Source organism: Neobacillus drentensis, from assembly GCF_036962125.1.
In the GTDB taxonomy this organism is placed as follows: domain Bacteria; phylum Bacillota; class Bacilli; order Bacillales; family Cytobacillaceae; genus Neobacillus; species Neobacillus drentensis_B.
Map to the genome: position 1 here is coordinate 1 of NZ_JBALOA010000028.1, position 57,671 is coordinate 57,671.

General features: G+C 38.7%; 56 protein-coding genes and 1 other annotated feature (1 of these 57 running past the window's edge). Of the genes, 39 read left to right on the forward strand and 17 right to left on the reverse strand.

Annotated features, from left to right (window positions below):
- Positions 1–65: 65 nt before the first annotated feature.
- Positions 66–941, reverse strand: a complete 876-nt coding sequence (locus V7121_RS21170) for a DUF6897 domain-containing protein (protein ID WP_335547712.1) — start codon at positions 939–941, stop codon at positions 66–68.
- Positions 942–1,127: 186 nt separating this feature from the next.
- On the opposite strand from V7121_RS21170, the gene V7121_RS21175 reads away from it, so the two are divergent.
- The 6 genes from V7121_RS21175 to V7121_RS21200 all read left to right on the forward strand — a co-directional run bounded on the left by V7121_RS21175 (position 1,128) and on the right by V7121_RS21200 (position 7,072).
- Complete coding sequence (locus V7121_RS21175; protein WP_335547714.1) at positions 1,128–2,789, forward strand: sensor histidine kinase; 1,662 nt, start codon at positions 1,128–1,130, stop codon at positions 2,787–2,789.
- Positions 2,786–3,553 (forward strand): LytR/AlgR family response regulator transcription factor, encoded by a 768-nt coding sequence (locus tag V7121_RS21180; protein WP_335547715.1) that lies wholly within the window; start codon positions 2,786–2,788, stop codon positions 3,551–3,553. Before V7121_RS21175 ends, V7121_RS21180 begins: the two co-directional genes overlap by 4 nt.
- Positions 3,554–3,700: 147 nt before the next feature.
- Entirely contained in the window at positions 3,701–4,948 is a 1,248-nt protein-coding gene (locus tag V7121_RS21185; RefSeq protein WP_335547716.1) for an L-lactate MFS transporter, read from the forward strand.
- Between the two features lie 192 nt (positions 4,949–5,140).
- Positions 5,141–5,491: a GIY-YIG nuclease family protein gene (locus tag V7121_RS21190; RefSeq protein WP_335496008.1), complete on the forward strand. Its 351-nt coding sequence runs from the start codon at positions 5,141–5,143 to the stop codon at positions 5,489–5,491.
- Between the two features lie 84 nt (positions 5,492–5,575).
- A complete protein-coding gene (locus V7121_RS21195) occupies positions 5,576–6,133 on the forward strand; it encodes a Gmad2 immunoglobulin-like domain-containing protein (protein WP_335547718.1) in 558 nt (185 codons plus the stop codon).
- 117 nt (positions 6,134–6,250) lie between these two features.
- Positions 6,251–7,072, forward strand: coding sequence for a GNAT family N-acetyltransferase (locus tag V7121_RS21200; protein ID WP_335496011.1), 822 nt, complete (start codon positions 6,251–6,253; stop codon positions 7,070–7,072).
- A 93-nt stretch (positions 7,073–7,165) separates the two neighbouring features.
- On the opposite strand, the gene V7121_RS21205 is transcribed toward V7121_RS21200, so the two are convergent.
- Entirely contained in the window at positions 7,166–7,582 is a 417-nt protein-coding gene (locus V7121_RS21205; protein WP_335496013.1) for a VOC family protein, read from the reverse strand.
- A 231-nt stretch (positions 7,583–7,813) separates the two neighbouring features.
- Here V7121_RS21205 and V7121_RS21210 point away from each other — a divergent pair, with 231 nt between their 5' ends.
- Both V7121_RS21210 and V7121_RS21215 read left to right on the forward strand, forming a co-directional pair.
- Positions 7,814–8,812, forward strand: coding sequence for a LysM peptidoglycan-binding domain-containing protein (locus V7121_RS21210; RefSeq protein ID WP_335547720.1), 999 nt, complete (start codon positions 7,814–7,816; stop codon positions 8,810–8,812).
- A gap of 142 nt (positions 8,813–8,954) precedes the next feature.
- The gene (locus V7121_RS21215) at positions 8,955–9,770 is read left to right on the forward strand and encodes a DUF4405 domain-containing protein (protein ID WP_335547722.1); all 816 of its coding nucleotides are present in this window, start codon (positions 8,955–8,957) and stop codon (positions 9,768–9,770) included.
- Positions 9,771–10,148: 378 nt separating this feature from the next.
- On the opposite strand, the gene V7121_RS21220 is transcribed toward V7121_RS21215, so the two are convergent.
- Positions 10,149–11,636: a DHA2 family efflux MFS transporter permease subunit gene (locus V7121_RS21220; RefSeq protein ID WP_335496018.1), complete on the reverse strand. Its 1,488-nt coding sequence runs from the start codon at positions 11,634–11,636 to the stop codon at positions 10,149–10,151.
- A gap of 195 nt (positions 11,637–11,831) precedes the next feature.
- Here V7121_RS21220 and V7121_RS21225 point away from each other — a divergent pair, with 195 nt between their 5' ends.
- The 5 genes from V7121_RS21225 to V7121_RS21245 all read left to right on the forward strand — a co-directional run bounded on the left by V7121_RS21225 (position 11,832) and on the right by V7121_RS21245 (position 16,309).
- Positions 11,832–12,386, forward strand: a complete 555-nt coding sequence (locus tag V7121_RS21225) for a TetR/AcrR family transcriptional regulator (RefSeq protein WP_335496020.1) — start codon at positions 11,832–11,834, stop codon at positions 12,384–12,386.
- 191 nt (positions 12,387–12,577) lie between these two features.
- Positions 12,578–13,138: a TetR/AcrR family transcriptional regulator gene (locus V7121_RS21230; protein ID WP_335496021.1), complete on the forward strand. Its 561-nt coding sequence runs from the start codon at positions 12,578–12,580 to the stop codon at positions 13,136–13,138.
- Between the two features lie 30 nt (positions 13,139–13,168).
- A complete protein-coding gene (locus V7121_RS21235) occupies positions 13,169–14,593 on the forward strand; it encodes a DHA2 family efflux MFS transporter permease subunit (protein WP_335547762.1) in 1,425 nt (474 codons plus the stop codon).
- A gap of 257 nt (positions 14,594–14,850) precedes the next feature.
- Positions 14,851–16,014: a DUF4317 domain-containing protein gene (locus tag V7121_RS21240; RefSeq protein ID WP_335496022.1), complete on the forward strand. Its 1,164-nt coding sequence runs from the start codon at positions 14,851–14,853 to the stop codon at positions 16,012–16,014.
- Positions 16,015–16,087: 73 nt separating this feature from the next.
- On the forward strand, positions 16,088–16,309 hold the full coding sequence (locus V7121_RS21245) for a DUF1540 domain-containing protein (RefSeq protein WP_335547724.1): 222 nt from the start codon (positions 16,088–16,090) through the stop codon (positions 16,307–16,309).
- Positions 16,310–16,377: 68 nt separating this feature from the next.
- Here V7121_RS21245 and V7121_RS21250 read toward each other — a convergent pair whose 3' ends face one another.
- Complete coding sequence (locus V7121_RS21250) at positions 16,378–17,832, reverse strand: L,D-transpeptidase family protein (protein WP_420490574.1); 1,455 nt, start codon at positions 17,830–17,832, stop codon at positions 16,378–16,380.
- A gap of 291 nt (positions 17,833–18,123) precedes the next feature.
- On the opposite strand from V7121_RS21250, the gene V7121_RS21255 reads away from it, so the two are divergent.
- From V7121_RS21255 to V7121_RS21270, 4 genes are all read left to right on the forward strand, one after another.
- On the forward strand, positions 18,124–18,597 hold the full coding sequence (locus tag V7121_RS21255; RefSeq protein WP_335547726.1) for a hypothetical protein: 474 nt from the start codon (positions 18,124–18,126) through the stop codon (positions 18,595–18,597).
- 69 nt (positions 18,598–18,666) lie between these two features.
- Entirely contained in the window at positions 18,667–18,996 is a 330-nt protein-coding gene (locus V7121_RS21260; RefSeq protein ID WP_335496029.1) for a hypothetical protein, read from the forward strand.
- Between the two features lie 146 nt (positions 18,997–19,142).
- Complete coding sequence (locus tag V7121_RS21265) at positions 19,143–20,432, forward strand: ATP-binding protein (protein ID WP_335496031.1); 1,290 nt, start codon at positions 19,143–19,145, stop codon at positions 20,430–20,432.
- Positions 20,433–20,985: 553 nt separating this feature from the next.
- Positions 20,986–21,531: a GNAT family N-acetyltransferase gene (locus tag V7121_RS21270; RefSeq protein ID WP_335494073.1), complete on the forward strand. Its 546-nt coding sequence runs from the start codon at positions 20,986–20,988 to the stop codon at positions 21,529–21,531.
- Between the two features lie 169 nt (positions 21,532–21,700).
- On the opposite strand, the gene phaC is transcribed toward V7121_RS21270, so the two are convergent.
- From phaC to V7121_RS21285, 3 genes are all read right to left on the reverse strand, one after another.
- Positions 21,701–22,795 (reverse strand): class III poly(R)-hydroxyalkanoic acid synthase subunit PhaC, encoded by a 1,095-nt coding sequence (gene phaC, locus V7121_RS21275; RefSeq protein WP_420490738.1) that lies wholly within the window; start codon positions 22,793–22,795, stop codon positions 21,701–21,703.
- 62 nt (positions 22,796–22,857) lie between these two features.
- Positions 22,858–23,601, reverse strand: a complete 744-nt coding sequence (locus tag V7121_RS21280) for a 3-oxoacyl-ACP reductase (protein ID WP_335494070.1) — start codon at positions 23,599–23,601, stop codon at positions 22,858–22,860.
- 80 nt (positions 23,602–23,681) lie between these two features.
- Positions 23,682–24,086 (reverse strand): polyhydroxyalkanoic acid synthase subunit PhaR, encoded by a 405-nt coding sequence (locus V7121_RS21285; RefSeq protein WP_335494069.1) that lies wholly within the window; start codon positions 24,084–24,086, stop codon positions 23,682–23,684.
- A gap of 316 nt (positions 24,087–24,402) precedes the next feature.
- On the opposite strand from V7121_RS21285, the gene fabG reads away from it, so the two are divergent.
- Positions 24,403–25,137, forward strand: coding sequence for a 3-oxoacyl-ACP reductase FabG (gene fabG, locus V7121_RS21290; protein ID WP_335494068.1), 735 nt, complete (start codon positions 24,403–24,405; stop codon positions 25,135–25,137).
- A 386-nt stretch (positions 25,138–25,523) separates the two neighbouring features.
- Positions 25,524–26,714, forward strand: coding sequence for an acetyl-CoA C-acetyltransferase (locus tag V7121_RS21295; protein ID WP_335547727.1), 1,191 nt, complete (start codon positions 25,524–25,526; stop codon positions 26,712–26,714).
- A 52-nt stretch (positions 26,715–26,766) separates the two neighbouring features.
- Here V7121_RS21295 and V7121_RS21300 read toward each other — a convergent pair whose 3' ends face one another.
- Entirely contained in the window at positions 26,767–27,075 is a 309-nt protein-coding gene (locus tag V7121_RS21300) for a hypothetical protein (RefSeq protein WP_335494065.1), read from the reverse strand.
- Between the two features lie 353 nt (positions 27,076–27,428).
- Here V7121_RS21300 and V7121_RS21305 point away from each other — a divergent pair, with 353 nt between their 5' ends.
- Positions 27,429–29,009, forward strand: a complete 1,581-nt coding sequence (locus tag V7121_RS21305; protein WP_335547728.1) for a cation:proton antiporter — start codon at positions 27,429–27,431, stop codon at positions 29,007–29,009.
- A gap of 175 nt (positions 29,010–29,184) precedes the next feature.
- Here the strand turns inward: V7121_RS21305 and V7121_RS21310 are convergent, their stop codons facing one another.
- A complete protein-coding gene (locus V7121_RS21310; RefSeq protein ID WP_335547730.1) occupies positions 29,185–29,865 on the reverse strand; it encodes a DUF421 domain-containing protein in 681 nt (226 codons plus the stop codon).
- A 134-nt stretch (positions 29,866–29,999) separates the two neighbouring features.
- Positions 30,000–30,473 (reverse strand): hypothetical protein, encoded by a 474-nt coding sequence (locus tag V7121_RS21315; RefSeq protein WP_335547732.1) that lies wholly within the window; start codon positions 30,471–30,473, stop codon positions 30,000–30,002.
- Between the two features lie 203 nt (positions 30,474–30,676).
- Here V7121_RS21315 and V7121_RS21320 point away from each other — a divergent pair, with 203 nt between their 5' ends.
- Positions 30,677–31,705 (forward strand): DUF3231 family protein, encoded by a 1,029-nt coding sequence (locus tag V7121_RS21320; protein ID WP_335547735.1) that lies wholly within the window; start codon positions 30,677–30,679, stop codon positions 31,703–31,705.
- A 39-nt stretch (positions 31,706–31,744) separates the two neighbouring features.
- Here the strand turns inward: V7121_RS21320 and V7121_RS21325 are convergent, their stop codons facing one another.
- Positions 31,745–32,263 carry a DoxX family protein gene (locus tag V7121_RS21325; RefSeq protein ID WP_335494056.1) on the reverse strand — a complete coding sequence of 173 codons (519 nt, stop codon included), beginning with the start codon at positions 32,261–32,263 and terminating at the stop codon, positions 31,745–31,747.
- Positions 32,264–32,567: 304 nt separating this feature from the next.
- On the opposite strand from V7121_RS21325, the gene V7121_RS21330 reads away from it, so the two are divergent.
- The 5 genes from V7121_RS21330 (at position 32,568) to V7121_RS21350 (ending at position 37,027) form a co-directional block, all read left to right on the forward strand.
- The gene (locus V7121_RS21330) at positions 32,568–33,302 is read left to right on the forward strand and encodes a TerC family protein (protein WP_335547736.1); all 735 of its coding nucleotides are present in this window, start codon (positions 32,568–32,570) and stop codon (positions 33,300–33,302) included.
- An 89-nt stretch (positions 33,303–33,391) separates the two neighbouring features.
- On the forward strand, positions 33,392–33,760 hold the full coding sequence (locus V7121_RS21335) for a Gp49 family protein (RefSeq protein WP_335494052.1): 369 nt from the start codon (positions 33,392–33,394) through the stop codon (positions 33,758–33,760).
- A gap of 194 nt (positions 33,761–33,954) precedes the next feature.
- On the forward strand, positions 33,955–35,160 hold the full coding sequence (locus tag V7121_RS21340) for an MFS transporter (RefSeq protein ID WP_335547739.1): 1,206 nt from the start codon (positions 33,955–33,957) through the stop codon (positions 35,158–35,160).
- An 85-nt stretch (positions 35,161–35,245) separates the two neighbouring features.
- Positions 35,246–36,112: a nitroreductase family protein gene (locus V7121_RS21345; protein WP_335547741.1), complete on the forward strand. Its 867-nt coding sequence runs from the start codon at positions 35,246–35,248 to the stop codon at positions 36,110–36,112.
- A 63-nt stretch (positions 36,113–36,175) separates the two neighbouring features.
- On the forward strand, positions 36,176–37,027 hold the full coding sequence (locus tag V7121_RS21350; protein WP_335547742.1) for a pentapeptide repeat-containing protein: 852 nt from the start codon (positions 36,176–36,178) through the stop codon (positions 37,025–37,027).
- Positions 37,028–37,184: 157 nt separating this feature from the next.
- Here V7121_RS21350 and V7121_RS21355 read toward each other — a convergent pair whose 3' ends face one another.
- Both V7121_RS21355 and V7121_RS21360 read right to left on the reverse strand, forming a co-directional pair.
- Entirely contained in the window at positions 37,185–39,149 is a 1,965-nt protein-coding gene (locus tag V7121_RS21355) for a translation factor GTPase family protein (protein ID WP_335547744.1), read from the reverse strand.
- A 144-nt stretch (positions 39,150–39,293) separates the two neighbouring features.
- Entirely contained in the window at positions 39,294–39,806 is a 513-nt protein-coding gene (locus tag V7121_RS21360; protein WP_335494044.1) for a DUF3231 family protein, read from the reverse strand.
- Positions 39,807–40,103: 297 nt separating this feature from the next.
- On the opposite strand from V7121_RS21360, the gene V7121_RS21365 reads away from it, so the two are divergent.
- From V7121_RS21365 to V7121_RS21380, 4 genes are all read left to right on the forward strand, one after another.
- Positions 40,104–40,736 carry a LysE family transporter gene (locus tag V7121_RS21365; RefSeq protein WP_335494042.1) on the forward strand — a complete coding sequence of 211 codons (633 nt, stop codon included), beginning with the start codon at positions 40,104–40,106 and terminating at the stop codon, positions 40,734–40,736.
- Between the two features lie 184 nt (positions 40,737–40,920).
- A complete protein-coding gene (locus V7121_RS21370) occupies positions 40,921–41,061 on the forward strand; it encodes a hypothetical protein (RefSeq protein WP_335494040.1) in 141 nt (46 codons plus the stop codon).
- 133 nt (positions 41,062–41,194) lie between these two features.
- Positions 41,195–42,319: an NADH-dependent flavin oxidoreductase gene (locus V7121_RS21375; RefSeq protein ID WP_335547745.1), complete on the forward strand. Its 1,125-nt coding sequence runs from the start codon at positions 41,195–41,197 to the stop codon at positions 42,317–42,319.
- A 256-nt stretch (positions 42,320–42,575) separates the two neighbouring features.
- On the forward strand, positions 42,576–43,448 hold the full coding sequence (locus tag V7121_RS21380; RefSeq protein WP_335547747.1) for a proline iminopeptidase-family hydrolase: 873 nt from the start codon (positions 42,576–42,578) through the stop codon (positions 43,446–43,448).
- A gap of 79 nt (positions 43,449–43,527) precedes the next feature.
- Here the strand turns inward: V7121_RS21380 and V7121_RS21385 are convergent, their stop codons facing one another.
- The 3 genes from V7121_RS21385 to V7121_RS21395 all read right to left on the reverse strand — a co-directional run bounded on the left by V7121_RS21385 (position 43,528) and on the right by V7121_RS21395 (position 44,824).
- Positions 43,528–43,950 (reverse strand): spore coat protein, encoded by a 423-nt coding sequence (locus V7121_RS21385; RefSeq protein WP_335494034.1) that lies wholly within the window; start codon positions 43,948–43,950, stop codon positions 43,528–43,530.
- A 21-nt stretch (positions 43,951–43,971) separates the two neighbouring features.
- Complete coding sequence (locus V7121_RS21390) at positions 43,972–44,415, reverse strand: spore coat protein (protein ID WP_335494032.1); 444 nt, start codon at positions 44,413–44,415, stop codon at positions 43,972–43,974.
- A gap of 136 nt (positions 44,416–44,551) precedes the next feature.
- Positions 44,552–44,824 carry a spore coat protein gene (locus V7121_RS21395; protein ID WP_335547748.1) on the reverse strand — a complete coding sequence of 91 codons (273 nt, stop codon included), beginning with the start codon at positions 44,822–44,824 and terminating at the stop codon, positions 44,552–44,554.
- 80 nt (positions 44,825–44,904) lie between these two features.
- On the opposite strand from V7121_RS21395, the gene V7121_RS21400 reads away from it, so the two are divergent.
- Both V7121_RS21400 and V7121_RS21405 read left to right on the forward strand, forming a co-directional pair.
- The gene (locus V7121_RS21400; protein WP_335494028.1) at positions 44,905–46,161 is read left to right on the forward strand and encodes an MFS transporter; all 1,257 of its coding nucleotides are present in this window, start codon (positions 44,905–44,907) and stop codon (positions 46,159–46,161) included.
- A gap of 21 nt (positions 46,162–46,182) precedes the next feature.
- The gene (locus V7121_RS21405; protein ID WP_335494026.1) at positions 46,183–47,511 is read left to right on the forward strand and encodes an MFS transporter; all 1,329 of its coding nucleotides are present in this window, start codon (positions 46,183–46,185) and stop codon (positions 47,509–47,511) included.
- 65 nt (positions 47,512–47,576) lie between these two features.
- Here the strand turns inward: V7121_RS21405 and V7121_RS21410 are convergent, their stop codons facing one another.
- Entirely contained in the window at positions 47,577–48,089 is a 513-nt protein-coding gene (locus V7121_RS21410; RefSeq protein WP_335494025.1) for a gamma carbonic anhydrase family protein, read from the reverse strand.
- A 270-nt stretch (positions 48,090–48,359) separates the two neighbouring features.
- On the opposite strand from V7121_RS21410, the gene pruA reads away from it, so the two are divergent.
- The 7 genes from pruA to V7121_RS21445 form a co-directional block, all read left to right on the forward strand.
- Positions 48,360–49,904: an L-glutamate gamma-semialdehyde dehydrogenase gene (pruA, locus tag V7121_RS21415; protein WP_335547750.1), complete on the forward strand. Its 1,545-nt coding sequence runs from the start codon at positions 48,360–48,362 to the stop codon at positions 49,902–49,904.
- Between the two features lie 59 nt (positions 49,905–49,963).
- Entirely contained in the window at positions 49,964–51,172 is a 1,209-nt protein-coding gene (locus tag V7121_RS21420; protein ID WP_335494022.1) for an ornithine--oxo-acid transaminase, read from the forward strand.
- A 73-nt stretch (positions 51,173–51,245) separates the two neighbouring features.
- Positions 51,246–52,511 (forward strand): Glu/Leu/Phe/Val family dehydrogenase, encoded by a 1,266-nt coding sequence (locus V7121_RS21425; protein ID WP_335547764.1) that lies wholly within the window; start codon positions 51,246–51,248, stop codon positions 52,509–52,511.
- 116 nt (positions 52,512–52,627) lie between these two features.
- The gene (locus V7121_RS21430; RefSeq protein WP_335547752.1) at positions 52,628–54,226 is read left to right on the forward strand and encodes an amidohydrolase; all 1,599 of its coding nucleotides are present in this window, start codon (positions 52,628–52,630) and stop codon (positions 54,224–54,226) included.
- Positions 54,227–54,350: 124 nt separating this feature from the next.
- Positions 54,351–54,595, forward strand: a binding site (T-box leader).
- Positions 54,596–54,680: 85 nt separating this feature from the next.
- Positions 54,681–55,946 carry a threonine ammonia-lyase IlvA gene (gene ilvA, locus V7121_RS21435; RefSeq protein WP_335494018.1) on the forward strand — a complete coding sequence of 422 codons (1,266 nt, stop codon included), beginning with the start codon at positions 54,681–54,683 and terminating at the stop codon, positions 55,944–55,946.
- A 232-nt stretch (positions 55,947–56,178) separates the two neighbouring features.
- Entirely contained in the window at positions 56,179–56,898 is a 720-nt protein-coding gene (locus tag V7121_RS21440; RefSeq protein WP_335494016.1) for a YebC/PmpR family DNA-binding transcriptional regulator, read from the forward strand.
- A gap of 250 nt (positions 56,899–57,148) precedes the next feature.
- Positions 57,149–57,671: the start of an ATP-grasp domain-containing protein gene (locus V7121_RS21445; protein ID WP_335547754.1), read on the forward strand. 692 nt of this gene lie beyond the right edge of the window; the window shows 523 of its 1,215 coding nt (coding positions 1–523); it begins with the start codon at positions 57,149–57,151; its stop codon lies beyond the right edge, outside the window.

Below are 57,671 nucleotides of genomic sequence, written 5' to 3' on the forward strand. Positions count from 1 at the left end.
TTGCTGTTTCTATGTTATAGATTGATAGTTTTCATAAATTTCCAGACGTGTGGATTATAAAATATTTAATTTAAGTTAGCATTCGTATATTTTCGGATAAACTTTTCCATTACAGAAAAGAGAATGGTTAGATCACTTTCAGCCTCTTCAACAGCAATTTTTTGTGAAGATTCACTTGAGTTTAAAGGAATTTCTAGGTCGCTTTCAGCATTTTCAACAGCTGTATCTTGCGAAAATTCACTTTTGATTAAAGGAATTTCTAGGTCACTCTCAAAGTTTTCAACATCGGTATTTTGCAAAAATTCTCCTGGCATTGATAGGTCACTTTCAGCCGCTTCTACTTCTACCACTGTTTCTTCCGAAGTTACCATTGTGGATAATGGATATCCTAGAGACATTTCACCATCTTTAGCAGTTGTTTTTTGAGAAGATTTCTTTTTGCTGTTGGTATGATTCTTTTTATTTTGACTGTTATCTTTTGTTTTTTGTTGATCAGATTTTTCTTCCTCAGCCTTTTTAATTATTAATCCATAACTAATACTTCTAATGTGGGACACGGAAAGGCGAACGATTTCCTGATTATTAATTAAAAAAACAGAGTCATTATCCACCTCAGTGAGTACACCCTCTAACTTCTCAGGACCCCCACGATTAATTTTAATCCATTTAAATTTCAAAGAGGCAAGTAGTTCATGGAAATTAGTAGCTTTGATAAATTTAAAATCTTTTGGCACGTCGATGTCGAATTTCATTTCATCCTTAATGTTATCTGTAAAACTTTTAATATGTTTAATATTATAGTAAACAACCCCATCATCTTCCGTGAGAAGGACAATCAAATCGTCACTTGCATCCAGTACCATTCCAATTTTGGATTCTGGTCCTCCACGATCAACCTTGATAACTTTACCAATAAACATTTTCATGATGTCTTTTTCCATAAAAATCTTCCCCTTTAAAATTATTTATGATGTTTACTATGCATCTATATGTGTCACGGGGAGATGTTGTCCTAATAAAAGAGCCTGTTTCCTCTAGCGAAGAGAAAAATGGGCCAAGGTTATGGTAGAATTACCCCAAGGATTAATTTGAGTTTATGCTATTAGAAATAGAGAGAGGATCTTTAGATGAATACAACATTAGAAATGCTGATCCATATTTTTGAACGGGCTGCCTTGCTACTGATATCCCTTTTCTTTATGATACGGATCCCAAGATTTAAGGAGTCGCTTCAAAAAGACCGCCATTCACCTACAGAAAGAGCTATCATTACTCTTGTCTTTTGTTTATTTGCCATATTTGGTACCTATTCAGGGATTAATGTGGAAGGATCACTTGTGAATGTCAGGATTGTCGCTGTTGTTTCAGGCGGTATTTTGTTTGGACCTTGGGTAGGAATCATTACCGGTATTGTTTCAGGCGTCCATCGCTATTTAATTGATATTGGTGGAATTACATCAATCCCATGTCTGATTACAAGCATTATAGCGGGAATCGTATCTGGTTATATTAACCGAAGAGTGAAGAGATCATTGCGGTGGATTTATGGAATAGCCGCAGGAATGTTGTCCGAAATGTTGACGATGATCCTGATCCTTGCGATGGCGAATCCATTCGAACTTGGTTTGGATATTGTCTCTAAAATCGCCTTTCCTATGATTATTGGGGAGGTTAATATTGGCCTGATTGTTTTACTTGTGATGAGCGTCGAAGGTGAAAAGGAAATGATTGCAGCGAGACAAGCAAAGTTAGCCTTAGATATTGCAAATAAGACGCTGCCATATTTTCGGTCGATAAATTCTGATTCATTAAAGAAGATTTGCAGTGTGATTAAAAACGAAATAAAGGCTGATGCGGTTGCGATTACAGATACCCATAATGTCCTGGCTTATGTTGGCTTTGGTGAAGAACGATATAAAATTGGGCAGGAGATCATTAGTGATTTGACAAAAGAGGTGATTCATAGCGGGAAATTCATTATTCGAAATAAAGTGGAGGATCACCATACACCTCAAATTCACTCTCTACTCATTGTCCCTTTTGAGGAACACGGAGAGGTGACGGGAACGCTAAAGATTTATTACCGCAAAGCCTATAAAATGACCTTTTCGCTCCAGACGATGGCGATCGGACTTTCGCAAATCATTTCTACACTTATGGAGGTTTCCCGGATTGAAAAGATTAGGGAAGCTGCGAATAAGGCGGAGCTGAAGGCTCTGCAAACAAAAATTAATCCGCATTTTTTGTTTAACGCCTTAAATGCGATTGCCTCTACTACACGCAGAAATCCAGACAAGGCGCGTGAGTTGATTATCAATCTATCCGGCTATATGCGCTACAATTTAGAAGTTAGTGATGAATTGATTGATATTCATAAAGAACTGGAGCAAGTCCGTGATTATGTGCAGATTGAGATGGCCCGTTTTGGAAACCGTTTAATGGTGCAATACGATATTGACGAGGTAAATGTCAACATACCGAGCTTGCTCATCCAGCCATTAGTCGAAAATGCCATTATCCATGGAATCTTAAAGGAAAAAGGACCAGGGGTGGTGACCATTTCAGTTAAGGATTTGGGCAGCAAAGTAAGAATTAGTGTGAAAGACACTGGGGCTGGAATTAAAGAAGAGGTCATTCAGCAGCTGCAGCAGGATGATGTACCGGCCAATAAAATCGGATTATATAATGTTCACCAGCGCGTGAAACTCATCTATGGTCATGGATTGGTAATTCACCGTTTGTCACCTGGAACAGAAGTCTTTTTTGATATCGAAAAGGAGAACCCATGAGGGCGATTATTGTAGAAGATGAAATACCAGCTCGCGAAGAATTGGAATATTTAGTTGAGACCTATAGCGGGATTGAGGTAACCCATTTCTTTGACGATGGCTTAGATGTATTAAAATTTTTACAGGAGCAAGATACAGATGTGATTTTTTTGGATATTAATATTCCTTCCCTGGATGGAATGCTGTTGGCAAGCACGATCAGTAAATTTACTAAGAGACCATACATTGTCTTTACCACTGCCTACAAGGAGCACGCGGCACAAGCCTTTGAACTAGAAGCGTTTGATTATATCTTAAAGCCCTATGATGAGAAGCGGATTGCCGCGATGTTAAGTCGACTAGAAGCTGCCTATAAACGAGATTTTGCCGAATCCAAACCGACAACTGCACATCCTATACCAAAAGGGCAGCAAAATGAAATCCCTTTAAAGAATTCTAGTCGGGTCAATTTAAAGAAAAATGACAAAATTATCGTCACAGACGTGAATGATATCTATTACGCGCTAGCCAGTGAAAAAGTTACCTTAGTTTATACCCAGCAGGAGGAGTACACGATGCCGATGAGTATTACCGAATTTGATTCCCTGCTGCCAGAGAGCCAATTCTTTCGCTGTCACCGTTCCTATACCGTTAACTTGACGAAAATTCGTGAAATTGTTCCATGGTTTAATCAAACCTACATACTGCGGTTGAGAGATCTTAGCGAGGAAATTCCGGTAAGCAGAAGCAAAGTGAAGGCATTTCGACAAATTATGCATCTATAACCTCCATTCATTCCGAATAATAGGCATCTCATTCTGAAAATAGTTTCTCTCTTTTTTTCGATGCTATGATAATGATGTAAACAAGATCAACTTAAGTTGGATGTTAAAACATTATTATTTTTATAGGGAAGAAAAGAGGAGATCGCAATGAAATCAACTACAGATCGTCGATGGCTAATTGTGTTAGGAACGATAATTGTTCAGATGGGATTAGGAACGATTTATACATGGAGTCTATTTAACCAGCCGTTAGTAGATCTCTTTCATTGGAAGTTAAATTCAGTAGCTATTACATTTTCAATTACTAGTTTTGCCTTGGCATTCTCAACATTGTTCGCGGGGAAGCTGCAGGATAAATTTGGACTTCGCCGTTTAATTGGTTCAGCAGGTCTTGTCCTTGGAGCAGGATTAATCCTTAGTTCCCAGGTATCGTCATTATGGATGCTTTATATATTAGCAGGTGTGGTTGTTGGGGCAGCTGACGGAACGGCTTATATCACCTCTTTATCTAATCTTATTAAATGGTTTCCTGAGAGAAAAGGTCTTATCTCTGGTATTTCTGTAGGTGCGTACGGTACGGGTAGTTTGTTATTTAAGTTCATAAACGGTTCACTGATTCAATCAGTTGGTGTGTCCCATGCCTTCTTATACTGGGGATTAATCGTCTTATTGTTAGTTGTGGGTGGTTCATTCTTAGTCCGCGAAGCAAAAATGAGTCAGCAGGCGCAAACTGTTGGTGGAACTACCCAAAAAGATTTCACTGTGAAAGAAATGCTTAAAACCAAGCAAGCCTATCTATTATTTATTGTTTTCTTCACAGCGTGTATGAGCGGCTTATTCTTGATTGGAGTCGTAAAGGATATTGGTGTTCGATTAGTAGGGCTTGATATTGAAACTGCAAGTAATGCTGTGGCATTAGTCGCCATCTTTAATACAAGCGGGCGTATCATTCTCGGAGCATTATCAGATAAAGTGGGCCGGTTAAAAGTGGTATCAGGAGCACTACTTGTCACAGCAGCGGCAGTAACCGTATTAAGCTTTGTCCCACTTAATTATGGCTTGTTCTTTGCCTGTGTTGCAGGGATTGCCTTCTGTTTTGGCGGTAATATTACCATATTCCCTGCAATTGTAGCCGATTTCTTTGGCTTGAAAAATCAGAGCAAAAACTACGGAATTATCTATCAGGGCTTTGGGATCGGGGCCATTTCCGGATCATTTATTGCTTCAGCCTTAGGTGGTTTCCTACCTACCTTTAAGCTGATTGCCGTACTAAGCATTATTTCATTGATCATCGCCATGACCATCAAGGCACCAAATTTTGGTGAGCCCAAAGCGAAGAAAAAAAGGAATCATGGCGAGATTCGCAGCCTTTCACCGGAAACACGTGCAAGTTAATAGATTGATTTAAATAGAGGCAGCGTCCCCAATTGTGGGCGCTGCCTTTTGAATTATGAAAAACCTAGAATTTATTCTAGTGAAATTTGGTTCTAAATCTATTGATTATATATTAAATTATTTAACTTTGTTTTAAAATATAGTATGTATACACCTTAGTTGGAAGAGAATTCAAGAAAGTTGGGGAATCATATGGATCGTAAAAAAGAATTGAAGCAGTTATATAAAGAAACTCCTGTAGAAGCCGGGGTTTATCAAATTAAAAATACTAAAAATCAGAAGTGCTTCATCGCCAGTACAAAGAACATGAAAACGTTAAATGGGGTAAAATTCATGCTTGATATGGACGAGCACAAGAATAAAGAGCTGCAAAAAGAATGGTTAGAATTTGGAAAGGATGCCTTTGAAATTAATATTTTAGAAATTCTCAAGAAGAAGGAAACGGGATACTTCAATGAAAAAGAGGAGCTGCACAAACTGGAAGAGAAGTGGTTTGATCAGATCCAACCATATGGAGAGAATGGATATCATACAAAGAAATAAACCTCGATAACTGATTATTTATTAGTGGAGGTTTATATATAAAGATTTAAAAATATAATAAATAAAAAGAATAAGCGGGGTGCAATGATGAAGAAAATCGGTTATTTATTCATGATCGTCATAGCAGCAATCGGCTTAGTGGCTTGTAACAATCAGCAATCAGTTGAAGAAAAACCAAGTGTATCGAAGCCAAAACCAAGTGTAACTGAACCAAAGCCAAGTGTAACCGAGCCTGAACCTGAAATTGAACCAAACGTAACCGAACCTAAACCAAGTGTATCCGAACCAAAAGGAGAAAATCCATCCACACCAAATCAGCCCGCTCCCAATAATCCAGAGGAAAAGGTTTATCAAAATGAAATCTTTAAAGATGTGATCGTCAAGGCTACAGAAAATGAGATGATTGTGAAGGGGAAAGCTCAGGTTTTTGAAGGTGTATTCCAATATGCCCTTTATGATGGTAAGAAAGTAGTCAAAGAAAGCAATTATCAAACAGCGGGCGCACCTGCGTGGGGAGATTTTGAAATAAAGTTTGCCAAAGAGTTAATTACTTCAACTAATGCTCGGTTTGAATTATTTGTTTTCTCTGCAAAAGATGGTTCAAAGATTAATACCTTAGAAATTCCCATTCCAAAGCCTTAAAAACGTTCCATCTCCCTCAGGTAAAATCTAATAGAACTAATTTTTCTATGAAAAGCAGGAAGGAACCGGGTTTATCTAGAATAAAAGTAAGGGATTTATGAACAGGGGGAGAAATGAATGGTAACTAAGGAACAATTATTAGAGATAAAAACACTTCAGGATATCTGTGAGAAAGACGGAGGATTTCAGCTGAAGTTGAATTTTGATATGCTTGAAAATCGGCAGGGAAAAAGAAAAGAAGACTTCTTCCACTATGAAGATGGTAGACTTGTCGGATTTCTCGGTTGCTATGGTTTTGGGGACAAAGTAGAGCTGTGCGGAATGGTCCACCCCGATTACCGCAGAAAAGGGATATTTTCAGTATTGATGGAACAGGGTATGGTCGAAGTGAGAAACACCTACTCTAGGATTTTGTTAAATGCCCCAACAGATTCACAAACAGCCAAGCAGTTTTTAAAGAATATTCCGTGTGAATTTTCGATTGCTGAATATCAAATGAAATGGCATGAAACCAAATTGTTCGAGGATCCCCAGGTGACCTTAAGGCCCTCCATTTCAGATGAAGATTTCGAAGCAGAAATCCAACTAGAAGTGCTTGGATTTGGAATAAATGAAGAAGACGCACGTGAGTTTAATCAGGAGTTAAGAAATACGATTACCGATCAGCGACTCATTATCGAAGCAGACGGAATCACTGCTGGGAAAATGCGCGTGTCCGAATCGAATGGTGAAGCATGGATATATGGGTTTGCTATTTTTCCTAATCTTCAGGGAAAAGGGATTGGCAGAAAAGCATTATCTAATGTGGTCATCAGAAAGAATCAAAAAGGGCTGCCTATTTTTCTTGAGGTAGAGGCTAAAAATGCCCATGCCCTTAGACTCTATGAATCCTGTGGATTTAGAGCGTACCACTCTCAGGATTACTATATTTATAAATGATTGTAACTTTAAAGAGAGTAGGAATTTCCTAATACTAAAATAAAAATGCGAAGTGGCTTAGTTAACAAAACTGAGCCATTTCGTATTTTTATTTTAGCCTTGCTGCATCTTGCTCATATCCATATACAATGCATTCCATCGATGACCGTCTAGGTCCGCAAAACCGCAGCCATACATCCATCCGCCATTTTCTCCCGGCTTACTGAAGACAGTACCGCCTGCACGTTCAGCTTTCAATGCTAGCTCGTCGACTTCCTCCCTAGAGTTCGCCCCCAGTGAGAATAACACTTCCGTTCCTTGACTTGAATCCGCAACCGCATTACCCGCAAAACCTCTAAACACTTTTTCCGGGAATAACATCAAAACTACTCGATTATCACCCACGATTAAGCAAAATGAGCCGTCCTGACTCACATATTGCTCATTCAACCGAAAACCAAGCTGCATATAGAACTCCTTTGCCCGTTCTGGTTCGCGCACCGGCAGATTTAACCACAAATCTCGAGACATACCTAACAACCTCCCATTATAGAGTAAACACTTGTATCCCTATATAAATTCCATGCTTTGTATAATTTATCCTTCTATTGTGGAAATAACAGCAAGCCTTAAGAAAGTCTTTCATTATCTGAATGAAGTTGGTCGAGAAAGGTAGATTGAAGAATAATCTCATCGCAGACCTGCAAACTAAAAAGAATAAAATAGCTCTGCGACATGCTTCCATATGAAAGGATAATTAAAGTGAAAAGAAATCTTATCATAGTAGTTTGTATAATTTTATCGATGCTGATACCGTTCATTCCAGCCCATGCGGCTGAAAATAATCAGAGGAATATTTATGTGGTCAAGGCTGGGGATACCTTACCTCAAATTGCCCGTCGTTATGAAACCTCAGCGGATGAAATAAAGGTCAGCAATGGTTTGCAATCCAATAATTTAGTAGTTGGCCAGAAGTTATGGGTGCCTATCACCTATGAAGTTGTGGCAGGTGATACCTTGCGGGAAATTGCTGCAGACCTTCATTCATCCGTCGAAAGTATTAAAGCAAAGAATAGACTAACCTCCGAACAACTGTTTATTGGGCAAGTATTAAAAATTCCTCCTAAAAAAATGACCATGCAAGGACAGCACATCCTGATGACAAGGGAGGAATTTAGGGATTGGTTATTTAACACAAAGGTGAATAGAAAAGTAACGATTATCCAACAACACCACACTTGGTTACCGTCATACAAGCAGTTTCATGGATCTAATCATTTTCGAATGCTAATGGGGATGGAAAACTTTCATAAAAGGAAAATGGGTTGGAAGAATATTGCGCAAAACATCACGACTTTTCCAGATGGAAGAATAGCTGTTTCAAGACCATTCAATATCGCTCCTGACGGCACCATTGGGCCAAAGGCTAACTTGACAGGAATCGCGATTGAACATGTGGGCAACTTCGATATTGGTCATGATGTCATGACAGCCCAACAGAGGGAAAGCATTGTTTATGTTACGGCCCTGCTTTGTTTGAAATTTGGATTAACCCCTTCGATTGACAGTATTACTTATCATCACTGGTGGAATTTGCGAACGAAGGAAAGGGTATTGGATAAAGGTCCTGATTACAATGTAAAAACCTGCCCTGGAACTGGATTTTTTGGAGGGAATTCAACGGCAAATGCTATTCACAATTTTTATCCGTTAGTGTCGAGAAAAATGCAGGAAATTTCTTCGGGTAAGCCATTTAACTAATCTCACAAATGCTGATTTACCTTTTAGTATAAAAAGCATGAACAGCACCATTCCCTAGATTTTTAAGATATTAAGGTTTTCTTAAGGTTGGCTCAATAAAATAGGAAACAGCAAAGATCAAATGAATTTGGGGGATATGAATATGAAGAAGAATTATACAAAAATCGTGCTCGATTTGCTAATGGCAATCACGTTTGTGTTACTGATGAATCCGAGAGTTTTAGACGGTTTACCATTTCATGAAATTGCAGGTCTAATTATCGGAGTAGCCATACTCGTCCACATTGGCTTGAACTACCGCTGGGTCGTAAATACCACTAAAAGGATTCTTGACCCGAAACTACCGAAAAAAACTCGCTTTAGTTATCTGTTAAATATTCTGTTGTTAATTGCGATGGCTGCAGTCATTATAACTGGTATCTTAATATCTAAGGTTGTATTTCCAAGTTTCGCCATTCAAGGGGGGCACGCACTCCGTGAACTCCATGGGTTATCTGCTGATGCAACACTTGCATTCGTCGGACTTCATGTAGGGGTACATTGGCAATGGATCCTGACTATTTGTAAAAAAGCATTTAAATCCAAGGAAGGGAAACTTAGGAAGGGTGTTATCGCCTCCTTTGTTCTGTCCCTTGCCATTTTGGCCGGTGGAATTCAATGGTATTCTTCCACTGCAACCTTTAGCATGGGGGAATTTAAGCAGGAGCAAAGTGGTCAGACAGTTAATAATGGGAGTAATGGGAATACGTCAGAAACTAGACAAGGGCCGCCAAACGGAGATTTTCGTGGAGAGAAATTTCATGGCAAAGAGGGACATGGTGGTAAAAGCAATCCATTCCTCGTCGTCCTTAACTATTTTGCCATTTGGGCAGCCATCATCATTCCGACCTATTATATAGAAAAGCGCATCTTACGGAAGAAACGGAAATCTAGACAAATGGAGCCTAAATTATCATAAGAACGATCTGTATATAAATAGTTAAAGGGGATGCCTCTTGTTGGCATTCCCTTTAACCTCTAAATGATTGATATTTTTAAATTCGCTCATTGAAGTGTGATATTCGCCCATTGAAGCTGAGAATCCGCTCATAGAAGTCCAAAATTCGCTCATTGAATAGATTTATCATAAAATTTATCATAAATATCCAAATAAAAAAGTGTAATTTTACACAAAATTTTAAATATAGCTGCTCAATCAGCGAATTTACAAGTTCAATCAGCGAATATGGAAGTTCAATCAGCGAATCAATAAAAGTTACATATTTTTAGAAATAAATCCCAAAAATGATAGACAATCTAAGGCGATGCTTCTGCTGGCATCGCCTTTTCCATATTGTTAATGACCTTCAACTGTATTAGTATTGGTCTGCTGCTCGATTGCTGTTGTTTCTTGTTTCATTCCAGCCTTACGATTAGGCATCGTTAAAGTTACCAGAAAGGCGATGATGGCAATTATTAAGGTAAACATGTAAGCATCACTTGCGCCAATGATCGAAGACTCCTTAATCATTTGTGCTTTGGATATCGCTCCTCCAGCTTTCATTAACTCTTCAGCATGGTTCGTTGCACTTGTGGTCATAACCGTAACAACTAGTGCTGTGCCAATCGCACCTGCTACTTGGCGGACGGTGTTAGTGACGGCTGAACCATGAGCATTTAATTGTTTAGGAAGGGCATTAAGGCCAGCAGTATTGATCGGCATCGTTAGGAAACTAATTCCAATCCGCAAGACAATCGTCCGGATCATCAAATAGGAATAACTTGTCGTTTCACTTAAATCGGTCACACCCCATAGGGCAGGGATAATAAAGATAAGCCCGATAAGAGCGAGTGGTTTTGCCCCGAATTTATCGAATAAGCGCCCCGAGATCGGTGACATCAACGCATTTAATACTGCGCCTGGAAGTAATAATAAGCCCGTATCGAGGACTGTATAACCACGGCTGGATTGTAAGTATATAGGAAGCAGGATCATATCACCATACATAACAATCGTCACCAAAACATTTATTAAAGCTGTCATTGTGAAAATCTTATTTGTAAAAACTCGGATATTTAATAAAGGATCCGCTGAAGTCAACACACGTCGGCAGAAAATGACCAAAATAATCATTCCGCCAATTATACAGGTTAACACCAGACCGCTTCCCCAACCTTTATTTCCCGCACTGCTAAATCCATAAAGGAGCGCACCAAACCCTAAAGTTGAAAGAATAATCCCAATGACGTCGAGTTTTGGCTTGGATGTTTCCGACACATTGATTAGATATTTTAAGGCAAAAGCAATCACGATGACGACAAGTGGCAGCATCCCAATAAAAATCCAGCGCCACGAATAATTTTCGATAATGAATCCTGCCAGGGTCGGACCAATGGCTGGTGCGAATACCATCACCAGGCCAATCATCCCCATTGCCGTTCCACGGCCTTCCACAGGAAACACGACAAGAACGACCATCATTAAAAGCGGCATAATAATACCGGCTCCTGCCGCTTGAATCAGCCGGCCAGTTAAAAGAAAGGCGAAGCTAGGTGCCATCGCGCTTATAAGTGTACCAACTAACAACAAGGCCATTGAACTAATAAACAGCTGCCTGGTTGTAAATCGTTTCATTAAAAAGGCGGTTGCAGGAACTAGAATCCCATTCACGAGCATAAAGCCAGTCGACAACCATTGGACTGTTGTTGCAGAAATCTCAAACTCTCTCATTAAATCTGGTAGAGCAACATTCAGTATTGTCTGATTTAGGACGGATAAGAATGAGCCTAAGAGGAGAACGAAGAGAAGCAGACCTCTTTTTATTGGTGGATTCGTTTGATTCATCGTATTATTTCACATTCCTTTCGTATGACAACAAATTGACATCTAATTTATTAATTGATACAGTGTCAATAAAATAGATACTACCATGTAATCAGTAATCAAACCATTTACACATTTAGGATAAGTGTTTACTAATTGACATTTGATATAAGATTTGTCGCAAAAGTAATGGATTATAGTCAAGGGACTGATAAAATGTCTAACAATAAAAAGGTGGATCCGCGGATTATTCGGACAAAGAGGATGTTTAAAGAAGCGCTCATTTCCTTGCTCGAAGAGAACTACGATAAAAGTAAATTAACTGTTCAAAGTATCGCGGATCGTGCCGAATTAAATCGTGCTACGTTTTATTTACATTATCGCGATATTGAAGATTTAATGGAGCAAATCATTGATGAAATTTTAATGGAGATGTACAACACGATTTCACCTATGAATGAGGAGCAAACGTCGACTGGAAAGTGGAACCGAACGGGGTCTCGGCTTATTCCATTTCTTGAACATATTCAGCAGCATGCAGGTCTTTACAATGTGATGCTCGAGAATAGGGATTTTCGTAAACGAGTCTTTGCTATCATATTAGAAATTGTCTCCCTATGGGAAGAAAATCGTAAGGCGAGGGGACGTACATTTAAAGTGGCAAATGAAATTATCGTTTCTTCAACCCTCGGGATTGTGACTTGGTGGCTTGAGGAAGGAACACCCTATAGTTCAAATTACTTGGCTGACCAAATAATTAAGTTGGTCTAGAAAAGACGTGTTTGACTTGTTATTTGAATAAGTCCTTGAATTTGGCGTTATCCTATAAGGATTAACGCTCTTTTTTTATTTCGACAGAAAATTGTGTCTAAGTTATGAAAGAAATTTCCTTGACTTATTTTAAAAAAATTTGTTATAGTAACAAACAGACCGGTTGGTATGGTGGGAGGTGTACTACGGGAATGGATACAAAATCGCTGATAATCGATATCGCGACAACACTTTTCCAACAAAAAGGGTATATAGGGGTAGGACTAAACGAAATTTTAAAAGCATGCAATATTTCAAAAGGTTCACTTTATCACCACTTTCCACTAGGAAAAGAAGAATTACTAATCGCCTGTCTTGATTCTTTGAAAGAAGCGATTACAACGGATACCGAGGGAATTTTTGAACGTTATCCAACAACAATTGAGGCTACAAAAGCAATGATTGAACAATTAATCGTTCATTTTGAAAAGGAAGGAACGATTACTGGATACACTTTTAGCAGTATCGTCAGCGAAATGGCTTCGGTAAGTGATCCAGTTCGAACTGCATGTGCCGAGTTGTATCAAAAAATAGAAACGATTTATTTTCATAAGTTAACTGCAGATGGATTTACAGAAGAGACGGCTCATTCGATTGCACTGATGATGACGGCTTCGATTGAGGGGGCCATGATGCTCTGTTTGACCCAAAAGGCGTCTGAACCGTTAAGAGTTATCTCTCAAGTATTACCTAAAATGATAAGGAGTTTTTAAATATTGAATACACAAATCAAAACTAACACGATGACACATACGCAAAGTAAAACAGGTACGAAAGCGAAGGAACAATTCAAGACTGGCCCGATCATGGCTGCACTTTTAGTAGCAGGTTTTGTCGGTCTTTTTAGTGAAACGGCATTAAATATAGCTTTAGGAGCATTAAGTAGTGTTTTCAATGTTAGTGCTACGACGGTCGGATGGTTAGCAACAGGTTATTTTTTAACATTAGGTATTTTAATACCAGTTACAGGTATTTTGATGCAAAAATTCACTACACGTCAAATGTTCATAACAGCTGTTTCGCTATTACTTATCGGTACAATTCTAGCTGCAGCAGCACCAGTTTTTGGTGTGTTATTAGCGGGACGTATCATTCAAGCAGCAGGATTAGCCATTAGTTTACCATTAACTCAAAATGTGATTTTTACCATCTTTCCTCCAAATAAACGAGGCGCTGCGATGGGGCTCATGGGCTTAGTTATGTTAGCTGGCCCGACACTAGGTCCAACATTAGCAGGCCTTATTTTAGATACATTATCATGGCATTGGATTTTCTTAGTTACACTCCCGTTCTTACTGTTTTCTCTTATTTTCGGGATCAAGTATTTACCGAATGTGAATGAGATACGTAAGGTTTCTATAGATGTATTATCTGTTATTCTGTCAACGATTGGATTCGGCGGTATTGTTTACGGTTTTAGTGTTTCTGGTGATGTTGGGTGGACAAGTACAGCTGTTTTTGTATCGATTATCATAGGATTTGTAGCACTTATTATTTTTGCGATTCGTCAAACGAAAATGGAGAATCCAATGATGAATTTAAGAGCATTCCATTCCCCACTTTTCGTTCTTGGAGTCATTATGAGTTTTATCACGTTCTTCAATATGTTGTCCATGCTTGTTATTTTACCAATGTATATGCAAATGGCTTTATTAGTTGCTGCTTTTACAACAGGTCTTATCCTGCTGCCTGGTAGCTTACTTAACTGTGTATTAGCTCCAATTATTGGTGGTTTATTTGACAAATATGGTCCGAAAGCGGTGATTACACCTGGAACCATTTTAGTAGCCATTAGTTATGTATGCTATTCACAATTTGGCACAGGCACGGCAATAGGGGCGATTGTTGTAACTCATATTGTCATGATGTTAGGTATAGGGGCAGTGCTTGCGTCTGTGCAAACAAACACGTTAAATTCGCTTCCTAAACAGTACTATCCAGGTGGAATCGCGATAACTCAAACGATCCAACAAGTTGCTGGTGCGATTGGTATTGCAGTAATGGTATCAGTTTTATCAGCCAAACAAGGTAGTTACTTAGCAACTGTTGCGAATGAACCGCCACAAGCAGCAGCAACGGGATCTTCACTAGTGTTTATAATCAGTTTAGTATTAGCGGTGATCAATGTGGTGCTGTCATTATTCATGAAAAAGCCGCAGCATTCATAAGACAAAATCTTATATCAGAAGTTTAGATGGAGATTAGCGCAAATGGCCAATCATTATAAAAGTATTGTAATAGCGGTAGACGGTTCCCAAGAAGTGATCCGTACCCATGAGTAATCTATTAACTTTCAATCTAGCAAACTTACCATTCGTAAACGAATTTTTGCGAATGGTTTATTTATTTGGCTGTAATTAGGAGCTAAAGAGTATTCCTATTTGTCCGTCTGAACAGTATAATCGGGATGGGAGTTGAATAATTAATGAATAAAAATGACATCGCAAATATTCGGAAACAATTTAAATTAAACAATGATCTCATGTCGATTCGAGATATCTACAACGTCTATGTCCAGAAAGAAACTGGTGAGATTTATCATCATGTGTGTCAGCCGTTTCAACTATTAGAAATGGAGACACAGGAATTGTTTTTAATGAATTTCAAAAAAGTACTTACAGGTCAACTTGATTCCAAATTGTTTGAGCTTAAGTTCCAACGTGATATTGACGACAGCACCCAAACCATTTTGTTTGATGGGTTGCAGGCAGACACTACCGAAGTTTGGATCGAATATATGTTTGAAATCGTCGGAAAAATGTTTGCGCAAACCAAATATGAATTTGATACCGTTGTGACATTTATCCGCGGGGAATATCGAAAAGCGACGCGAAAGCGGGATCCGGAATCGGAAGAAGGCGGAGATGACGAAGTCTATTCCAACCAGTTCATCCTTTGCAGTCTCAATCGAACAGATCAGCCGAAAAAAGCGTTGCTGTTTGATTATATCGAAAAGGAATTTAAATCAAATACTGTCTTTGATCCGATTATTAATTTAGCGTCTCCATTATCTGGATTTTTGTTTCCGGCATTTACTGACAATGCTGCCGATGTAAACCATATTCTCTATTGTGCTGGGAAAGCCAATCAACCGGATTATACCTTTATCGAACAGGTACTTAATTGTGAAGATATAATCACTGCGGCGGAAGATAAGGATATTTTCGACCTAATTTTAACAAAGGTTATCGGAGATCAAGTAGTAGGTACCAAGATCATTTCCAACGTTTATGAGGAAATCGACAAATTGGTCCAAGAGAATGAAGAAAACGAAGAAAGTGAAGCCCCTATGCTTGATTATCGTGACATCGGACGGATTTTAGAGGTCAGTGGGGTTGAAAATGTGGATCCAGCCAAAGTGGAACATGCCTTTAAAGATGTGATTTCTGACGAAACACACGAATTCAAAGCAAGTAATTTAGTTCCAAAAAAGATAAAAATCGATACAAATGTTGCAAATTTATCGATTGACCCGAGAGACCTCAAAAATATTAAATACATTATGTACCAAGGAAAACGATGTTTGCTGTTAGAGATTGATGAAGATGTAGTCATCGAAGGGTTCCGACTTGAAACGGAGGAGTTCTAGAATATCCTGTGAATGAAAAAATGATTTTTACAAAAAATAAAAGGGCAACAGGTCATTAACTAGGAGGTAGTATATGCCGAATGTTGAGGTATCTTGCTCGATTTCCAACTGTTTGTTTTATGGAAAAGGAAATGTTTGTACAGCCGAAAAGATCATGGTTGAACATGATAACCATGCAAGATATGATACCGAAATGTCTTCGGAATTAGGTGAGAAAAATCATACCGATTACGCTGGGCATTCCGCTGAAACCTGTTGTAAAACCTTTAAAAAGAAACGTATAAAAGCTAGGTAAACCAATTAAAAGTAAAAGGACAGGCGTTGTACTTCAACAAGAGGAAGTACTGGCTCTGTCCTTTCTTTTTAATAAATAACAACCGGTTCGTACGTATTTAGATTTTCATACACGGTTTTCATGACACTTGGTGGTGTGTTCACGCAGCCGTGTGATCCCGCGTTTAGATAGGCATTACTTGCCCAGTTTGACCGAAAGCCGGCATCATGGAATCCTTGTCCGTCATTCGTAAAAGGGGCCCAGTAATTAACTTTTACTTCATAACTTGGTTTTCCGCCGAGCTCTCTGCCTGTAAGAATAGAAGGTGAGCGTTTATAGAGAATATACCAAACACCTTTGGATGTATCATTACCGGTGCTGTGTTTGCCGGTAACGACATTGGATGTGACGACTAATTTCCCGTTTTTGTAAATCCAAATCCGTTGCTTTGCAATCGATACTTCAGCATAGGTATCACCGAGGCCATTGTTTGCAGTCATTTCGTAACCATAGCCTTCACCACTCCAACCATGACCAATAATATTGGAAGCAGAAATGGATTGCTTTCCTTTTTCAAAAGCGGTCTTAAGCTGTTTTGTTTCTTGATCCACATCTAACGCCCATCCATAGCCTGTTCTTTTTACAGTTACATAAGAACCAGAATGGGTCTTAAATTTGAAATTTTTATCTAAAGTCGATTGTGTTTCATTAATCTCAGCTATTTTATCTTTCAACTCGTCAGTTTTAACCTTAATCTTCAAGTCTTTTGACACAGAGGCATCTTTAATGACCTCACTTGCCTTTAAGGAATAAACTTTATCCTGTACCTTATAATCAACCTTTTGTAGAAGAAGTTCTTGTAATTTCTTTTCCTCATTTTTAACAATCAAACTGTCTTCCTTAATTGGTTGTTTGTAGATGGGTTTTAGATGGATTTCACTTTTATAATCCTGCTTCACGAATTCCTTTACTAGCTTGGCAACATCATATTGATTTCCGCTCACGCTTTCAGAAATCACGATTTTTCCATCTTTCAAACTTGCTTTTGCATCTGTAGGTGCTTTTAAGCTCTCGTTCATAGCGAGGAGTTGATCCTCGACTTGCTGCTTCATCGTTTCGATTCGATACTGATCCTGCTTGGCAGGCATGAAGGAAAGGTTCTTTTCCTTAAATGATGGAAAAAAAGACCACTGTTTCTTTAATAATTGCTTGGCGGCAGGCAAATCCTCACTCGTAAAAGCCATCAAGGTGTCTTTTCCATCGAAAATTTGTTGTTCTCCCACATAGACTACGTTTTCTAAAACAGATGTTTTTAATTTTTTAAGGGCCTCATCAGCGGTCAGTCCGCCAACGTTTGTCCCGTTTATAATAATCTGCGAATTAAAGTGGTTGGCTTGATAATAGCTCATCCCCGCAAGTGAGAGACCAATTATAATGATGATTGTGGTTGTGATCCACTTCCAGTTTTTATACCATTTGTTTGAGTTTCCCTTTTTCTTCACTTTTTCCTTATCCATACGACTAACCATTTGTTCCATAAACATTCCCCTCCGTAAAACTCGTAACCAAATAGTAACAAATTTAAACTTTTTGTTAGATTAAAAATATAACTTATATTTTACTAGATTTTGCGAAGAAATGCTGAAATATATTGGTAAAATCCTAAGTTTTTTTATTATCACCTGTAAAAACAGCTAAATGGCTCCTTTTTAATAGCTATGAATGTAATTTACAAGTCATGATACTGAAGGTTTGACTCACCCAAAACAGCGGTTTTTTTTGAAAAATTTGGATAATATAAAAAGGAATTGAAAACAAAGGTGAGGTGAAAAACAGTGGCCTCAAGAAGACATTCCATATTTAATCTAACCATCATATTGGTCCCATGGTTATCGTTGTTATTTATTGGAAAGAGGAGTTTTAAACGTTACTCAGGTGCGGGGATCTTTATTGTCGTTTTTGAGATCATCAACCATTTGTATGGTCATAAGCGGAAATGGTGGAAGTTCTACGATAAACCGAGATTATTTATTAAGGATGAACTTCCTTTTAGTGTAGGTCCATACATGCCGGTTTCGATGTGGTTACTTAAAATTTCGTACGGAAACTTTAAAAAGTTTGTGTTACTGAATGCAATTGCAGATGGACTGTTTGCTTTTATTTTCATTGATGTCCTTAAAAAATTGAAAATCATCCGTCTAAATCGGTTAAGTCATTTCCAGTTTTTTATTTACTTACACTATAAAGCATATATCCTTTATGGAGTGCAGTTCTTGATTGACAAAATAAAAAGATACAGTTGGTATTAAAACCAATCAACATGGTGTACTTGACAATCCGCAATAAAATACTAGCTGTAGTAGTAAGGAAGGGTAACGATGCCGCGAAAAGCTTCTATAATAAATGAGGGTTCTGAAGAAGACGCCAATGACTTAATCCTAAATGACCCGCAGAATGTAGATGAAACCGTAAACCTTAGTCGAATGTTAGCTGCTGTCATGAATTATCTGACTGATGAAGACTTGGAAGAGTTAGATGTGGAATACCTTCTAGATGCTACAGAAGGTCTTCGTGAATGGTGGGAGCAATATCGGGAAAGCAATCGAAAACAAATGGAGGAAGAAATAAAGAAATCTCTCGGTGAACTGTCTTTAGAAGAACTTGAAAAAATCCGTGAAAAGATAAAAGAAAAGCAGGATAAAAGGTAATTATGTGCATCCCTCTTTAGCGGGGTGCTTTTTCTTTAATATGTAAGTTGGACTGGAATATTTTTTGTTAATATCTATTTAACAAACGGGAAGATAAAGATGATATTATAGTAGAAATGAGAATCATAAAAGAGAAGGAGAACTAAATGAAAAATACTGTTCTATTGGATACGAATAAACTCGAACGACATGATTTGCCGTATTATTATGACTATGGCAAAATTGTATCCCTGCTTCAAGAGAAACTTAACCATGAAGTTGGTATCGATTTTCATATGTATTCAGATGAAGATACGTCAAATGAGATTTGGGATATCCTTGAGGAAGACTTGAAAGAGGATTCTCCGGAAGTCCAGCTGATTTGTCATATCTATAAGGAAGGTGAGACCAAGACCATCTCATCCAACCATACGGATAAATCGATGGAATTCATTGTTAAACCACGGATTGCGAATGGTCTTTTTTACTATCCAAAGTATCAGGTTGCGCTCGCAAAAGTTGTTATTTTTCAAAGTGACGGAGAAATGACTCGGGACTTCATTTTTGCAAAAGATGATGCCTGCTTGGTTGCCTTTTTAAAATATGTGCTAAAGCGTAAAAGAGATTATATTAAAAACTATGTGACTGTTTTTACAGATACAGAAGATGGTGTCGAAACAGAGATTGATAGCATTACAACTTTGGTGAGAAGAGAAGATGTATTTTTAGAGGATCCCTTAAAGCGAGAAATTTATCGGTCGATTGACGAGTTCTTCTCGGAAAGCGGTCAATTTTTTAAAACGTATGACATCCCATACAAAAGAGGGATCCTCCTATACGGAAAGCCTGGAAATGGAAAGACGACACTGGTAAAATCAATCGCCAGCAGTATTAATGCACCGGTCGCCTATTGGCAAATCACAGAATTTACCTCAAGTTACACGATTAAAGAAGTGTTTTCTTCTGTTTTAAAACTAACACCACTGGTACTAGTAATTGAAGATATTGACTCTATGCCAGGAAATGTCCGTTCCGTTTTCTTGAACATTTTAGATGGTGCAACTTCGAAGGAAGGTATCTTCATCATTGGCACGACCAATTACCCTGAAAAAATTGATCCTGCGCTCATGAACCGTTCTGGCCGGTTTGACCGAGCCTATGAGATTCACGTACCGACGAAGGAACTTCGTTATCAGTATTTATTAAATAAGAAAATTGAGCGTATACTTTCAGAAGACGAAATTCAACAAGTCATTGATTCAACAAAAGATTTTTCTTATGCACAGCTCAATGAATTATATACATCAATTGCACTTGAATGGCATTACGAACAACAGGTTGATGTAACCCGTCTTTGTGCCGACTTAAAATCGCTTCAGCACAAGCAGCAAAAACAAGAATGGGACCAGGCTCTTTCCGGTGCTTCCATTGGATTTTCTGGATTTGGAGACGATTAATTTTATTATTACAAAAGTTGTCAATATTAATATTTTATGCCACAGTACTTGATACTGTGGTTTTTCATTCGTACTTGGAGATAAAATATCGGTACTTCGAGGTTAGTTACTTGGAAGATAAAGAAACTAAGTATGCTTAAACCAGGGGAGGCATCTGATGCCCGTTAAGGTTGAAAAAATGGTGGAACGGTAACTAGAGGGGGCGTATGATGCCCGTTAAGGTTGAAAAAGTGGTGGAACGGTAACCAAAGGAGGTGTATGATGCCCGTTGAAGTTGAAAAAGTGACGGAACGGTAATCATATGAAGCGTATGGTACCCGCTGAGGTTGAAAAAGTAGTGCAACGGTAATCATAGCAGGCAACTGATGCCCAACAATCTAAGCGATAACGAAGTTTAATAATTAGCATTCTTACTAAGAATTTGGGATAATTACCCTGTGAAATATTTCTAAAAGGAAATTTGAACACTGTGATAAGCTACCATTTTGGCGGCTTATTCTTTATGCAACCGATCATTAACTATATAAAGGAATAATGGAATGGGGGTTATTAAATGAAAATACTTAAACAAGAATACAATACCAATGGGTTTTATTATACGATCCGGTCTGCCATCGAAAAGGATGCAAAAATTATTTCAGACGTTAGACTGCAGATTGATGGGGAAACTGAAAATATGGACAGGGAGAAAGGGGAGGCGTTCATTGATCCTTTAGGGTTTGAACAAATAATAAAAACAGATACCTTGAGTCCTAGAAACATATTTTTAGTTGCAGAAGTGGATAATTGGATTGTCGGCTATTCTAGATGTGAAGGAAATGATTTAATAAGATACTCTCACAAAGTCGAATTTGGAGTGGGCGTTTTAAAGGAGTATTGGGGATACGGAATAGGCAAAAATCTTTTAAAAGAATCCATTTCCTGGGCTGATTCCATTGGAATCAAAAAAATGACTTTAAATGTTCTAGAAACAAACGAAAAAGCCATTAAGCTGTATAATAAGTTTGGCTTTGAAATAGAAGGGGTTTTAAAAAAAGACAAATGCCTTTCAGATGGTAAGTATTATGACACGATTATTATGGGAAGATTTAGAGGGTAGGACCAATAAAATATCAAAAGAAATTTTTACTTGTCAATTCTCTGAAAATTTCATATAATAAACCTTACCACTACCGGCAACTTGTTTTTTCGAAGAAGAGTTATATAGTAGGTAAAAAGAAACCGAGTGCCCAATCGGAACTGGACACTCTAAGCATGTGTAAAATTAATTAGTTAGATCGTTCACTCAACCAATCAGAAATGGTTGGATAAGTGATTTTTGTTGCTTGGCCGCCATAAGTAATCGATGTATGGCCAACTGGTAAAACCTTAAATTGCTTATCCTCACTTGAGATAGCGTCCATCAATGCCTCAACTTGATGGGGAGGGGCAATTAGATCATTTTTACCAGCCAAATTAAGTACATTCGCCTTGATATTTTCAAGTTTGACCTTTCGGCCGCGAATAACCATTTCGCCTTTTATCAATTTATTTTTTTGGTAGAAGTCTCTAATCCACTGACGGTAGGCCTCACCTGGAAATAAGATTCCGTCGTTCAGCCATTTGCGCAGCAGTTTAAAGCTCGTGATGAATTTTTCATTGTCAGCACGATCCACAAGGCTAACAAATGGTCCTAGGTTGGTAGCCATAGGATTGATCATTTTGTTTCCAAAGTCGATCATATCAGGTGGGATGACACCTAGGGTTCCTACTACTTTATCAATATCAAAATAGCGTTCGTCCAGCATCGCACCATAAGCGCCGCTATTTTCAAAATTAAATGGACTTGTCATAAAGATCAAGTTGCGGATAGGCAATTCAGGGTGAAGAGCTGCAAACATAGATGTAATCGTTCCGCCCATGCAATAACCAAGGATTGATATTTCATCCGCTTGAGATTTGCGCAAAACCTTCCGGACGGCACGTGGAATATAGTCCATAATGTAATCATCGAGTTTCATATGGCGATCTTCGTAACCTGGTGAACCCCAATCAAGAAGATAGACATCAAAGCCGCGCTCAACCAAAAATTCTATTAAACTTCCACCTTTGGTGAGATCCAAAATATAGGGCTTATTAATCAGAGCATACACAAAAAGAAGTGGAACCTTATGCTTTTTTGGCTGGTCAGAAATATACCTGTAGAGCTTTGTTTTATTTCTTGTCCAAATAACTTCTTTCGGAGTAGGACCTACTTCCGGTTCAGCATCAGTTGTTAACACTTGTGATGCTCTTGTTACACGATTGAACAACTGTTGATACTCCTGATTCGTGAATTCCGCCAATGTATTCCAATCTTTTGGCATTAAAACGTTAATGATCATTCACTCCTAACGTGGATTATTTTCTCTTTCAGTATATAGACAAATTCGTCTCTTCATGACAATTACATATATAGTCCGCCGTTAATGTTTAATTGTTGACCAGTAATGTAGTCACCATCTTTACATAGGAAAATAACCCCACGAGCGATTTCTTCTGGTTTCCCTAAACGTTTTTGTGGAACTTTTTCAACAATACCTGCAAGAACTTTTTCAGGAATAGCTTGAACCATTTCAGTTCCGATAAATCCTGGACAAATCGCATTTACGGTAACATTAGTTTTTGCTAGTTCAAGCGCAAGTGATTTCGTGTAACCAATTAATCCAGCTTTTGCTGCAGCATAGTTGGTTTGTCCGAACCCGCCAGCTTGCCCGATAATAGACGAAATGTTAATGATACGACCGGCATCTGATTCAAGAAGATAAGGTAAAGCCGCTGATGTATTGTTGTAGACACTGTTTAAATTCACATCAATTACTTTTCTCCAATCTTCTTCGTTTAACTTTTTGAATGTACTGTCTCTTGTAATTCCTGCATTGTTAATCAGAATATCCAATTTACCATAATGGTTAATCGTTTCATGGACAAGGTATGTTGCCTCATTGCTGATTGAAACATCTGCTTGAACTGCGTAAGCATCTCCGCCGAATTCCTGGATTTCCGCCACCACTTTATCGGCTAATTCTCTGCGAATATTATAGTTAATAACAACCTTTACACCCTGTCTTGCTAACTCCAACGCTATTGAGGCACCGATTCCTCTGCTGCCGCCTGTAACAATCGCAACTTTATCTCTTAAATTAGTCATTATTTCCACCCCACCTAGTATAGTTGTTAATGATAAACTGAGAGTTTACTAATTACCAAAAGCAATTATGTAATGCGTGTCTACTTAATTTCTTCTGATGATTTTAAGAAGCTAAGGATTTTATCCATTTTTTGATCTAAGCTCTTCATTTCCTTTTTTAAAGTGGCTAATTCCTTTTGCATCGATCCTTGATCTCCCTGGCCATCCAATTTTTCTTCCAAGATTTCTTCTAAATCATCGACTTTCGCATCTACATTAACAAGCAATGAAGAAATGTTGGCAATGTCATGTCGAGAAGGGACATTCATAAATTCCAAGTAGCGTAAGGTTGATTCGTCAAGCATTTTTTTGAATTGAAGATTCATCTCCAATACTTGGCCTAACCCTTGTGATGGAAAATCATTGCTGATTTTTTCATCGAAAAATTTACTAGATTGTGAATAAAAATCTTTCCATACATTAAAAAAATTAAAATCCTGATTCATGTCTTTTCCTCCTTCAATACTTTATTGACTTACTCATCATACTAACTTAATCAAAATTTTTAAAGATGCAAGATTAAAAATTATCCAAAAACAATTCTTCATTTTTTGACAAAATTTTTAAGTTGAAAATTTTCCCAATCCGATTTTTCTAGAGTGATAAATATTACACATCCATCATACTATTGGTAAAAATGGCTTTTTGTTGCTGTTACCCTTTTTCACTGATACTGTCTTTTGTGTGTGTTTTGGCTCCTATTCCTTGGGTTTCTGTTGTAGGTTATTGTCTATCGTGGAAAGAAAAAACGAGGTGATATTATTGGAGAATAGTAAAAAGGTCGTGATCATTACAGGTGGGGCACAGGGCATTGGAAAGGAAACGGCAAAACAATTCCTGCAAGAGGATGCAAATGTTGTTATCTGTGATTATGATGAAACGGCTGGTAGAAATACATTAGAAGAATTAAATAGTGAAAAGGTAGAGTTTTATAAGGTAGATGTTTCCGATAGTTCTCAAATTGATGAGATGGTTCAATCCGTAGTAGCAAAGCATAGCCGGATAGATGTGTTAGTTAACAATGCTGGGATTACCCTTGATGGATTTTTAACCAAAATGGAGGAATCCGCTTGGGAAAAGGTTATTTCAGTTAACTTATCCGGTGTGTTCAAATGCACGAAAGCGGTTGCGCCAATTATGTTACAGCAGGGTTCGGGCGTTATTCTTAACGCGTCATCCGTTGTTGGGTTATATGGTAACATTGGCCAGACCAATTATGCTGCAACAAAGGCAGGTGTCATTGGCCTGACGAAAAGCTGGGCGAAGGAGTTTGGTCCAAAGGGGATCCGAGTTAATGCTGTGGCACCAGGATTCATAGAAACCGGCATGACTGCAGCAGTCCCAGATAAAGTGCTTCAGTTTATGAAAGAAAAGACACCGCTAAGGAAGCTTGGAAAACCTGAAGATATTGCCGCTGCTTATCTGTTTTTAGCATCTGATAAGGCGAATTATATAAATGGGACGATTTTGAGTGTAGATGGCGGTTTAGTTATTTAACCACTTTGTTGTTTCAAGAGAGAAAAGATGATTTTCTCTCTTTTTAATTTTAGGATAATACTTTTTACTTTACTATATCGAAATATGGTTAACTAAAAACTTTTCTACAAGAAATGTCATTTTTTTATGAAGTTCACCATATTGATTTTTGTCATTTCCAAGCCTTCTCAACTGACGTGATTGAAAACGAAACCACCGCCTTGACGGATTTCTCAGCAGCTTAGGAGAAACGAAAACAAGCAGAATTCGCTTATAGGGATTTATGATGTTCATAAGTATTAGTCTGAATTTGTCGAATAGTTTGTCATAAAAATTGCCCCTAAATGTAGTAATATTTGGGGGGAATTATTATTCAGTACATAAATTGGATATTGGGGGAAAACAGAATGAACGTAAATGAGGTTGTAATCGTAAGTGCAGTAAGAACCGCAATAGGAAACTTCCTAGGAAGTTTAGAAAATGTTTCAGCTACTCAATTAGGATCCACTGTCATAAAAGGAGCACTTCAAAAAGCTGGAGTTGATCCAAAAGACGTTGATCAAGTCATTATGGGGAATGTATTACAAGCTGGATTGGGTCAAAATCCAGCCAGACAAGCTGCCCTTGCGGTAGGTATCCCACAAGAGGCAACGGCGATGACTATCAATATGCTTTGCGGCTCAGGCTTAAAAGCGGTTCATCTAGCAACTCAAGCCATTCTTGCGGGAGAAGCTGAAGTAGTGGTAGCAGGCGGAATGGAGAATATGACTCAAGCTCCATACTTGTTAAAAGGCGGCCGCAATGGATTTAAGATGGGCGACCAGAAAATTCTCGACAGCATGCTTCAAGATGGGTTAACGTGTGCAGAAAATGACTATCATATGGGAGTTACTGCTGAAAACCTTGCTGAAAAATATGAAATCTCACGTGTTGAACAGGATGAATTTGCGACATGGAGTCAGCAAAAGGCGCAAGCAGCGATTGAATCCAATCGATTTGCCGATGAGATTGTCCCTGTAGAGGTACCAGGACGCAAAGGCCAAGTGACATTATTCAGTCAAGATGAGTTCCCACGCTTTGGAACAACTGCAGACGGATTAGCGAAACTTCGTCCTGCCTTTAAAAAAGATGGAACGGTTACTGCTGCTAATGCTTCAGGTATTAACGATGGAGCCGCCGCTTTGGTTGTTATGAGCCGTAAAAAGGCAGAGGAGTTAGGGGTCACCCCATTAGTTACCATTAAAGCTAATGCAACAGCGGGTGTCGATCCAAGTATTATGGGGATTGGTCCTGTCCCAGCTGTAAAGAAAGCGCTAAAAACAGCTTCTTTATCGTTAGAGGAGATTGATTTAGTAGAAGCAAATGAAGCATTTGCTGCTCAATCGATTGCGGTCGACCGTGAGCTTCACTTTAATAAAGAAAAGTTAAATGTTAATGGTGGTGCGATTGCCATTGGTCATCCAATTGGTGCAAGTGGAGCAAGAATTTTGGTTACTCTAATCCATGAAATGAAGAAAAGGGAAAACCTCTTTGGTCTGGCTACGCTTTGTGTCGGCGGGGGACAGGGTGTTGCAACGATTGTAGAGAATATTAAGTAAGAATAATAGAAATGGCTTGGAGATTACTCCAAGCCATTTTACTATCTGTAGATTATCTTTCTACTTCGATATGTTGGAAGCCATTATGTGTAGCATATACTTCATACCATTTGTATGTCGGAGATTTGAACCACTCATACTGAGGTAAATAAACCAAATATCTTACATTACCCTCCGCATCATAAAGCGTTTTGAATATCTTTACAGGTCCCATTTCATATAAATATCCTTCCATCCCATCCCTTACCAACATTTTTTCTGCTTCTTTTTCTTGCTTATACAACCCGAACAGCCCATCAACAAATAAACTCAATAAGACCAAAGTAACCGCGATTAAAACAAAAATTAGTAAAGTAAACAAATTAACATCCTCCTAAGATTTTCTAGAAACCTATGTATGATAACTATTCTTCTAATCTTCTAGACTTTGAGATACACCCCCATTATTTTATGGATTCCATTTCGATTGTACATCCAGGAGGGAAGCTAAGGTGTGATGAAAAATACAGATATGAGGATTTTTTAAAAGAATTATCCGTGTTTTTCGACAGAAAACGGTCAAACAAAAGAGGTGCTGTGCAATTCCTTTTTTTCATGAGTCAACGAGAGCAAAAGTAAATATAGGAAATTAATTTGGTTTACTACATACAATCGAAATATTAATGAATGTTAGGGTTAATGGATATTATGTATTAATAAAGGGGGGTTAAAGAAGTGGATGAGATAGATTTACACCATATATTCGAACTTGGACTTACATTAGTCATGATTGCTGCTGGTATCACTGCCATCTCTAAAAAATTAAAACAGCCATATCCAATTGCCTTAGTCATTGTTGGAACAGTTATTGGTCTGGTAAACATTCCATTATTAGAGCCTTTAAAGGATTTTATTACAAAAGGTGAAGTTTTTAACTTTGTTATCATTACACTCTTCTTGCCTGCTTTATTAGGCGAAGCAGCTTTAAAGCTCCCTTTTTCCTATTTAAAAGAGAATAAAGAACCTATTCTTGTTCTAGCGTTTGGAGCCACTTTGCTATCGTTTCTTATTGTTGGTTTATCTGCGGTATGGCTGTTAGGTTTTTCGATTTCTACTGCGTTTGTGTTCGCTGCTTTAATGAGTGCCACTGATCCGGTCAGCGTTATCTCCATTTTTAAAAGCGTTGGAGTGAACAAAAGGCTCGCTACTGTTATTGAAGGAGAAAGTTTATTTAATGATGGGCTGGCGGTCGTCCTGTTTAATATATCTGCTTTTTATTTACTTACCTACATAGATCTTGGGGTAGTAGGGATCGGTTATGGAATATGGGAATTTATAAAAGTCATTTCACTTGGACTCATTATTGGGGGTGTACTTGGCTATGGTTTCTCTAAATTAACCAGTTACTTTGACGATTACCCATTGGAGATCATCTTCAGCGTGCTTCTTTTTTACGGTTCATTCTTATTAGCTGAAGCCGTGCATGCCTCTGGTGTCATCGCCGTTGTTGTTGCTGCCTTGATTTTTGGAAATTATGGAGCAAAAATTGGAATGAGCCCGACGACGAAGCTAAATATTAATAATTTTTGGGAAGTTACTGCCTTGCTTGCCAATTCAATCGTGTTCCTAATGGTTGGATTGGAAATAACCAAGATTAGCTTAGCAGACAAATGGGGGTTAGTTTTCCTTGCCATCTTGATCATGCTCATTGCCAGAAGTATTGCTGTCTACGTAAGTTTGTTGTTTACCAGGAACTTTCCAACTTCCTGGAAGCATGTGATCAACTTGGGAGGTTTAAAAGGCTCATTATCTATTGCACTTGTTTTAAGTCTTCCTCATCAATTTACTGGCAGGGATGAAATCTTAATTGTTGCGTTTAGTGTGGTGCTGTTCTCTTTAGTATTTCAAGGACTATCTATTAAACCGCTATTATCCCTCCTAGGACTTCATAAAAAAGAAGAAGGGTATAAGGAATATGAAGAACTGATTGCAAGGGGACATAGATTCGAATCAGCCTTAAATGAAATACACACCGTTAGAAAAAATTTGTTCATTACCCAAACAGCAGCTAAAGAAGTGATTACAGAATTCGAACAGGAATTTTCTATATTACAGAACAAAATGGAGCAACTTTTTAAGAAATATCCCGGTCTGAAAGAAAAACAACAATTAATCTTACAAAAACAGGCGTTATATGCACAACATGAAGCTATTGAAAAATTGGTCAAAGAAGATATTATCTCAAACGAAGTTGCAGAGCATGAGCGAAACCAGATTACTGACAAGATTGTGGAATTAGATGATTTACATCAGTAATTAAATTGCCATCATAAACTTAGACACTAGGTTAAACATAAAAATAGCTACATCTTATTCAAGTTGGGGATAAGTTAGTGGCTTAGACAAAGAGATGAGTTGCAAATATAAATAACCTTATCACCAAAAAGACATCCACTGTGAGGATGTCTTTTTGGTGATAGGAGTTATTTCCTTAGTTCTCTTTTAAATCTATATACAAGTTTCCTTTGCTCCCTATGACAGCATAGGTGATTTCATTAACAGCTAGGTTTCTCTTACTTAGCTCATTCATGATCCATTTTTCGTCGTATGTTGATGCGGTTAAGTTCTCTAATAATATTTTCCCATTATAAATCAACTCGACCGGTACCGATTTATTGAAGGATAATTGCTTTAAATCCTCTTTGGTGGTTGATCGATAATGTGGCTTTTTTAAAACAGAGAGTGAGCCGTTTATCTCTAAAATGGCGCATTCTACTTCTTCTAAATTGAAAATGTCTTTGATACGTAAGGCCTGTTGCAGAGAATCTAGCGAATACCGCATCCGTTCCATTGATTCTGTAAGAATTTCTCCATTTTGAATTAAGATCGCAGGTTCTCCAGCAATCCATTTCCGGATGTGTGGATTTTTTACAGCGATAAGATTTAGTATGAAAACAACCGCGCCCAAAATAATAAATGCAATAATAAAATACATAAATTTAATTTTTATATTAAATGCTAGATTTCCTGCGATGGTTCCTAGTGTAATCGATGCGATATACAGGTGATAAGTCTTCTGTGCAATCGTTTGTTTCCCGAGGATGAGGAAAAATATCCATAATAAAATGAATGAAGTAAACGTTCGAATAATAATCTCAACGGACTCTTGCATGGTTTTTTCTCCCTAAAAAATTTTAACAAACGATACGGGATAGTATGTTCTTCGTACGAATTCATTATTCTAACTGAAACTAGAAGGCTCTTTTTATGTGAAAATAATTATGCTGCAGAAGAATCATGGTTTTGCTAGCCTACGTCAAAATCAGGTTCATTGAGTCCTGAAACTAATGCGTCCCGTGCGGCCAGTAAACTTAGTTTTATGAAAAAGAGTTGTCCATTGAGTCTTTCGTTGTCTTCTGTTAGTTGAATTGCAAGTTCACAATAGTTAATGGAATCTTCCGTTTTATTAGTAGCCAGAGAGATTCGATTGTCAGATAGGTTAATAAGGTGTTGATTATCTTGGCTTTGGGAGACAATCGGGGCAAGTGTAAACACAGGGTCACTTGGGAAGTGCGTGTCAAATGGTAAATCTTTTATGGCAAGATAGGCTTCGGTTAGGTTATCGACAGCATCTTGGTAAAATTGGATTTTAATTGGATTCGGTGGTAAAGGAAAAGCTGACATCTCCAAAAAGAGAGCTAAAGCACTATCAGCAAATCGAATTGCTTGGACCGTGTATGCCAAAGTTGTTCGTATATTTGTAACTAAATTAGCGGACATTTTTTCCACTCCAAACCTGATGAATTGTTTTAGTGTATGGAAATTAAGACTAGCCTGTATAGGACACATCGGCAAATAATAATAGAAACTAAATCGAATCGGAAATCCCAATACCACAAAGTAATTTTGGAAGAATAATTTATCGGAATAAAATTGTAATAAACCGGGAATGGTATACCCATATAATGTAAAGGGTGAGCAAAATGGAACCAACTGCGATTCGATTAACTGCTCCGGAGATTTCAAGTCTTTGGACTCAATATATGTTTGAAACCATGGAGATTTGTTTTATCAGATATGCACTTGAACATTTGGATGATCAGGATATTATTGAAATTTATAAACAATCTCTTGAACTTTCAGAACGACATGTCCTGCGAGTGAAGGAATTTTTTTTACAGGAGAATTTCCCAATCCCACACGGATTTACTGAAAAGGATGTTAATATTCAAGCTCCGCGTCTGTTTCAAGACCCTTTCTATTTATATTATATGTATATAATGATATTACAGGGGTTAACAGGGTACGCGCTTTCTGTAGGTACCTCGTTACGCGCCGACCTCCGCCAATATTTTATTAACTGTAATACCGAAACCATTTTAATTTTTGAAAAAACTATTGATATAATGCTGACCAAGGGGATTTACTCGCGTCCGCCCATTATAACTCCTGCAGTAGCGACGGATTTTGTAAAACATCAGAGCTTTTTAACTGGTTGGTTTGGGGAGCGTCGACCTTTAACTGCGTTAGAGATTGGGGATATTACATTTAATATGAATAGAATGCACCTTCATGCGGCATTAAAGGTAGGCTTCAGGCAGGTGACTGCTTCAAACAAGGTTCGTAAATACATAAATAGAGGAGCAGACATTGCTAACAAGCATATTGCTGCCTTTGGGAAAATATTTCGTGAAGAAAGGTTGAATTTCCCCATCTCATTGCAATCATATGTAACGAGTTCCACCACCGCTCCTTTTTCTGATAAATGGATGATGTATCAAATCCAGTTGTCAACGCAAGCAGCCATCGCCTATTACGGAGCCGCTTTAAGTGTAATTGCAAGATATGACCTTGGAGAAAAATATGTAGCACTTACGGGCGAACTTTTGAGGTATGCTGAAGATGGAGCCAACTTGATGATTGAAAATGGCTGGTTAGAAGAACCACCGAAAGCAAGTGATCGAAGAGCATTAGCCAAGGGTGAAAAGGAAGGTATGGATGGCCGAGATTAGGTAGAAAAAGACGATTCGGAGTTCCGAATCGTCTTTTTATTATGCTCTAACGTTTGCCTTGTCGTTGTCAGTAGTTTTTTTGCTCATTTTTCTTACGAAAGGAACTACCCAGCGGTCTAAACCGATTCTGCCTGCATTGTAACCAGCAGTTAGAATGATGAAGCCTATGAAAATGTCTCTAGGGTTATGAGATACAGTACCAGCTAAGAAAAAGCTGAAGTTCATCACTAGACCAAAGAACATTGCTGTAGTTGTTAAGCAACCTAAGATTAAGCCTAAACCGATTAATGTTTCGCCCCATGGTACGATGACGTTGAAGACATCGACGTTTGGCAGTGCAATGTGTTTCAAGAAGTCTACATACCATCCAAATACAACCGCGCCATCTGGACCTTTTACTGGATTTGCGATTGCCCCTTTTAAAAATCCTGCCGCATCAAAGCCGCCGCTTGATAATTTTCCGTAACCAGCTGTAAGCCAAGAATAACCAAGGTATAAACGTAAGACCGTAAGAATGGCCGCTGCAATTTTATTTTCTCTTAAAAATTTATTAAACATAAATGATTCCGCCTTTCATAATTTGTATGTTCTTTATGATTACACTATATTGCATTTTTCACCTAAACAACATGGGTATAGTAACAAGTTCACACTTTGTTTAAAATGTTTTGACGAACTTTTGAACAGCGGTTTTCACCAATTGTATAGAGAGTGCAATTAAAGGTTCGTTAGGTTTTGGTTCAAATATTCAAGAACAGTACATACATTTATAGTAGGACAACGGAGATTTAAAATCTAATGACGGACAAGTACTATTTCCAAAATGAAACCATGAAAAATAACGCTTGGAAAGGGAGAAAAAATGGATTTTTTACAAGAAATGATCACGAGTTATAGTACATTTTTTTCACTAGATGCGCTAGAAAAAGTCTTTATGAATCCAGCTAGCTGGGGAGTAATCGGTTCTCTTGTAATTCTTGAAGGGTTACTATCTGCCGATAATGCACTGGTGTTAGCTATTTTGGTTAAAAATTTACCCAAGGAGCAACGAAAAAAGGCTTTATTCTATGGGATATTCGGAGCGTATCTATTTCGAATCCTAGCGATAGGATTAGGAGTTACCTTAGTCAATATCGGTTGGATAAAAATTATTGGAGGACATTACTTACTTTGGATCGTGATTCAAAACTTTATCCAGAATAATGGTAGCGAAGATGAAATTCCATCTAAACATTTGGGATTCTGGAGAACCGTGTTGACGGTTGAACTTATGGACATTGCCTTTAGTCTTGATAGTGTGATTGCAGCATTTGGAGTATCTAATCAGGAGTGGGTATTATTTATTGGTGGTGTGATCGGAATCCTAATGATGCGTGGTGTTGCGCAACTATTTTTATCATTAATTGAAAAAGTCCCTGAAGTTGAAACGACTGCCTTTATTTTAATAGCGATTATTGCTATAAAAATGATTGTTTCTGCATTTGGATACGATTTAGACGAATTTGTTTTCTTTTCAATTTTGATTTCTGTATTTTCCGGTACCTTCCTTGTTCATTTCATTAGAAAAAGTACTGGGAATGGAAAACATATTTCATAGATATTTCACTATTAGATGTTAATATTTTCCTCCTGTATGAGATAATCTAATTGATTCATATAAAAGGTGAAGCAGGGAGAGATGATCTAATGGTGATCGAAAGTATTTGTCCCAAATGTGGAGAGATTAATAACATAGAGCATCATGGCGAACAAATCCTAACTGTATCATGTAAACATAACCATTTTTATGAACACATTGTCATACCTTATTCAAGAACCTCGGAGATTAAAGATGATAAGCGCAGAAGGTTAGAGGAAATGATTGTCGAGAAAAAATTCCAACGAATGAGCGAGAAATCAACCATTTGTCTGCTTATTTTTGAAAATGGTTATGAAGTCGAAGGCCGTTCAACGGTTCGAAATCCAGAAGATTTTCATTTAGTTATTGGTAAAGATAAGGCATATGAACAAGCATTAAAACATGCAATGGTTGCGTTAGGGGCATATTTAGTTTAATTTTCAGGAGACTTATCATTTACTATAAAAGAGTCCCAGTGGAAACGCATGGGACTTTTCATATACCAAGAATTAATTTCATGATTCGAATATTTCGGGAATGAAAATAATTCCTCTTTGTGTTATTATAGACCATATTCAAATGGTTCTGGATAAAATTAGGAATCAAGACCAGCTTTGGGAGATGGAGTAGCATGCTAAACTGGAAACGTAATTTGTGGGTGCTTTGGATTGGAGTCTTTTTTACAGCAGCAAGCTTTTCCATGGTTATTCCCTTTTTGCCGATTTTTCTTTTGCAAATTGGTGTGCATGAACATACGGAATTGTGGGCGGGCTTGTTATTTAGTGCCGCGTTTTTTTCAGGGGCGATTGCCTCGCCATTTTGGGGAAGAATGGCTGATAAATATGGGCGGAAGCCGATGATTATTCGGGCAGGCTTTGCTCTTTTTGTCATCTATACGTTAATGGCTTTTGTGACCAATCCTTATCAAATTTTAGCACTGCGGATTTTGCAGGGATTATTAAGTGGTTTCATCCCTGGTGCTATTGCCTTGATTGGTACCAACACGCCAGGCAATAAGTTGGGCTATGCTCTTTCCCTTATTTCTTCAGCTTCTGCCTCAGGCAGTATCCTTGGTCCATTGTTAGGTGGGGGGATTTCTCATTTAGTCGGGAATCGGTGGGCATTTGCCAGTGCAGGAACAATTGTATTTCTTGCCACCATTTTGATTATTTTTTGGGTAGTGGAGGAAAACTTTACACCTAGTAAGGTTCGAGGGTCGGTTAAAAACGACTTTAGATTAGCTTTGACCAATCGTCCTTTTTTTCTTGTCCTTATCTTAACAGTGGTTACGAGCTGTTCCATTATGACCATTGAGCCTGTGCTTCCATTATATATCGTGAAATTAGGGGGATCATCCGAAAATGCCTCGTTATTAGCAGGTGTTGTCTTCTCGCTGCCAGGAATTGCGAGTGCTTTATTTGCTCCATTTTGGGGGAAATGGGCAGATAAAGTGGGCTTTCAACGAGTATTATTTATTGGGTTATTGGGCGGTGGATTAGGGACTGTCGCTCAAGTTCTGTTCAGTCAAATTTGGGGATTTTCAATTATCCGCTTTGTGTTCGGCATCTTTTTCTGTGCTGTCTTCCCGGCGCTCAATGGTCTTGTGGTTAAGTCGACAACAGAGGATTTCCGAGGCAGGGCATTTAGTTTGAACCAAACTGCCAACCAGTTGGGCGGGATGATTGGCCCAATTATTGGCGGGTTCCTTGGCGGGATTTTCCCCGTGCACAGTGTTTTTATCGTAACTGGTATTTTATTATTAATAGCGACCGGAACGGTCTATTGGAAAGGAAAGACCTTAAACAGTCGTGCTCTGAAAAGAAAGGTGCTTATTTAAATCTAAAATCTCTTATCCTATTTTTCGGATAAGAGGTTTTTTGTGTTACATTAGAAGCAGATATCCAAAGTTAGGCGGGGGACACATGATTTATAAAAAATCTGTAACAGAAACGATCCGTAAGCGTCAGTCAATAAGAACATATGAGAATCAAGCCATATCTGCAGTACATTTACAACAAATCCATGATTATATCAATGATAGTGGTCATTTGAAGGGACCGTTTGGACAGACTGGACGAATTGTCCTTGTTGAGGTTAAAAAAAATGTAACTGACAAGGGAATAAAACTAGGAACATATGGATTTATTAAAAATCCTAGTGGATATTTGGTCGGAATTACTGAAAATAATCGTGAAGCTCTCATTGATTTTGCCTTTACTTTTCAAAAGCTGGTGTTATTTTTGACGGAGTTGGAGATTGGTACTTGTTGGATGGGTGGGACATTCAGTAGAAATTCATTCGAAGAAGAGATTCAGTTAGATGAATCTGGTTTCATTCCTTGTATCACACCGATTGGATATCCGAAGCAAAAACAACGCGTGTTTGATAAAGCGGTCCGTTTAGTTGTAAAAGCAGACAATAAAAAGCCATGGGATAAGCTTTTTTATGATACCGATTTCGAAAGTAATTTAACGAAGGAAAATGCCGGTCTTCTTGAAGTGCCGGTAGAGATGGTGAGGCTGGGGCCGTCTGCTTCTAACAAACAACCGTGGAGGCTCGTAGTTTCCGAGGATCGTAAAATTTGTCATTTTTACATTGAACATACGCCCAACTATAGTACTAAATTAGGCTATGATATGCAGTTATTGGATATGGGAATCGCGATGTGCCAATTTGAGTCAGCCTGTCAGGAGCTAAATATCAGTGGGAACTGGGCAGTAAGTGACCCCGAAATAACTCCCCTCAGTAAACAAACTGAATACATCGTCAGTTGGCATTTAGACAGTTAGATTTTGAAAGGAAATTTGAAGGATAAATATGTGATAGAAGGTACATAAGAGGGAGCGGTAAGATTGTCAAATCAACAAATTAAACAAGAAAAGAATGTTCATAGTTTACGTTCAGATTGCAGCCAATGTTTTGGATTATGCTGTGTGGCTTTGCCTTTTGCAAAGTCGGCTGATTTTGCGATTGATAAAGAAGCAGGGACTCCTTGCCGCAATTTACAATCCGACTTTCGGTGTGGGATTCATAAGAATCTGAGAAAAGAGGGATTCAGAGGCTGTGTTGGTTATGAGTGTTTTGGTGCAGGGCAAAAAGTTTCACAAGTCACTTATCTTGGCAACAATTGGCGCGAGCAGCCGGCGATAGCAAGGGAAATATATGAGGTATTTCCGATTGTGCAACAACTTCATGAGATGCTTTGCTACCTAAATGAAGCCCTTAGTCTTGATGATACACAGCCAATTCATGAAAAATTGAAGTATTCTATAGAAGAAACAGAGAAACTTACCTATCTAAGTCCTCGATTAATCTTAGAGGTAGATGTTCCGACCCATCGAGCAAGTGTTAATGAATTATTACTCCAGACAAGTGAACTGGCACGAAATAAGGTTCTAAATAGGAAAGAGGTAAAGAGGAAAGATTTTTTGGGGGCAAAGTTAAAAGGAGCTGACCTAAGAGGAGCAAATTTAAGAGGAGCGTTGCTGATCGCGGCGGACTTAAGGAATGCTGATCTTCGTGTGGCTGACCTTATTGGTGCAGACTTGAGAGATGCGGATCTACGCGGGGCAAATCTGACAGGAAGTTTGTTCCTGACTCAGGCACAAATCAATTCAGCCAATGGAGGTCTTACAACTAAGTTACCAGCTGGATTATATATTCCCGATCATTGGATGGAAGATGAGCTTAAGGTAGAGGAATAATCAATATTGACGACCGAAACTATGGAAAAAGCGGAGGAACGGTCGTCAATAGGGGGCTTTGAAGACCGAATCTAGAAAAAAAGCGGAGGAAGGGTCGTCAATAGGAGGCCTTGAAGACCGAAATTATGAAAAAAGTTATCTAACGGTCGTCAATCGACTATAAACAATGCATTTCTTTTTCCGCCTCGTCCCATGAAAGGGAGTAGCCTTGCCCTTTAGAGCAGAAGATGGATGACGAGGTATATTCTGGGTCTGCGTCCTTGTTGTAATTAATTCTTTCCATTACTTGGCTTGGATTGTGGCATGGGTAATAACCGCCGACAACTAGATTAAGTGTTCCTTTTCCTTGCGTAATGGATGCGAATTCTTGACTATAATTCATAAAGGTAGCAACTGGAACCTTCCCAGTAATTAGGGTACTATTTCCTTCCATGATAGGAGTGTTAAAGCTGCCGTGGGCATTTTGAATATCAGTTAAAACTTTACCCATATATTCAAAATCCATTTTGATCTTAAAATCATAAAACGGTTCAAGCATGATGTTGTTTGCTTTTTCCAGCCCTTGCCGCAATGCGCGAAAAGAAGCTTCTCTAAAGTCCCCGCCAGACGTGTGCTTATTATGGGCTCGCCCAGTTAGTAGTGTAATCTTTAGATCTGTGAGCGGCGAACCGGTTAGTAATCCATGGTGATCCCTTTCAAAAAGGTGATTGCGGATAACGTTTTGCGTTCCAATTGGTAACTGATCGGTATGGCACAAACTTTCGAAGGTGATCCCGCTATTTCTCACCGCAGGCTCCAACTTTAGATGTACTTCTGCATAATGTCCAAGTGGTTCAAAATGGCCGTAACCAATAACCTCTGAAGAAATTGTTTCTTTATACAGAATCTCCGGTTCCTCAAATGCGACATTAACCTGAAAGCGTTCCTTCATAACATCTTTAAGTACCTCGAGCTGGATCATTCCCATGATGTGAATATGGATGTCTTGGGTGCGTTCTTCCCAGATAACATTTAAGGCAGGGTCTTCGGCATCCAGCATTTTAAAATACCGCAATGCTTCTTTCGCATTCTGTGATGGTTCAAAAATAACCTTAGACTTTAATGCGGAGGTCATTTCGAATTCGGTTGTATCCTCTAATATCCCTAAACCATCACCCGCTGAAGCGGCCGACAATCCTGTCACGGCAAAAATATCTCCTGCCATCACTTGGTCGACCGTTTTAAATTTGCTTCCATTATATGTTCTTAACTGAGTGACTTTTTCTGAGAGGAAAATTTCATTATCCCCATACCGTATTTCATCCCTTACTTTTAATCTGCCTTGCAGTGCTTTGATAAAGGTAATCCTGGTACCTTTTTCATCATAACGAATTTTGTACACCCGGCCAGCAAATGCTCCATCACTTCGATAATCGGAAGTGGTCAGCATGTCTAATTTTTCAAGGAAGGAACTAATGCCGAGGTCTTGTAAAGCTGAACCATTTGAACAAGGGAAAAGCCTTAACTCTTTCACCATATTTTTCATTGTTTCTACCCAAAGTTCTGGTTCAAAACCTGTCTCCAAGTAGGTGTCTAAAAGGTATTCGTCACGCTCGGCTATAAATTCAGTCAGTTCTTTATTCAACTGAACCTTGTCATCAGTCACAGTTACAGCCTCTGTCATATCAAATACATCTGCGCTTAAATTCTTCTGAATTTCCTCAAATACTCTTGCTGGGTCAGCACCGACACGATCCGTTTTATTGATAAAGAATAAGGTTGGGACCTGATGTTTTTGGAGGAGTGTCCACACAGTTTCCGTATGACCTTCAATTCCTTCTACGGCACTAATAATCACAATCGCGTAATCCATCACTTGGATGGCCCGCTCCATTTCAGGAGAGAAGTCGACATGGCCCGGTGTATCAATCAGATAATAATCGGATTCATTATAGAAAAACATAGCTTGATCAGCGAAAACGGTAATTCCTCTTTGTTTTTCGATTGTATGTGTATCAAGAAAGGTGTCCTGATGGTCGACACGTCCTCGTTGTCTAATGGTTTTCGTATGGTAGAGCAGTTGTTCAGCCAATGTGGTTTTCCCAGCATCGACATGAGCAAACATACCTATCGTTTTTTTCATGATGCCACCTCAAAATTATTAACTATCCTATCAATTATACCAAAAGAGGTAGCGCTGGTTATTGTAATTTAATGAAATACAAGAATGGCCAAAGAACAGGAAAAAACACGGCTATATTGGAACCGTGTTTTCATTGTTTTACTCTTAACAATCATGGTGTTTATTAAGATGTAATGGAGGCGGGATTAACCAGCCTTTTTCTTTATTTAATCGAAGGACCTTGCCACCAAGTGCTACCTTTTGAGCATGGAATTGCGCATACATCATCGCAACATCTTCTCTAATTGACTTACCAATGACCGCACTACACGCTACTAAGCCAGCTGCTATGTCTGCCCCAAGTGTAGCTGCGATTGCTGGGTCTGGAATTCTTGCTCCTACAGGGATGTCCTCAAGGCATGCTTCAGGTGGCTCCGGAGCCGCAGGAGGTAAGCCAACTCCATTTTCTTTTAACAGTTCTTCTACTTGTTTCTTTTCGTGCTGGCAGGTTTCTATTGCTTCAACCAGTAACTTCTTTAAATCATCATCACCAGCATGGTTTAACATTGTTTGATAACCAGCTATCATGCTATTTCCAACTAGTAGCGAAGACCAAATATCAAAGACTTCACCGTAGTGCAATGGCTCTTCTTTCGGATTTCCACTTAGTATTCCCATTGTTGCCCTCCTTAGTGTATAAGTAAATTTATTCATAAAGTGCCACCTTTCCTTAAGCACAGCACATTTATATAATGTCCCGGATATACATATTTCATGTAATTCTTTAAACTAAAAAAGTGCAGGATGTGGCATTACTTTAAACCAAAATGACTTGTAATTTTCTATCTTCCTTGCAAAAATGGTCATTTAGTAATTTTATTATTCTCATCCAATCCAAATATATTTTGGACATGTCTCCAATTTTTCTTCATAAAATGTACAAGTTAGGACATGTGTAAGAGTGGAGTGGTTATCTTGAGTATGAGTATTTTGGCAGGTTACATAATCCTGGGCTTTACATTAGCGGCTCCAATTGGTCCGGTTAATTCTGCCCGCTTGGATAAAGGCATTAAGAATGGCTTCTGGCATGCTTGGGTGGTTGGGGCAGGCTCGATGATTGCAGATGGGATTTTTATGCTGTTGGTTTATTTAGGAATGGTTCAATTTCTCGGCATTCCGATTGTTCAAATTTTTCTTTGGTTATTTGGCGGATTTATCCTCATTTATTCAGGAGTAGAAAGTATTAAAAATGCTAATACCATCACTCTTAATTATAGTAGACAAAAGGAGCCACTGTTTAAGTGCTTCCTGACAGGATTCATTATGTCTATTACGAGCCCGTTGTCTATTCTCTTTTGGTTAGGTATTTATGGTTCCGTCTTGGCAAAAACTGCTCAAACGAATGGAACAGAATCACTCTTAATTTATAGCAGTATGATCTTTCTCGGTCTTACTTTTTGGGATATTTTTGTAGCCGCGTTGACCACTGGTTTTAGGAAGCTTTTAAATGTGAAAAGTTTAATTGCTATTTCAATCGTATCTGGATTATCACTTGTTGGCTTTGGCTTATATTTTAGCTACCAGGGGGTAGATGCGCTATTGAGGTAATTTAGGAAAAATTTCTATTGTATAGGGGACATCAATGGTGGTCACTAACAGAGGTCCTTGTTTAAATGAACTAAAATCAATAATGATTGGGCATTTGGTAAGTATTACTTTTTTACTTTACGGTTAATTATTTAGCTTAAAAGCAAAATAAAAAAGGTAACAAATGAAAAGGGAGGTATAACACATGCCAAAAAATAAGCAGACACCTTCACCAGAAGTTGATCAGAAACAACTTTTAAACGATAAAGTTGACGCGTCAAGAAAAAACAACTTTGAGGATAATCATGTTCGACGTGTTACTCCAAACGGTGCACAAGGACAGTAATATTCAGAAATAAAAACGACAGTTGTAAATAACTGTTGTTTTTTTGATGATATCAAGCCAGAGGAATTATATAATATTTGGATAGCAGACTATGGCGTAGTAAAATTTTTTAAGAAACTGGAGGGATTCTTTGATGAATTCTAAGTACGCACCATTATTCGAAACATTTTCATTTTCAAATGGGGTTTCCTTAAAGAACAGAATTGTAATGGCTCCTATGACTAATTTTTCATCCAATTCGGATGGTACGGTTACAGATGCCGAGGTAAATTATTATGGCAGACGTTCAGGTGGAGTAGGAATGGTTATTACGGCATGTACATATGTGACTGCGAATGGAAAAGGATTTCATGGTGAATTCGGTGGGGACCGAGACGAACTTATCCCAAGTTTACGGAAAATAGCTACTGCAATTAAAAAGCAAGGGGCAAAGGCTGTTCTGCAAATTTTTCACGGCGGACGACAAGTCCCACCTGAACTAGTCCCAAATCAAGACGTGGTTAGTGCTAGCAATGTACCGGCAGAGGGAGCTGGGAAACCTGTCCCAAGGGAGTTAACAGATCCGGAAATTTTAGCTATTATTAACGATTTTGGCGAAACTACCCGTCGTGCAATTGAAGCAGGATATGATGGGGTTGAGATTCACGGAGCTAATGGCTATCTTATCCAACAGTTTTTTTCTCCTCATTCCAACCGTCGTGAAGACAAATGGGGAGGCAGTCTCGAAAAACGTCTCGCATTCCCGCTGGCGATTGTTGATGAGGTGAAAAAGGTAGCAGCGGAACATACAAATGAACCATTTATTGTTGGGTATCGCTTTTCACCAGAGGAACCAGAAACTCCAGGAATTACAATGGCAGATACCTTAGTTTTAATAGATGCTTTGGCTAAAAAGAATCTTGATTATCTGCATGTTTCCCTTCAGGATTTTTGGTCCACACCAAGACGAGGGGTAGACGACACGCGCTCGCGGATTGAAATTATCCAAGAACGAGTTGGAAAAACGGTTCCGGTTATTGGTGTGGGTTCGCTCTACACCGTGGATGATGCGTTAAAAGCGATCCAATCAGGCGTACCTTTAATTGCCTTAGGCAGGGAAATGATTATTGACCCTGACTGGGTACAAAAAGTAACTGAAGGCAGAGAGGCAGAGATTATAACGAAAATTGATAAAAGCAAACAACAGGAGCTTGTGATTCCTGATCCACTTTGGCAGGCGATTATCCATACACCAGGATGGTTTCCGGGTGTGGAGTAAACTAAGATAGCTTTTAAAAAAGCAACAGGTCCTTTTTCGGGTACCTTCTTATTAAACGATACAAGAAAAGTCGTATAAATGGGTATACGTCTTTTCTTTAGGTTAACCACTCTAGCTGATAAATAAAGGGTAATAAGTTTACTCTTCTCTTTCATAACTAATATATATGTATACTTCTTTACTATTCTGATAAACTTCTTCTTGAGCGGTGTTTTGATTGTTCATCAGTCTAGAAAAAATATAAGGGGGATATGAAATGTTTGACGAGGGGTACATTGAAGTAACCGGAGGAAAGGTCTGGTATCGTTTATATAATAAAAATGCCAAAGGGACTCCCGTGATTATTTTACACGGCGGACCGGGTTCTTCCTCCTATTCGCTCCAAGGATTAAAGGCACTTGCGGATGACCGTCCAGTAATCTTTTACGATCAATTAGGATGTGGAAAATCGGATAGACCAACAAACCCATCACTCTGGCAAATTGACCTCTTTGTGGAGGAGTTAGCTCAAGTAAGAACAGCATTAAATCTTGAAGAAATACATATCCTCGGCCATTCCTGGGGAACGACACTTGCGGCGGCCTATTGTTTAACCAAGCCTAGAGGCGTGAAGAGTGTTATTTTTTCAAGTCCATGCTTAAGCGCTCCCGTGTGGGAGCAAGATCAAAAACAGAACCTCGAAAAGCTGCCTAAAGAAATTCAAGCTATCATTACAAGATGTGAAGAAAATGGTACGACGGACTCTGAGGAGTTTGAAGAGGCTACAAAGGAATTTAACAAAAATTTTGTTTGCCGATTAGATCCCTATCCAGAATGGTTAAAGCAAGGCTCTCAATATAGAAATCCTGAAATTTACAATATTATGTGGGGGCCATCTGAATTTACGGTACTCGGGAATCTGAAAGAATTTGATTGTACAGCACGATTAAAGGAAATAAATTGTCCCACATTATACACTTGCGGTCGGTTTGATGAAGCTACACCAGAAACCACCCAATACTTCAGTAGCTTGACTCCAGGTTCATCTTTTCATGTCTTTGAGCACAGTGCTCATATGCCCTATGTGGAGGAGCCTGAAGAATATCTACATCAGATTGGTGATTTCCTGAAAGCAATTGATTCCCTTTAACAAGCTATTAGGCAGTCTAATGTCTAGACTGCCTTTATCTCATTATGGGATTCAAGATTAGAAGTTCATATTCAAATAGTTACAGGACATCTAGTTTTGCAACAAGTGCCACAAGGATTTGAAGCAATGCTTGGATATTTACTGCTACTTGAGTATCAGTAGTAGTAACTTTTACATCCTTAGAGCCATGAATAATCGTTTTTTGAGAATTGCGCTGTCTTGTTTTGAAGATTTGCTTAAGGTCTTGAACCACTGCATTGCCTTTTTCAGAATCACCAATTGTTATAGTGATTACAATAGCAATCGCCACTTGAATCGCCGCTTGCAAAGAAACTGCTACTTGAGTATCTGTTGTATGAACATCAACGCATTCAGAATCTTTAATAACAATCCATTCAAATGATTGTTGTTGACTTTCTACTACTTGCTTAGCGTCTTGCATAACATCTGCTTCATTACTTTTTTTATCACAATTTTCCAATGCCTTCCATTTTTCACTCATATTTTTCACCTCTTATTATTTTTATAGAATATCTAATTTAGCAACTAATGAAACTAACACTTGCAGTAATGCTTGAATATTAACTGCTACGTCAGTATCAGTTGTGATAACGTTGATGTCTTTTGAATTTTCGATAATGATTTTTTGTTTGTTGGATTGCTCGGAATCGAAATGCTGGAGAAGATCTTGGACTACATTTTGGCCTTTATCAGAATCGCCAATCGTAATTCGAATCACTAATGCGATCGCTAGTTGTAACCCGACTTGAAGGGAAACAGCAGCTTGAGTATCTGTTGTTTGAACACAGATGTTACAGGAATCTTTAATGAAAATTAGTTCATTAGATTCTTGGCTTGTTCCTGCGAACTGATCTGCATCCTGGACAACATCAGCATGGTGATTATCTGATGATTTCATTTCTTTGTCCTTGTTTTTTTTCTTTTCTTCTTTTTTATTTGAAGACATTTTCTAACACTCCTTTTGTTTTGGTCTCGATTTAATATACGAGGTTGTCCCGTATATTGCTTGGACAAATTTACTATTTTACAAATTTTGTATAAAAATAAAAAAACGCCTAAAAGGCGTTCTAGAGGATACGCGTCTATTTAGAATCTGTCTTGTTATCTGCGTTTGGCGGCTTAACGAATGATTCAACCTGCTGGGTTAAATCGTTGACCAAGTCTTTAAGCATTTGTTTTTGTTCGTTTGATAAATTTCCCTTTGCATGATCTATGTTAATTCCATTTTTTTTGAGAATATCACTTAAGAGTAAATCAATAATTGTATTGGGAATCTGTGGATTTTGGGATGAATCACTCACATCAATCGCTCCTTGTATCAAATTTATACCAATATCAGCATATGCAAATCCCATTTATAATTCCTACACTATTTACAAGAAATAATGATAAAATATCTTAATAGAATAGATAGGGAGAGGTTAGGAGGGGGAGTATGGATTCGTTACAAGCGAAAGAAATGCATCAAGAAGTTCCACTTTTTCAACTATTAATGAAATCCAAGCATTTCACGGCACTGCTTTTTGGGCAAATTTTTTCCTTATTAGGAAGTTCGATCACGAATGTGATTCTCCCAATCGTTGTCCTTCAAGTATCAAAATCAACGGCCATGATGGGTACCGTCATGGCCATCTATATGCTACCATTTGTTATTCTTCTCCCTTTTTCAGGGGTAATGGTTGATAAAATGAACAAAGTTAAAATCATGTTTGTCGTCGATCTTGTTCGTTTTTTTCTTATGCTGTTATTAGCTGTATTTACTTATTTGGGTCACTTAAATATGATTCTATTATTTTCCTTAATGTTTATTATGGGGACAATGGATAGCTTCTTTCAGCCTGCTTATTCAGCAGTAAGAGCAAAGGTATTTACCACAGAGATTCGCAATGGAGCGAATTCTGTTACCCAAGTTAGTGTGCAGGCGTTAAGAATCTTTGGACCGATAATCGGAGGGGTGATTATCGGCTCCTTTTCAGCGTCATGGGGGTTTGGGATTGATGCGATCACGTACATAATTTCATTGTTCTTTTTATTGAGTCTTCGCTCACTAACGTTTCAAACATCGACAGTTTCCTTGGGAAAGGAAAGCTCTATAAAAAAAGATTTCTTCGAAGGAATTGCGGTATTGAAACAGGAGGCCTGGTTATGGATTACGATTCTAACATTTTCGTTAATGAATGTTTTTTCAGGCGGAATTATTCGAATTATTATTCCCTGGCTGATTAATATCCACTATGACTTTGAACCATATGTGTTTGGGCTCGTTCTCTCAGCATCAGGAGCTGGGGCAATTGTTTGCGGGCTTGTGTTTGGTTTAAGGAAAGAATGGAAACATCGAGGACTGCTAGCCTATATTGGTGTAGCTGTTAGTGGTCTAGGTTTATTGTTTATGCCATTTGTATCGTCCATTCCCTTATTAATGTTCCTCATGTTCCTTGAAGGGGCAGGGACGATGTTGTTTGGTTTGATTTGGGAAATTAGCCTTCAGGAGTTGGTTCCTGAGGATAAATTCGGAAGGGTAGTAAGTTTAGATATGCTTGGTTCCTTTGGTTTATTACCAGTTGGGTATTTACTAACGGGATGGTTAGCGGAAGGAATTGGTGAGATTGTTACACTCATTACTTTTAGTGTGATTATGGTTGTGATCTCTGTTTTGCTCATGTTTAACAAAGGGATCCGCCATTATAATTAGGTTTATCTGTTGGAGGAAAATATGAAAAAGAATAAGTATGTGTTTTGGGGTCTGGTGATTACGACCTTGATTTCAGCACTCGATGCGAATATTATGCAAACAGCCAGTCCGACGATTGTGAAGCAGCTTGGCGGGATGGAGTATTTTGCATGGATATTCGTTGTATATATGTTAGCAAGTACAGTGACTGTGCCATTGTACGGCAAATTATCGGATATGTATGGCCGGAAAAATCTATTAATGTTTGCGGTTGGATTATTTACGCTTGGCTCAATCCTTTGTGGGTTGGCGAATTCCATGGTGATGTTGATACTCTTTAGAGGCGTTCAAGGATTAGGAGCCGGCGGGATGATTCCCCTTTCGATGATTATCGTAGGAGATTTATTTACGATTGAAAGACGGGGGAAAATTCAAGCGGTGTTTAGCAGCATTTGGGCTATCTCATCGATTATTGGCCCAATTTTGGGCTCTTTCTTTGTTGAAGCACTGACATGGAGATGGATTTTCTTTATTAATATTCCCATCGGTATTGCCACCATTCTTTGTTTAATTCCCTACAAAGAACAAATTGAATTTAAGAAAACCCACATTGATTATAAAGGATTCTTTATGTTCGGGATTTCAATTACGCTTTTATTACTATCAACTAATATAAAAAATTCTCTTTGGTATATTATCATCGGAATGATTGGGTTAATTGTCTTCGTTTTAGTTGAGAGGAAGGAATCACAGCCGTTCTTGCCTGTTTCTTTGTTTAAGAACAAAGGGATTCTGATGACCAATTTATATATGCTTGTTTATTGTCTGGCCTTTTTTGGAACATCCAACTTTATTCCTTTGTACCTGCAAGAAGGTAATCAGATGAGTATTTATAAAAGTGGATTAATCCTGTTAAGTATTGCGGTTGGCTGGACGTTCGGAAGTACCCCTGCCGGAAAGTGGATCCTTCGCTTTGGATATAAAATTTTATTCATTATCGGAAGCTTCATCACGACTGTTTCTGGTCTAGCATTATACCTATTCATCACAGATCTATCCTATATTAGTTTGTTTGTCATTTTAACTATACAGGGTGTAGCATTTGGTTTAATCTTTGCTATTGGAACCATCGCATCTCAGGAATTTGCTGAACCCCAGATCAAGGGAATGTCTACCTCACTGCAAATGTTTCTTAAAAACATTGGGACATCAACAGGCGTAACTATCATGGGTCTCATTATTAACCATAATGCAAACATCCATATCGGCATGAAAAACGTCTTCCTCTTTGCTTTGGTATTAAGCATAATTAATATTTTCCTAAGTTTTCTTATCCCAGCAAAAACAACCGCATTCAGTAAGAGTACCTAGAACACAGCAAAAAGGTACCTGACACCCAATGAGTTATTGGTGTCAGGTACCTTTTTTTGTGGAGTTTACTTAAGTATCTCTCTAAACTCTTTCCCTCTCTGAACGTAGTGTTCACTTGACATTTGCAACAATTCCAAGTCTTTTTGAGTGATTTCACGGACTACTTTTCCAGGTGAACCCAATACAAGGGAGCGGGGTGGTATTTTTATTCCCCCAGCAAGCAGCGTGTTGGCCCCGATAATACAATCGTCACCAACTTCTACGTTATCTAAGAGCGTCGACCCCATTCCAACAATAGATCGCTTGCCAACCTTACAGCCATGTAAAATCACATTGTGGCCAATTGTCACATCATCGGCAATTTCGACCGGGAAACCTTCAAATAAATGGATCGTCGAATTGTCCTGAATGCTGCATCGCTCACCGATTATAATGGGACCGTCATCTCCGCGAAGTACCGCATTAAACCAAACAGATGAGTCTTTGCCAATCCGTACATCACCAATTAAATAGGCACCAGGTGCAACAAAAACAGATTCATCTACACTAGGGGAGATACCTTTGTAAGGGATAATCAAAATTAACACTCCTTCTATTAACAGAATTTTCCTTCTATTAAACTAATATATCATTTTTTAAAGCTAAGATGTCTAATTGCCAAATATACACGCAAAATTTATTTTAATCATTATTGGTGCAAAATTATTTTGCTATTTTTAATATTTTATATATTTTGCGCAAAATATTTTTGCTACAATGAACCATAATCCCTTTGTTTATGCAAAAAACAAGCTGGCACAGAACTTGCATATTAATTTAATGTAGCAAATGACAAGGGGGAACAGCATTTGAAAACGTATACACATGAACCATTTACTAACTTTAATGATGAAAAAAATAAACAAGCATTCCAGGATGCGCTTATCTTTGTCCAAACGGAGCTTGGTAAAGATTATCCAGTCGTAATCGGGGGAGAAAAAATTACGACAGACGAGAAAATTATTTCTATTAATCCAGCAAATATAGAAGAAATCATTGGCAGAGTATCAATGGCCGACAAAGAATTAGCCGAACAAGCTATGAATGCCGCATTAACCACATTCGAATCATGGAAAAAGTGGCGCCCTGAACATCGTGCCAACATTTTATTCAAAGCAGCTGCGATTTTGCGCCGCAGAAAACATGAATTTTCAGCCTATCTCGTAATAGAAGCCGGAAAACCGTGGAAGGAAGCAGATGCAGATACAGCCGAAGCAATCGACTTCATTGAATATTATGGCCGCCAAATGCTTCGCTTGAAAGAGGGTTCACCAGTTGAAAGCCGGACGGGAGAATTTAACCAATATCACTATATTCCACTAGGAGTGGGAATTATTATTTCACCTTTTAACTTCCCATTAGCGATAATGGCGGGGACAACGATTGCAGCGATTGTTTCGGGAAATACCGTTCTCCTCAAGCCTGCCAACTCAACTCCTGTGGTTGCGGCAAAATTCGTTGAATTGATGGAGGAGGCAGGACTTCCACAAGGTGTTTTAAACTTTGTGCCAGGAAGCGGCGCCCAAATTGGAGATTATCTTGTGGATCATCCAAAAACACGCTTCGTTTCCTTTACCGGATCACGTGAGGTAGGCTGTCGTATTAATGAACGGGCCGCAAAGGTTCATCCTGGCCAAAAATGGATTAAACGTGTGATCGCTGAAATGGGCGGTAAAGACACAGTGGTAGTTGATAACGATGCAGATTTAGAGTTAGCTGCTTCAAGTATTGTTTATTCTGCGTTTGGTTTTTCAGGACAAAAATGTTCGGCAGGTTCTCGTGCTGTTATTCATCAGGACGTCTATGATGCGGTTCTTGAGAAGGTTGTCGCTTTAACAAAAACACTTACAATTGGAAATCCTGAAGACGTAAACAATTATATGGGCCCGGTTATTGATGGCAAGTCTTTCCAAAAAATCATGAATTATATCGAAGTAGGCAAGCAAGAAGGTCGACTTATGACAGGCGGAGAAGGCGATGATTCAAAAGGGTACTTCATTCAACCAACCATCTTTGCAGATTTAGATGAAAATGCCCGCCTGATGCAGGAAGAAATTTTCGGCCCAGTTCTTGGTATTAGTAAGGCCCGTGACTTTGACCATATGATGACGATTGCAAATAATACGGACTATGGTTTAACAGGTGCCTTAATTTCGAATAATCGCGAACATATCGAACGCGCTCGTGAAGAATTCCACGTCGGGAATCTATATTTCAACCGTGCATGTACCGGTGCGATTGTTGGTTATCAGCCGTTTGGCGGTTTCAATATGTCAGGAACGGATTCCAAAGCGGGCGGCCCAGAATATTTACTGCTTCACATGCAGGCTAAAACCACATCTGAAACACTATAAAAACTACATCGCAGGGCCTCAAATCGGCAAACCTGAAAAAAATTGAAGGGGGAAATAACATGTCAGCAGCTACAGAAACAAACAAAACTAATCAAATTATTGAACAAACACATAAATTCGGAGCCAATAACTACCATCCACTGCCAATCGTCATTGCCAAGGCGGATGGCGTGTGGGTAGAAAGCCCAGAAGGAAACCGTTACATGGATATGCTTAGTGCGTATTCAGCCGTGAACCAAGGGCATCGTCATCCGAAAATTATCCAAGCCTTAAAAGATCAAGCGGATAAAGTAACGCTAACTTCCCGTGCTTTCCATAATGATCAACTCGGACCATGGTATGAAAAAATTTGTCAGTTAACGAATAAAAATATGGCACTCCCTATGAATACTGGTGCGGAAGCGGTTGAAACGGCCCTTAAAGCTGCTCGCCGCTGGGGTTATGATGTAAAAGGAATAGCAGAAAATCAAGCAGAAATCATTGCTTGTATTGGAAACTTCCATGGTCGGACAATGGGGGCCGTTTCGTTATCATCCGACCCAGAATATAAGCGCGGCTTTGGACCAATGCTTCCTGGCATTAACTTAATTCCTTACGGAGATCTTGAAGCATTGAAAGCAGCGATCACACCAAACACTGCGGCATTTTTAATTGAGCCCATTCAAGGTGAAGCTGGAATTATCGTGCCTCCAGTCGGATTTTTGAAAGCAGCTGCTGACCTATGTAAAGAAAATAATGTGTTGTTCATTGCTGATGAAATACAAGTGGGCTTAGGCCGTACTGGTAAAATGTTTGCCTGCGATTGGGAAGATGTAAATCCTGACATGTTGATTCTAGGTAAAGCCTTAGGCGGCGGGGTATTCCCAATTTCCTGTGTTGTGGCAAATTCAGATGTTTTAGGAGTATTCAATCCAGGATCACACGGTTCAACGTTCGGAGGGAATCCATTAGCATGTGCGGTGTCACTAGCTGCCTTGGATGTGATTGAGGAAGAAAAACTAGCCGAACGCTCACTTGAATTAGGGAAATACTTCTTTGAAAAAATACAGTCTATTAACAATCCAAAAATTAAATCGGTTAGAGGCAGAGGTTTGTTCATAGGGGTTGAACTTACTGAAGAAGCACGGCCATATTGCGAGCGTTTAAAGGACGAAGGCTTATTATGTAAAGAGACCCATGATACCGTCATTCGTTTTGCACCACCGCTTACTATTACCAAAGAAGAAATCAATTGGGCGTTCGAAAAAATTCAAACGGTTTTAAGTTAAATTTTATATAAAAGCTAGTAATCTATTATGCGACGGGGTGGCATACATGTCGATTGAGACGATGTTAACGGAGATGGGGAAGCAGCAACAGGCGGAACAAGAATCATTAAACTTATTTAGTTCCACGCAAACGATTATTCAACAGGCATTAACAAAATTGGGTTATAACAACGAAATGTATGAATTATTAAAGGAACCAATCAGGCTGCTAACAGTCCGTATTCCAGTCAAAATGGATGATGGTTCTGTCAAGATATTTACGGGTTATCGTTCGCAGCATAATGATGCGGTCGGCCCAACCAAAGGCGGCGTCAGGTTCCATCCGGAAGTGGATGAAGAAGAGGTAAAAGCATTGTCCATTTGGATGAGCTTAAAGTGCGGCATCACCAATCTACCTTATGGCGGCGGTAAAGGCGGTATCATTTGTGATCCGCGTAATATGTCGTTTAGAGAACTTGAGAATTTGAGTCGCGGCTATGTTCGTGCGGTCAGTCAAATCGTTGGTCCGTCTAAAGACATTCCAGCACCAGATGTGTACACAAACTCGCAGATTATGGCTTGGATGATGGATGAATACAGCCGTTTACGTGAATTTGATTCACCGGGATTTATTACTGGAAAACCAATCGTCCTTGGTGGTTCACAAGGCCGAGAGACAGCAACTGCTCGTGGTGTAACGATCTGTATTGAAGAAGCAGTAAAGAAAATCGATAAAAAGCTCGAAGGCGCTCGTGTGGTTATTCAAGGTTTTGGAAATGCTGGAAGTTACCTGGCGAAGTTTATGCATGATGCTGGTGCGAAGGTTGTGGCAGTATCCGATGTCTATGGCGGCATTTATGATCCAAACGGGCTTGATATTAGTCACTTGCTTGACCGTAGAGATAGCTTCGGAACCTTCTCACAACTATTTAAGAATACAATCACAAACCAAGAACTTTTAGAATTAGAGTGTGATATTCTTGTGCCGGCAGCGATTTCAAATCAAATCACTGCCAAAAATGCGGCCAATATTAAGGCAGCGATTGTTGTGGAAGCTGCCAATGGTCCAACCACACTAGAAGCAACAAAGATTCTTACAGACCGTGGCGTGATACTTGTTCCAGACATCCTGGCAAGTGCCGGTGGGGTAACCGTGTCCTATTTTGAATGGGTGCAAAATAATCAAGGTTATTATTGGACTGAGGAAGAAGTAGATGAAAAGCTGAAAAAAGTAATGGTTGATTCTTTTGAAAATATCTATCAAACAGCTAAAACACATCAGGTTGATATGCGTTTAGCCGCTTATATGGTCGGCATTAGGAAGGTAGCGGAGGCGTCACGCTTTAGAGGCTGGGTTTAAATAGATTAGCAGAAAAAACTCTTTTCGTTTAGCGAAGAGAGTTTTTTTAACGGATGTTATTGTCGGTTTACTAACTTATAATAGAAGAAAAGTTCTATTTTGTTAGGAGTGATAAAATGTCAAAGACAATTTTTACAAATGGGACCATTTATACCTTGGATACAAGCCAGCCATTAGTTGAAGCGGTCGTGGTTGAGAATGGCAGAATTTTGGACATTGGATCCCACCAAGAAATAAACTTACAATGGGGCAGAAATGGATCAAAGATCATTGATTTACAGGGAAAAATGGTTACGCCTGGATTAATTGACAGTCACTTACATCTATCAGGTATCGCATTCAACTTTTTAGATCTTAATTTAACAGGGGTTCGAACGAAAAGTGAAATGCTCGAGAAAATTAGAGAAAAAGCGAAAACAGTCGCACCTGGTCATTGGCTGGTTGGAATGGGCTGGGATGAGAATCTGTTTACAGAAGGAACCATTCCTACAATCGAAGAATTAGATCATGTAGCTCCACACTGTCCTATTTATCTAAAACGGATCTGTACCCATGCCTTCTTAGTGAATAGCAAGGCTCTTGAATTGTGTCAGTATCATCCGTCGAACGACGTACCAACAGGAGGGAAGGTTGTTCTTGATCCGAAAACAAAAAAACCAACCGGTTTACTGCTCGAATCGGCTTCACAACTGATCACCAAATACATACTGGAGCGGACCTATCAAGAGTTAAAGGATGGTTTGCAACAAGCGATGCAATTTGCGGTGCAAAAAGGGTTAACAAGTGTCCATACCAATGATCCCGCTTATTTAGGAGGTCTGGATTCAACTTTTAACATGTATGACGAATTAATCAATCATGAAGGCCAAGGTCTGCGTTGTAATCTACTCATTGATTATCCATTTCTTCCTCAATTAAGAGAAAAAAGGATGTTTGCGGGTTTCGGAAATGAGAAATTACAAATCGGGGCAATTAAGATCTTTGCTGATGGTGCGTTTGGCAGAAGAACCGCACTGCTTTCGGAGCCCTATCATGATGAACCAAACCAGTTTGGGGATGCGATGTATAGTCAAGAAACTCTTTATCAGGTAGTGAAAGAGATTAGAGACCATGCCATGCCGCTAGCTGTCCATACCATTGGTGATCAAGCATTAGGAAATGTGCTTGATCTACTAGACCAATTTCCAAAAGTGAAATACCGTGATCGAATCATTCACACATCCTTAGTTCGGCAGGATTTAGTCGAGCGGTTAGCAGACTCGAGCCGGATTGCTGATATCCAACCGAGATTGGTGGTGAGCGATTATCCATGGGTCAAAGAACGAGTCGGGGACAACCGGGAGCCATATTTATATGCATGGAAAACGTTAATTGCTTCAGGAGTCTTGTGTGCCGGCGGATCCGATGCACCTGTAGAACCTGTTGATCCATTGCTTGGGATTCATGCAGCGGTCACCCGCAGGACACCTAGGGACTCGCATTCTGGCTGGAATGAAAAACAGAAACTTTCAATGCTTGAAGCTGTACAGCTCTTTACGCTTGGGGGCGCATTGGCCACCAATGAAGAAAATGTGAAAGGGACAATTTCACGAGGGAAACTAGCTGATATGACAGTGTATTCAAATAACCTCTTTACCATGGAAAATCCGGATGAATTACTCGAAACGGATATTGAAATGACAGTGATTGATGGCGAAATTAAATATCAAAAATAAGCTGTTCATGGTGTTAAATGAAGGGGTAAACAATGTAAGCGCTTTATAAATTAACTAAATAATTAAAATAGTCAAAAAATATTGACAGGTTATTTTTTCAGTGGTAATCTTATAAAAAATTGAAGACGAATCAATGATGAGAAGAGTAGAGTAAGCCCTAGTTCTACAGAGAGTCGACACTTGCTGAGAGTCGATAACAGGACGTATTCGAAGATCATCTCTGAGATGTGTAGCTGAAATGTTTAGTAAGCTAGACCGGAATGTCCGCCGTTACATTGGAACGCGTACCCGATTGGTACGTTGATCGAGAGCCGCAGAGTTGCTTTTTTGCGGAAGTAGGGTGGTATCGCGAGTTCACTCGTCCCTATATTATGGGGACGAGTTTTTGTGTTTATACGATCTTTGAACTTATGAAATTTTATTTTTGGATGAAAAACTAGGAGGGAAAAGGAAGATGAATCAACAAGTTGATAAGAAAGTGTTTAATGTGGAGGATATTATTATTGCCAGCCATAACATTAAAGATGAGATTTCACCTACTCCCCTGCAATACAATCACTTGTTGTCAGAACGATATGGCTGTCATGTTTACTTAAAACGCGAGGATTTACAAAGTGTTCGTTCCTTTAAGATCCGTGGCGCCTACAATCGAATTAAAAAATTGAATGAGGATGAACTGAAGAATGGAATCATTTGTGCAAGCGCTGGAAATCATGCGCAAGGCGTTGCATATTCTTGTCATCTCTTAAATATTCACGGAAAAATCTTTATGCCTAGCACTACACCAAAGCAAAAGGTAAACCAAGTGAAATTTTGGGGCAAAGAAGATGTGGAGATTGTTTTGGTTGGTGATACCTTTGACGATGCTTATGAAAAAGCTATGGAGTGCAGTCTAGAAGAAAACCGTACCTTTATTCATCCTTTTGATGATCCCGATGTGATTGCAGGGCAAGGAACAGTGGCTGTTGAATTACTTAATGATTGTCCGGAAAAAATTGATTATCTATTTGCCGCAATTGGCGGTGGAGGACTGATGTCAGGAGTCGGTACGTACTTAAGACACTATTCTCCACAAACGCTATTAATTGGTGTCGAACCCCAAGGTGCTGCAGGGATGAAGGAATCCTTTTTAAAAGGGGAAGTAACATCTTTAAAAGAAATTGATCCATTCGTGGATGGGGCAGCGGTCAAGACGGTGGGTTCGTTGACCTATAACATTTGTAAGGAATTGGTTGACGATATTCTTGTCGTTCCTGAAGGCAAGGTATGCACCACACTATTATCTTTATATAATGAAAATGCCATTGTAGTTGAACCAACCGGAGCCCTCTCTGTCGCAGCTTTGGATTTGTATGCAGAAGAAATTAAAGGGAAGACAGTTGTCTGCATCGTTAGTGGCGGCAACAATGATATTGGCCGGATGCAGGAAATTAAAGAACGCTCTAAAATCTTTGAAGGGCTGCAGCATTATTTTATTGTCAATTTCCCGCAACGCCCAGGTGCCTTACGTGAGTTTTTACTCGATGTGCTCGGACCTAACGATGATATTAGCCATTTTGAATATACGAAAAAGAATAATCGTGAAACGGGGCCAGCCTTGGTAGGAATTGAACTGAAGGATAAAGATGACTACTCGCCGCTGATTGACCGAATCAAAGCGAAGGGCTTTTTATATCGTGAAGTCAACAAAGATAGTACCCTGTTTCAAATGCTGGTATAGTAAAGTGGAGGTCGAAGAGTGAGATTTCGGCCTCTTTTTGGCGTTTTAAGGGGACGAAAAGCAACTTCTTGCATGATTTTGCTGATTAGACTCTTAACAAATGATGCAATTAAGGTATAATATTATTTGTCAAAGATTAAAACAATCAAACTTTATTAGTATGAACTATCCTGCAGCATTGTTCATGATAATAATTTTGTGTCGATTTAAAAGCGGAAAGAGAGTGTTCAGAATGGGACGTAAGTGGAACAATATTAAAGAAAAGAAAGCTTCAAAAGATGCAAATACTAGCCGTATTTATGCTAAATTTGGAGTTGAAATTTATGTAGCGGCACGACGTGGTGAACCGAATCCTGAATCCAATCAGGCCTTAAAATTCGTGCTTGAGCGTGCAAAAACATATAATGTACCAAGACACATTATTGACCGTGCGATTGAAAAAGCAAAAGGCGGTTCAGAGGAAAGCTATTCCGAGCTTCGTTATGAAGGCTTTGGACCTAATGGTTCCATGGTAATCGTCGATGCCTTAACAAACAACGTGAACCGGACTGCATCCGATGTTCGTGCTGCCTTTGGTAAAAACGGCGGAAACATGGGTGTTAGTGGATCTGTGGCCTATATGTTCGATGCAACGGCTGTCATCGGTGTCGAAGGAAAAACCGAGGAAGAAGTGCTTGAACTATTAATGGAAGCTGATGTCGATGTACGTGACATTATCGAAGAAGAAGATTCAGTCATTGTTTATGCTGAGCCAGAACAGTTCCATGCAGTGCAAGAAGCATTTAAAAATGCAGGGGTTACCGATTTTACTGTGGCAGAATTAACGATGATTGCTCAAAATGATGTAACACTGCCAGAAGATGCCCAAGCTAAATTCGAGAAAATGATTGATGTATTAGAGGAGTTAGAAGACGTTCAACAGGTGTATCACAATGTTGATCTAGGTGAATAAACCTTAAAGCAGGCCTGTAACAAATTGATAAGGATTTATTAAATATGAAGATGTCACATATTAGTTCAATAAAATATGTGACATCTTTTTTTGTTTTTTTCATTTAATTGTCTTAAGAATGATGACGATTGTCCAGACCACTCTAGTCCTGTGACAATATAATAGATTGTACTTATCAGATAATTGAAATAAAACTGGTAAAGCTACATCCTTTGTTAAAAATACCTTTATAGATAGGATGACAAAGCTTATGCGAACCATTGTATTTATTGAATCTAACAAATCCGGTTCCAGTAGAGAAGCAATTAAAGCTGCAGAACGACTCGGCTATTTTACGGTGTTATTCACTAATAAACAAAAATTCATTCAACAAAGAACCGAATTTCCCGAAGTGCATCAAATGATTTTAGTAGACTTATCTAATTATGACGAAATAATAAAAAGCCTCAACAATCTACAAAAACAAGGTAAACAAATAGAAGGTATCTTTAGTTTTGTCCATTCTTACGTTCACCTAGCAGCAACCCTGTCAGAAAAATTTTGTACAAGTGTTGTCTCTACAGATGCCATTTTAAAAATGGAAAATAAAGTCTTAACCCGCGAGCTTCTAAAAGGACACCCAAATTCTCCTTATTACGCCCTTTATACACCAGATTATCCTTTAGAGTATTTTATAAATCAAGCGAAGGACTATTTACCTCTTATATTAAAATCTCCCGCATCTGCCGGCTCTAAAGATGTATTGTTAGCAAATAACGAGAGCCAGTTGAGGG

Bases quoted from the DNA above. Each gene is read 5' to 3' on its own strand.
- V7121_RS21370 (WP_335494040.1), top strand. From the start codon at position 40,921: ATGCCAAAAAATAAGCAGACACCTTCACCAGAAGTTGATCAGAAACAA.
- phaC (WP_420490738.1), bottom strand. From the start codon at position 22,795: ATGATCATTAACGTTTTAATGCCAAAAGATTGGAATACATTGGCGGAA.
- V7121_RS21440 (WP_335494016.1), top strand. From the start codon at position 56,179: ATGGGACGTAAGTGGAACAATATTAAAGAAAAGAAAGCTTCAAAAGAT.
- V7121_RS21360 (WP_335494044.1), bottom strand. From the start codon at position 39,806: ATGGGAATACTAAGTGGAAATCCGAAAGAAGAGCCATTGCACTACGGT.
- V7121_RS21385 (WP_335494034.1), bottom strand. From the start codon at position 43,950: ATGAGTGAAAAATGGAAGGCATTGGAAAATTGTGATAAAAAAAGTAAT.
- V7121_RS21200 (WP_335496011.1), top strand. From the start codon at position 6,251: ATGGTAACTAAGGAACAATTATTAGAGATAAAAACACTTCAGGATATC.
- V7121_RS21280 (WP_335494070.1), bottom strand. From the start codon at position 23,601: ATGACTAATTTAAGAGATAAAGTTGCGATTGTTACAGGCGGCAGCAGA.
- V7121_RS21265 (WP_335496031.1), top strand. From the start codon at position 19,143: ATGAAAAATACTGTTCTATTGGATACGAATAAACTCGAACGACATGAT.
- V7121_RS21425 (WP_335547764.1), top strand. From the start codon at position 51,246: ATGGGGAAGCAGCAACAGGCGGAACAAGAATCATTAAACTTATTTAGT.
- V7121_RS21375 (WP_335547745.1), top strand. From the start codon at position 41,195: ATGAATTCTAAGTACGCACCATTATTCGAAACATTTTCATTTTCAAAT.
- V7121_RS21190 (WP_335496008.1), top strand. From the start codon at position 5,141: ATGGATCGTAAAAAAGAATTGAAGCAGTTATATAAAGAAACTCCTGTA.
- V7121_RS21390 (WP_335494032.1), bottom strand. From the start codon at position 44,415: ATGTCTTCAAATAAAAAAGAAGAAAAGAAAAAAAACAAGGACAAAGAA.
- V7121_RS21380 (WP_335547747.1), top strand. From the start codon at position 42,576: ATGTTTGACGAGGGGTACATTGAAGTAACCGGAGGAAAGGTCTGGTAT.
- V7121_RS21205 (WP_335496013.1), bottom strand. From the start codon at position 7,582: ATGTCTCGAGATTTGTGGTTAAATCTGCCGGTGCGCGAACCAGAACGG.
- V7121_RS21260 (WP_335496029.1), top strand. From the start codon at position 18,667: ATGCCGCGAAAAGCTTCTATAATAAATGAGGGTTCTGAAGAAGACGCC.
- V7121_RS21395 (WP_335547748.1), bottom strand. From the start codon at position 44,824: ATGGGATTTGCATATGCTGATATTGGTATAAATTTGATACAAGGAGCG.
- V7121_RS21195 (WP_335547718.1), top strand. From the start codon at position 5,576: ATGATGAAGAAAATCGGTTATTTATTCATGATCGTCATAGCAGCAATC.
- V7121_RS21335 (WP_335494052.1), top strand. From the start codon at position 33,392: ATGGTGATCGAAAGTATTTGTCCCAAATGTGGAGAGATTAATAACATA.
- V7121_RS21430 (WP_335547752.1), top strand. From the start codon at position 52,628: ATGTCAAAGACAATTTTTACAAATGGGACCATTTATACCTTGGATACA.
- V7121_RS21405 (WP_335494026.1), top strand. From the start codon at position 46,183: ATGAAAAAGAATAAGTATGTGTTTTGGGGTCTGGTGATTACGACCTTG.
- ilvA (WP_335494018.1), top strand. From the start codon at position 54,681: ATGAATCAACAAGTTGATAAGAAAGTGTTTAATGTGGAGGATATTATT.
- V7121_RS21225 (WP_335496020.1), top strand. From the start codon at position 11,832: ATGTCTAACAATAAAAAGGTGGATCCGCGGATTATTCGGACAAAGAGG.
- V7121_RS21245 (WP_335547724.1), top strand. From the start codon at position 16,088: ATGCCGAATGTTGAGGTATCTTGCTCGATTTCCAACTGTTTGTTTTAT.
- V7121_RS21315 (WP_335547732.1), bottom strand. From the start codon at position 30,473: ATGTCCGCTAATTTAGTTACAAATATACGAACAACTTTGGCATACACG.
- V7121_RS21250 (WP_420490574.1), bottom strand. From the start codon at position 17,832: ATGTTTATGGAACAAATGGTTAGTCGTATGGATAAGGAAAAAGTGAAG.
- V7121_RS21235 (WP_335547762.1), top strand. From the start codon at position 13,169: ATGACACATACGCAAAGTAAAACAGGTACGAAAGCGAAGGAACAATTC.
- V7121_RS21230 (WP_335496021.1), top strand. From the start codon at position 12,578: ATGGATACAAAATCGCTGATAATCGATATCGCGACAACACTTTTCCAA.
- V7121_RS21420 (WP_335494022.1), top strand. From the start codon at position 49,964: ATGTCAGCAGCTACAGAAACAAACAAAACTAATCAAATTATTGAACAA.
- V7121_RS21185 (WP_335547716.1), top strand. From the start codon at position 3,701: ATGAAATCAACTACAGATCGTCGATGGCTAATTGTGTTAGGAACGATA.
- V7121_RS21400 (WP_335494028.1), top strand. From the start codon at position 44,905: ATGGATTCGTTACAAGCGAAAGAAATGCATCAAGAAGTTCCACTTTTT.
- V7121_RS21285 (WP_335494069.1), bottom strand. From the start codon at position 24,086: ATGAATCAGGATTTTAATTTTTTTAATGTATGGAAAGATTTTTATTCA.
- V7121_RS21325 (WP_335494056.1), bottom strand. From the start codon at position 32,263: ATGTTTAATAAATTTTTAAGAGAAAATAAAATTGCAGCGGCCATTCTT.
- V7121_RS21340 (WP_335547739.1), top strand. From the start codon at position 33,955: ATGCTAAACTGGAAACGTAATTTGTGGGTGCTTTGGATTGGAGTCTTT.
- V7121_RS21295 (WP_335547727.1), top strand. From the start codon at position 25,524: ATGAACGTAAATGAGGTTGTAATCGTAAGTGCAGTAAGAACCGCAATA.
- V7121_RS21330 (WP_335547736.1), top strand. From the start codon at position 32,568: ATGGATTTTTTACAAGAAATGATCACGAGTTATAGTACATTTTTTTCA.
- V7121_RS21215 (WP_335547722.1), top strand. From the start codon at position 8,955: ATGAAGAAGAATTATACAAAAATCGTGCTCGATTTGCTAATGGCAATC.
- V7121_RS21175 (WP_335547714.1), top strand. From the start codon at position 1,128: ATGAATACAACATTAGAAATGCTGATCCATATTTTTGAACGGGCTGCC.
- V7121_RS21345 (WP_335547741.1), top strand. From the start codon at position 35,246: ATGATTTATAAAAAATCTGTAACAGAAACGATCCGTAAGCGTCAGTCA.
- V7121_RS21310 (WP_335547730.1), bottom strand. From the start codon at position 29,865: ATGCAAGAGTCCGTTGAGATTATTATTCGAACGTTTACTTCATTCATT.
- V7121_RS21355 (WP_335547744.1), bottom strand. From the start codon at position 39,149: ATGAAAAAAACGATAGGTATGTTTGCTCATGTCGATGCTGGGAAAACC.
- V7121_RS21320 (WP_335547735.1), top strand. From the start codon at position 30,677: ATGGAACCAACTGCGATTCGATTAACTGCTCCGGAGATTTCAAGTCTT.
- V7121_RS21170 (WP_335547712.1), bottom strand. From the start codon at position 941: ATGGAAAAAGACATCATGAAAATGTTTATTGGTAAAGTTATCAAGGTT.
- V7121_RS21270 (WP_335494073.1), top strand. From the start codon at position 20,986: ATGAAAATACTTAAACAAGAATACAATACCAATGGGTTTTATTATACG.
- V7121_RS21220 (WP_335496018.1), bottom strand. From the start codon at position 11,636: ATGAATCAAACGAATCCACCAATAAAAAGAGGTCTGCTTCTCTTCGTT.
- V7121_RS21180 (WP_335547715.1), top strand. From the start codon at position 2,786: ATGAGGGCGATTATTGTAGAAGATGAAATACCAGCTCGCGAAGAATTG.
- V7121_RS21240 (WP_335496022.1), top strand. From the start codon at position 14,851: ATGAATAAAAATGACATCGCAAATATTCGGAAACAATTTAAATTAAAC.